Consider the following 55,616-nt stretch of genomic DNA (forward strand, 5'->3'; position numbering starts at 1 on the left):
TCCCATATTGCTATGGGCTGCGATCCGATCAAAGCTTGGAAGGTGTCGCTAACCTGAAGACCGTCGCTGATCCTAAGGTCCGTCCTGGTTCTTAAATCGCTCTGATCTGAAGAACCGCGGGCGCCGCGAGTGATTAAAGAAATACAGCACGCCCGGTTTCTCGCAACGGAATCATTTTTCGGGTGCCCCGCAAAAGCCTCACTTGCGCAGCCCGGAACACGTCGTGATTTTTTTGACGATGCGTCAAGGTTTTGAATCAACGCGCTGAATCGTAATGTGACAGTGCCGTTGCAGATTCGATCCAGCGAAAAAAGAAATTCATAATTCATTTACGAATGAAGGGGCCGAGTCCGCGTTTTCAAACTGGTCCGCTTCGCTATGCCGATAAGTGATTAGAGCCGCGCGTTTTTTTCTGTGCGTTGAGTCAGGGTAACCCTAGACATCGGACTCGCGCTGGCGGCGTGGCGCTGTTGCTTTTTCAGAATCACGCTGACGCAAGCGATAACGCGGATTGGCACTCGGTGTGATGCGTTGTGCGTTCCGGCTGTGCCGTTGAAGAGACATGACGAGACGCGCATCGCGCAAGCGCGCGGCGGTCTTTGCGCTTCATCAGAATTTGTGACGCGATAGCGCGAACGCATTGCGGCATAAAAAAAGCCCGGCGTGAAGCCGGGCTTTTTGGAAAGAATGTTGTCGTCAGATTACTGCGCGAGCTTCGCGATCTGATGGACGAGACGCGAGACCTTGCGGCTTGCGAGATTCTTGTGAACGAGGTTGCGCTGAGCAGCCTTCATCAGTTCGGGCTCGGCGAGCTTCATCGCCTTCAGCGCCGCTTCGCGGTCGCCGCTCTTGATCGCCGCCTCGACGGTGCGGACTGCACCGCGCATCTGGGTGCGGCGGGACTTGTTGACGATGGTGCGGCGGGCAATCTTGCGCGTCGCCTTCTTGGCGGAGGTCGTATTGGCCATATCTCACTATCCTTCAGCAGCGTCCCGTCTCGGGCGCCGGGCTGATTGACGTCTGCCGCTCGACTGCGGCCAACGCTGATCTGTTTCCGGGGTGTTCCTGAAAATGCTATCCCCGGAGCGGCAAAGCTCACGCGTTTCGAAACTCACGGGGCGCGCCGCTCAAAGAACAGCGGCGGCGGGATTGCGCCCACCGCCATTGGCGCTCCTTATAGAGTGCCCGATTTCCACCGTCAACGCCTTCCGGCTGCGCCTTTAGACGAAAAACAGCCGCAGAGTGGCGGTTAAGTTGCTGATGAGGTTGAATTTCTCGGGTTTGCCCGGTATTGCCGGGGGTGAGAGCGATGAGGGGATTCGGATGATCCGCGGGTTTTTCCGCCTGATAGGGCTGTTATTGCTGGCCGGCGGGTTCGTGTTCCTGGTCTATGATGGGGCGCGCTCGATTGCCGATCAGGCGCTGCGGCTGACCCGGCTCGGGGAGTTCTGGAACGACATCAACCAGGCCAGCCAGCGTTCCTTCCAGGCGATGGTCGATGCCAATGCGCCGTTCCTCAGCGGGCTTCTCAAATTGCTGCTCAACCAGCCGGCCTGGGCCGTCATGGGCGTGCTCGGCATCGTGCTGATGCTGTTGTTTCGGCCAAGCAAGCCGTTGATCGGCTATTCGCGGAATTGAACGGCGCTCGACGACGTAACACACCTGCCGTTTCCCTCGTAGATACCTATATTGCCACCTGAGATACGCCGCGCGGCAGGAGTGAATCCGGTTCTGCCTCGCGGGTGCTGTTGGCCCCCAGATCTGCGCGTTCGTCCAGCGAACCGGAGTCCACTTCGTTCGCGAGCGCGCCGGGAGATGATCCATGCTTTTCATGCGCAAGACCGCTGCATTGCCGACCGCCGCCGAAGCACTGCCCGGTCGCGATACGCCGATCCCCACTGCCAAGCATCACTTCGTCAATGGCAGCAACATCCAGCCGGCCTATCCAGAAGGAGTTGAGCGGGCGGTGTTCGGGCTCGGTTGCTTCTGGGGTGCTGAGCGCAAGTTCTGGGAGCTCGGCGACGGCATCTATACGACCGCGGTCGGCTATGCCGGCGGCTTCACGCCGAACCCGACCTATGAAGAGACCTGCTCGGGCCGTACCGGTCACACCGAAGCGGTGCTGGTGGTGTTCGATCCGAAGAAGATTTCTTACGAGCAGTTGCTGAAGACGTTCTGGGAGAGCCACGATCCGACCCAGGGCATGCGTCAGGGCAACGACATCGGCTCGCAATATCGTTCCGCGATCTACACCTTCAGCGATGCACAGCGCGATGCCGTCGCAGCGTCGAAGGCGGCGTATCAGAAGGCACTGTCCGCGAAGGGCCTCGGCACCATCACCACCGAGATTGCGCCGGCCGGGAAGTTCTACTTTGCCGAGGACTATCACCAGCAGTATCTGGCAAAGAACCCCGGCGGCTATTGCGGTCTCGGCGGCACCGGTGTGTCGTGCCCGATCGGGGTCGGTGTCACGGCCTGAGCTGACCACGGCTAAGTGTAGATGAACAACGCCAAAAGCCCGCTTTCGGAGCTCCCGAAGGCGGGCTTTTTGCTGCCTGCTGCAAGGCCATGACAACGGAATTTTAACCATAAGAGGCCAAAACCGAGGCTGCCTCTATGAGGGATATGTCCAGTGTCGTTTGCCTGCGCGTTTCGTCTGCCCATGATTGTCGCGGTTGCCGCGCTGGCTTTGTCCGGCTGCATGCGCAGACCCGGTCCTGTTGCAGTGATCGCGCCGGCTGCCGATCTCGACACGCTAGCTTATGGCCGCCCGGGTTACGGGCCGGCAGCAGTGCCGGTTGCTTATGCTCCCCCGGTCTCGACCTATGATGCGCAGTACAAGCTCGATGCCGGCGACAAGCTGCGCGTGGTGGTTTACGGCCAGGAAGGTCTCACCAATTCCTACGCCATCGATGCTGGTGGCGCGATTACCATGCCGCTGATCGGTCGCGTGCCGGCGCGTGGCATGACGCCCGCTGCCCTGGCTGCGAGCATCACCGGCCGCCTGCGCAATGGCTTCATTCGCGAGCCGTCGGTGGCTGTCGAAATCGAAGCCTACCGTCCGTTCTTCATCCTCGGTGAAGTTGCCGCTCCTGGACAGTATCCCTACGTGCCCAATATGAGCGTCGAGAGCGCGATCGCAATTGCCGGCGGCTTCTCGCCACGCGCCAAGCGTGATGAAGTCACGCTGACCCATACCACCGTCGAGGGCTCGTACCGCGCCGTGGTGCCATTGGGCACGCCGATCAATCCCGGTGATACGGTGCTGGTCAGCGAGCGCTGGTTCTGATCGCACGCATCGATCGCGGTCATCACCTCACACGCGATTTTCTCCGCTTCACGGAATAGACGCGCTTTCCCGCGATGAAATTGGCTGCGATGTATCGGCGCATTGGCGTCAGGATACGCGTTGCTCTGTATCAGAATCGTGTCCCGCCCTGTAGCAATGATCAAGCGAGGCCAACTCGCTGAAATGCGCCGCCATGTCGGCACATATGGATATCAGGGGGAGAAGAGATGAAGACCAGTCCGTCGGTCAACGTGATGCGCGGCGTCACTCTGGCAGCCATCGTGGCGCTGGGAGCGGCGCTGTCTTCGCAAGCATTTGCGCAGACCGCGCAATCCTATCCCGATCGGCGCATCACTTTCGTCGTGCCCTATGCGCCCGGCGGTGCCACCGATGTCGCGGCGCGCCTACTTGCGCAGAAGCTGCAAGAATCCTGGAAACAGACCGTCACCGTGGAGAACAAGCCGGGCGCCGGTGGCGTGATCGGCAACGATTTCGCTGCCAAGGCTCCGGGCGATGGCTACACGGTGCTGATCGCAATCACGCAGATCATCCAAGCGCCGAGCCTGATGTCGAAATTGCCCTACGATGCGTTCAAGGATCTCGCGCCCGTCACGCAGGTCGCGATCTCGCCGATCGTGCTCGTCGTGCCCGAAGCGCAACCGATGAAGTCGGTGAAGGAACTGGTCGATCTTGCTAGATCCAGTCCCGGAAAATATCCGTACGGCACTTTTGGCAATGCCACGACGTCGCATCTTTATGGCGAGCTTCTGAAGAAGAACACCGGCATTGATATGACCCATGTGCCGTATCGTGGCGCCGCGCCGCTCTTGAACGACTTGCTCGGCAATCAGGTCACGGCGGCCTTCCTCGACTTCACCACGGCCGGTCCGCAGCTCGAAGCCGGCAAGATCCGTCCGCTCGCAGTGGGCGGCGAGAAACGCAAGCCCAAGCTGCCGAACGTGCAGACCATGGCCGAACTCGGCTATCCCGGTTTCGAGGCTGAAGGCTGGGTCGGCGTCTTCGTGCCAGCAGCGACGCCGAAGGACATTGTGAGCAAGCTGTCGGCCGAGCTCGGTCGCATCATCAATTCGCCGGAGGGGACCGCCGGCCTGCAGGCGGTCAATCTCGTTCCGGTCGGTGATAGCCCCGAGTCCTTCGAGAAGAGCCTGCGTCGCGACTTTGAGCGCTGGGCAACGGTGGCAAAGACAGCGGGCGTGAAGGGCGAGTGATGTTCCAATCTCTCCCGACTGGCAGGGAAAGATCGAGGCTGCTCCCTCTCAGTCGTCATACCCGGGCTTGACCCGGGTATCCAGCTTTGCCCAAGCGCTTGTTGGTGCCGCAAAGGTGGATTGCGGGGTCAAGCCCGGCAATGACGTGGAGAGGGCGGCGGCTTACTTCAGATGCTTCGCGAGGAACGCGAGGCTCCGTTCTCTCGCAACATCCGCGCTGGCTTTGTTGTAGCTGGCGCGCTGATCGCAATTGAAGCCGTGTTCGGCCCCGTCATAGACGAAGATCTCCACATCCGGCCGCTTGGCGCGGATGGTTTCGACGTCCGAGAGCGGAATGCCGTGATCCTTTTCACCGAAATGCAGCTGCGTCGGTACGGTCGGCTTGTCGTCGGCAAAGCGCACCACGGCGCCGCCGTAATAGCCAATGGCGGCGCTGAGGCCGGTTAGTTTCGTCGCAGCAGCGAAGGCGACGCTGCCGCCAAGGCAGAAGCCGATGATGCCGACATTGCCGACATCCCCAACGGAATCGATCGCGGCCTGGGTGTCGCGCAGCATCGCGGGCCAATCAGGATTGGCTACGAACTTGCGCGCGATGGCGATTTCCTCGGGTGAATAGCCGGACTGGAAGTTGGGTTCGATGCGATCGAAAATCGACGGCGCCACCGCCACATAGCCTTGCACGGCGAAGCGGTCGCAGACCGTGCGGATGTGGTCGTTTACGCCGAAGATCTCCTGGATCACCACCACGGCGCCCTTGGGCTTGCCCTCAGGCTGGGTGCGGTAGGCGCCGAGTTTGAAGCCGTCAGATGCAGTCAGCGTGATGTCTTGTCCCACGAGGTATTCCATATCGTTGTTAAGGGGTGAGGTCTGTTTGGCGCGGACGACAGCACGGGTCTACTCACAAAGCGGCTACTGCCACATCCAATGCCGGCCCCAGTCGCCCTTCCAGCCGGTCAGGCGTCCCTTGCGAAACTGGAGATAGAGGCGGTCGCGGCGGTCGAAGAAGCCGCTGCCGCCGAAGGTGCGGATCGCCAGATAGATCTCATCGCCCGGTCGGCCGCTGACATAGGTTAGCGGGGTGCCCAAGATACGGGCGGCGTCATCCGCCGCCATCCCAAAAGCCAGCGGGGTGGCGTTCGAAAGGGTTGCCGTGAATGGCAGATCGGGCCTCGTCCCGGCGGGCTGCCCGTGGGCTGGAACCGTGACGGCGAGGGCGGTCGCGACGCCGAGGATGAACCTGATGGTCTTCATGGCGCGATTGTTTTCCGGATCGGATTCCGGCGCAAGGCGGGATTGCTTAAAGTTTTCGCGAAAGCCCTAACCGACTGATAGTGCTATCCCCCGGAATGAAACCTTCCGGGGGGCGATCAGGAAGCATTAACAATACCCATTAAGCTTCAAGAACCCTGTTCCAAGGTATGTATGTCCTGCTTGCGGCCCGTTCGCCGCAATAGATCGAGGGCATATGACCGCTTCAGTCAACCAATCGCCGGCGCGCCGCCGACTGCTTCTGGCATCGGACCGCAGCGATCACAGCAGCGAACTCGTCGATATCCTGCAGAAGGTCGGCGAAGTCGATGTTGTCCCAACGTCAGCCATTCCGGAGACGCCGCCCAGCGAGCTGTCGGGTATCGTGGTCGATATCAATCTGCGCTCGGCAGAGGCCGTGCAGCGCGTGCGCAACAAACTGCGCCACAAATCCTATGAAGCGATACCGCGCCTGTTCGTGCTGGCCGACTCGCTGCATCACGGATCCATGCAGGCCTGGGCGCTCGGCGCCACCGATACGATCGCGCGGCCGTTCGATGCACGTGGCATCATGCAGCGTATCCGCGCCGCGTTTCCGAACCCGCATGACGAGGACTTCTCCGCCCGCGGGAAGGCGCTGAATCGCGGCGTCGAGGCGGCGCATGCGGTCATGGTCAAGATCTTCGAGAAGCTGCCCGCCGGCGTTCCGCTCACCTTCAACGACGTGATGCAAGCCGAGAACCAGATTCTGAAGGCCATCAAGCGCACATCGCTGCGCGAATGGCTGGCCGCCGTCGGCCGTCATCATAATCACAGCTATCGTCACTGCCTATTCGTGACGGGGTTCGCGGTGGCCTTTGCGCAGCATCTGGGCATGCGCGACGAAGATCAGCGCCGCCTCACGCGCGCAGCCCTCGTCCATGATGTGGGCAAGGCCTTCATCCCGGTCTCGATCCTGGACAAGCCGGGTAAGCTCACCGAGGACGAGACGCTCGAGATGCGCAAACATCCGCGTCTCGGCTTCGAAGCTCTGGTGGCGCAGGGCAGTTTTCCGCGCGAGATGCTCGACGTGGTGCTGCATCACCACGAATTCCTGGATGGCAGCGGCTACCCCGATGCGCTGGCCGGCGACCAGATCAGCGACATCGTTCGCCTTATGACCATCGTCGACATCCACGCGGCTCTGGTGGAGCGGCGTGCGTATCGCATGGCCTTCACGCATGCCAAGGCGTTCGAGATCATGGAGCAGATGGGCGACAAGATCGACCAGCAACTGCTACAGGTGTTCCGCCCGGTGGCGCTCGGCGCGTAAGCGCCGTTCGCCTCAGGCCAGCAGCTTGCGCAATTCCGCCTTGGCCACTTTTTCAAGCGTCGAACGCGGCATCTCATCCACGAAGTGGATTTCGCGCGGCACCTTGAAATCCGCCAGCCCGCGCTTGCAAGCCGCCATGACACTCTCATGCAGCGCTGGTGGTGCCTGCGCGACGCCGGCATGCGGGATGATGAAAACCACCGGCACTTCATCCAGCATGGGATGTTTTTTGCCGACGACGGCGGCTTCGCGCACGCCGGGCACGGTGATGACGACCTGTTCGATCTCCGATGCGGCAACGTTCTCGCCGCCAACTTTCAGCATGTCCTTCGCACGGTCACCAAACTTGATATAGCCGCGCTCGAGTAGCGTGACGCGGTCGCCAGTGATGAAGAAGCCGTTCGCGTCGAAGCTGTCTGAAGTCGCGGCCTCGTTGTGCAGATATTCCTTGAACAGCGATAGGCCGGGAATGCCCTTGATCGTGAGATTGCCGGTCTCACCCACGGCAGTCGGCGTGCCGTCGTCGTTGGTGACGCGGATGCCATATTCGGTTGCGGCGCGGCCGATGGCCATCGGCGTATTGGGCTGGTCGACCTCGCCAATAATGCCGTGGGTGATGGTCTCGGTCATGCCCCACCAGCCGATGATCTTGACGTTAAATTTCGCGAAGGCGGGCGGATCGCAGAACGAGGCTCCCCACAGACGGAAGTGATGATGCTTCGGCACGTCGTGCTCGAGCAGCGCCTTCATGCAGAACGGGATCGTCGACAGCCAGGTCGCGCGATGTTCGAGCGCCACGTTCCAGAACCGGCGCGCGGAAAAACGCGGCTGAAGCACGAGGGAGGCACCGACCCACAACGTCGCCAGCATCGAATAGGCCAGTGCGTTGGTGTGGAACAGCGGCAGATAGGTCATATGCGTATCGAACGCATGCAGGTCCTGATGCGCAGCATTCACCTTGCCGCCCCACAGCGCATTGGCATGGGTCCACAGCACCGCTTTGGGCCGCGATGTGGTGCCTGACGTATACTGGACGCTACAATGCGCCCATGGGTCGACCGCGCGGCGCGGACGATCGGTGCTGTCAGCGAACAGGGATTCGAACCGCTCAGCCTTGCCCACTGCATGGCCGTCAGCCGACGCGCCGGCGTTGTGCGACGTCACCGCGATCCAGCGCAGTTTGCGGCAGTTGGCGGCGACGAGTTCGGCATAGGATGGCTGGGTGATTGCCGCGACCGCGCCGCAGTGATCCGCAAAATATTCGATCTCCGCAGCCGACGAACGGGTATTCGTGGTGACCGCGATGGCGCCGAGTTCGACACAGGCGAACCAGGCCAGCAACATCTCGACGCAATTGTCGAGATGGATCAGCACATAGTCGCCCTGGACGATGCCGCGCCTGGCGAGGCCTGCGGCAAGTGCGCCGACGCGATCGTAGAATTCGCCATAGGTCCATGGCCGCGCCGGTGCATCGAATGGCGACCAGATGATGAAAGGGTGATCGCGACGCGTCTCGGCGTGCATGCGCAGCAGCCACGGCACGTCCATGCCGTCGAACGGGCCGATCGAACCGGGAATCATGGCGGGATTCGTCGCGGGGTGGGGCATGCATCCTCCGTCGAAAGCCGCCGGAGCGACCGCTTACGCGGGTGCGACTTTCTTATTCTTGTTCTTACGGAAGATGTTGTGCCATCGGCGGCGGCGCGGCGCAAACCGCCCCGGCATGCAGGATTAGCCTATTTCGTAAGACGAAATTTCAATCAGGCTGCCATCGGGATCCCGGCAATAGACCGAGCGCAAGGTGCCGCGCGCGCCCTGTTTGGCCACCGGGCCTTCCTCGATAGCAACATCGCAAGCGCCGAGATGCGCAACCACGGCGTCGGGCGGTGATGCAGTGAGAAAACAGAGGTCGTCACTGCCGGCCATCTCATGATCCGCCGTGAACCACTCGACCTTATCGGCGCCGATCGGCCGCAGATTGATCTTTTGCACGCCAAAACTCACCGATGTGCGCGGTAACTTTCCCGGACCGGGATCGAACACCCTCACTTCCATGCCCAGGACGCGTTGATACCAGGTGGCTGAGCGCTGGACGTCAGTGACATTCAGGACGAGATGATCGAGGGCCGTGACGGTGAGGGACATGAAATGGTCCTTGGCGTTGCCTTGACGTTTCTTTGGGCTGGTGCCGCAGTAGTGTCGCACTGGCCGATAGTTGAATTGTTTGGTAGATACGGCCGTTGTCAATTCAACACACGCTGACCGCGCGCAAAGTTGCGGCAGCCGGAGGAATAAAATATGACGTCACGTCGTGCCGCGATCGGTCTGATTGCGCTTGGCTTTTCTGCTTTTACTGCAACCGCTCTCGTTCCCGTCAGCTCGGCGCTGGCCGTGGATTATCCGACGCGGCCGGTTCGCTTTGTCGTCGGCTATCCTGCTGGCGGTGCAACCGATATTCTGGCCCGCCTGATCGGGCAGAAGCTATCCGAGCGAACCGGTCAGCAATTCGTCGTCGAGAACAAGCCGGGCGCCGGCAACAATATCGGCACCGAATCTGTCGTGAATGCAGAACCCGACGGCTACACCATCCTGCTGGTCAATCCGGCGAACTACATCAACGCGACGCTTTATGGGAAGCTGAGCTTCAATTTCGTGCGTGATATCGCGCCTGTCGCCGCCTTCCATCGCACCGCCAATGTGATGACCGTCAACAAGGACATCACGGCGAAGACCGTCGGGGAATTCATCGCCTATGTGAAGGCCAATCCGGGCAAGGTGAACATGGCGTCGTCGGGTAACGGCACCTCGGTGCATCTGTCCGGCGAGATGTTCATGATGCTGTCAGGCGCCAAGATGCAGCATGTCCCCTATCGCGGTGCTGCGCCAGCGATCACCGACATGCTCGGCGGTCAGGTCCAGGTGATCTTCGACAACATGCCGTCAATCATCCAGCATATCCGCTCGGGCAGCCTTCGCGCGCTGGCGGTGACGACCACCGACAAATCGTCGCTGCTACCCGATGTGCCGACCGTCGCGGAAACCGTGCCGGGTTATGAGGCCAGCGCTTTGTTCGGCATGGGTGCGCCGAAGAAGACGCCGCCGGAGATTATCGCCAAGCTCAACGCGGACGTTAATGCGGTGCTGGCGGATCCGGCCGTCAAGGCCAAGCTGATCGATCTCGGCGGCGAACCGCTGATCGGACCGCCAGAAGCGTTCGGTAAGATGATCGTCGCGGAGACCGAGAAGTGGGAGAAAGTGGTCAAAGCCGCGGGCCTTAAGGTCGAATGAACCCATGCGGCACTATGGTGTCTAACCCTTGTGATCACGCCAGCGTAAGCGCGTAATCACAAGACCGGGATGTATCGGAGCTTGCGGGAACGTTCATCCGCAGGCTCTGTTGCTTTCTGGAGATGTCACAGGACCGCTGCCGCGGAGGAGAAGACGTGATGCGCAATCTGATGCTGGCCGTGTTGGCTGTTGGTGGTGTTTCGGCCATGGCTTCCAGCCCTGCAGCTGCCGCCCCGACCTATCCCTATTGTATCCAGTCGCAGGCCTTCGGGACCGATTGCTCCTATCCGAGTTATGAAGCGTGCCAGGCCACTGCATCGGGTCGCGGCGTCGACTGCATCGTCAATCCGCGTCTGGCGTTCAGCTCGCAGCCTTATGCCGAACCGCGCCGCAGTCGGCGTTCGGTTGCCTATTAAAATCCATCTTAACGGCGGCAACGGCTATATTTTTGGCTTCGTCGCCAACCAGATGACATGACGGGCGCCACCGCGTGTGCCGGTGGCGCGGATCTTGATTTCCTCGGCGTTGAAGCCTGCCTTGCCGAGGAGTGCCGTGAATTTGTCATATGGAAATGACGACCAGACGGCCAGTACGCCGCCCGGACTGAGCGCGGCCTGGGCCGCGCGCAACCCTTTCAGGTCATAGAGCGCATCATTCGATTTTCGCGTCAGGCCTTCGGGCCCGTTATCGACGTCGAGCAGGATCGCATCATATTTGCCGCGTGCGCTGCCAATGGCCTTGACCACATCGCCTTCAATAATCTCCACACGCGGATCACTCAGGCTGTCGCCGGATAGCTCGGCCATTGGGCCACGCGCCCAGGCGACGATCGCGGGCACCAGTTCGACCACCGTGATCTTCGCCTTCGGGCCGAGCACCTTTAGCGCAGCGCGCAATGTAAAGCCCATGCCATAGCCGCCGATCAAAAGCCGCGGCGCCTTCATGTCCTTGAGGCGAAAGCAGGTGAGTGTCGCCAGCGCTTCCTCGGAGCCGAACAGCCGACTGCTCATCAACTCGTTCTGGCCGAGCTTGATGGTGAACTCTTGCCCGCGCTGCATCAGGCGCAGCGGCACGCCGCCGCCGGGTACTTCGGTCGTATCGATCAGTTTCCAGGGTAGCACGGGTGTCTTTCATCAAGCGATTGCGCGGCGGCCCGTGGTAGCGCGAGAACCGAGCTCCACGCAACTCGGCTATCATGCAAAGGCCTTGCGGCAATTGAAGTCGCTCGTGTCGCAGCACTTCGATCGCAGCGGGATCGGATGCAGGGTTCCGGTCTCTGGAATAGCTCCAACACGTCGCTGCATCTTCGTTTAAAGGGAACTACACTGATGAAGTACTTCGCGCGGCAGCTCTGTTCGCCGTTCTTAACGGGCGGATAACTAACCGAACGGGTTGTGCCGGTGCATTGATAGAACGGAATTGCCAACGGTATCCCGTGCCTCTAAGCAGAATAAAGACCAATGCATCTTCGGGTTGCGCATCGCGCGGCAAGGCGAAGACGCTTTCGTCGGGGCCGAGTGATCTTCAACTCATCGAGAGGAATAGAATGACCAAAATTCTGCACATGATGGCGGCATGTCTCGTCGCCATGTTCATCGTCTCGACGCAGGCAAGTGCTGCGCCGATGATGGGCCAGAGCATCGCTGTCGAAGCGCACGTGATCCCGGTTGCGGGTGGTTGCGGTCCGAACGGCTGGCGCGGTCCCTATGGTGGCTGCCGCTATACACCTTATTACGGCCCACTCCCGGGCGGCTACTATCAGGAAGCTCCCGTAATGGGGAACGGCTGCCCTCCCGGTTACTGGCGCGGTCCGTGGGGCCACTGCCGCAACACGCCCTATCACGGCAATCTGCCGGGCGGCGGCTGGAAGCCATAAGGCAAACGTGACGCTGCGTCGCACGTCGCAGCGCACGATCTGACTGTCGATCAGCCGCAAGGCTGGCCTTTTTGTTGCGCAAACATTGAAGCGCAGCGTTGAATGTGTTGCCTTGGGCCATCTACGGATGGCCTGGAGACACTTTAATGACGATGCGATTCACACCGGGTACGGTGACGCTGGCGGACTGGCGGTCGATCTATCGGGGGGCAGTACCGGTTCTCGATGAGAGCTGTATTCCCCGCATCAATGCCAGTGTTGAGGCGGTTGCCCGGATCGTCGCCAAGGGCGAACCCGTCTATGGCATCAATACCGGCTTCGGAAAGCTTGCTCATGTCGGCATAGCAGCCCAAAGCATCACGGCCCTCCAGAAAAACATCGTGCTGTCGCATTGCGTGGGCGTCGGGGACCCGGCGCCAGCGCCGGTGGTGCGGCTGATGATGTGCCTCAAGCTTGCGAGCCTGGCGCAGGGTTTCTCCGGCGTCCGCATGGAGACGGTCCAGTTGCTTAGCGCCATGATTGCGCATGACATCACGCCCATCGTGCCGGCGCAGGGATCGGTCGGCGCCTCGGGCGATCTGGCCCCGCTCGCGCATATGGCGTCGGTCATGATCGGCGTCGGCGAGGCGCTGACGACGTCCGGGCGATTGCCGGCGACGGAGGCGCTCGCCAGTGCGGGTCTGCAGCCGATCGAGCTGCAGGCGAAGGAAGGATTGGCGCTGCTGAACGGCACACAGTTCTCGACAGCCTATGCACTTGCGGGATTGTTCGAATCTGAAATTCTTTTCAAGACCGCACTCGTCAGTGGTGCCTTGTCCACCGATGCGGCGCGTGGCTCGGATACGCCGTTCGATCCGCGCATCCATCAACTGCGCAAGCATGAAGGGCAGATCGTATCGGCCGAGGCATTGAAGGAACTTCTCGCCGGCAGCGCGATTCGCGAGTCGCACCGTACCGGCGACGTCCGCGTTCAGGATCCTTATTGCCTCCGCTGTCAGCCTCAGGTGATGGGCGCCGCGTTGGACGTTTTGCGGCAGGCGGCCACCACACTTCTTACTGAAGCGAATGGGGTCTCTGACAATCCTCTGGTCTTTGCCGAGGACGATATCGCGATCTCCGGTGGCAATTTCCATGCAGCGCCGGTTGCCTTTGCGGCGGATATGATGGCGCTTGCGATCTGTGAGATCGGATCGATCTCAGAGCGCCGGATCGCCATGCTGGTGGATCCGGTGTTATCCGGTGTGCCCGCGTTCCTGACGCCGAAGCCGGGGCTTAATTCCGGCTTCATGATCGCGCAAGTGACGGCCGCGGCGCTGGTATCTGAGAACAAGCAGCGGGCTTATCCTGCCAGCGTCGACTCGATCCCGACATCTGCCAATCAGGAAGACCACGTTTCGATGGCAGCGCATGCGGCGCGCCGGCTGCTGCCGATGATCGAGAATGCGATGGCCGTCATTGCCATCGAGCTCCTGGCGGGTGCGCAAGGTTGCGATTTTCATGCGCCGCTGAAGTCCAGCGATCGTTTGGAGAGCGTTCGCGCACGTATCCGGGCAGACGTCGCCCATCTCGACGAGGACCGATATTTTCACGACGACATCCAGAAATCGCTTCGCCTCGTGCGATCCGGCGCGATCGTCGCGGCAGCGAATCTCGACGCGATCCCGGGTGTCTAGAACGCGGGAGCGCAGTTAGCCGATTGCGGTCTTGATCACGCTGAGCAATTCCTGGAACGGCTCCGCGCAGGACGGGTCGGTCGGGTGCTGTTGCAGCACGTCGTAGATCTTGGGCACGAGCTGGACGGCCTGATCGAGTTCACTGTCGCGGCCGGGCTGATAGCCGCCCATCAGGCGAAGGTCGCGGGTGTCCTCAAAGCGGGCGATCATGGCGCGCAGCTTACGCACCAGATTAGCTTCCTCCGGCGACCACACATGCTGGCCGAGGCGCGACACCGATGACAGCACATTGACGGCTGGATAGCGGCCCTGATCGGCGACGTCGCGATCGAGCATGATGTGCCCGTCCAGTGTACCACGCACCGTATCCGCCACGGGCTCGTTGTGATCGTCACCATCGACCAGCACGGCAAAGACGCCGGTAATGGAGCCCTGGCCTTCGAGGCCCGGTCCTGAACGCTCCAGCAGCCGCGGAAGTTCGCTGAAGACACTCGGCGCATAGCCGCGTGCGATCGCTGGCTCGCCGGTAGCGAGCGCGACTTCACGGGATGCGTGGGCGAAGCGCGTTACTGAATCGACGATCAACAGCACCGATTCACCGCGATCGCGGAAATATTCGGCGATGGTCATCGCCGTCTTCGGCGCCAGTCGACGCATCATCGGGCTTTCGTCGCTCGTTGAGACGACTGTGATCGCGCGGGTCCTGTGATGGACCAGCGATTCTTCGAGAAATTCACGTACTTCTCGTCCACGCTCGCCGACAAGTGCAGTGACGACGGTGTCGAAGCCGGCGCTGCGTGCCAGCATCGAAAGAAGGGTGGTTTTGCCGACGCCGGAACCAGCGAAAATGCCGATGCGCTGGCCGATACAGAGCGGTGTGAAGAGATCCACGACGCGGACGCCGGTACGGAGCGGCTTGCTCACGCGCGAGCGGCTCATCGCTGGCGGGGGATTAGCATCCGTTTGCATCTCGCGCTCGCCGACCGGCATGTCGCCGGCGCCATCCAGTGGCTCACCGAGCGCATTGATGACGCGACCTTTCCAGGCCGGATGTGGAGACAGTGTCTTGGGAGGCATACGGAAGGCGGGAACGCCGAGGCCGGCAGCAAAGTGGGAATCGAATGGTTTGGCCGTTACGCCGTCAGTATCGATCCGCACGACCTCACCGAGATGAACCTGCTTGTCGATTTCCAGTCCGATCAATTCACCGAGCCTGACATAGCGCGACAGGCCGGAGACGCGAAAATGCGTCGGCGTCACCTCGGACACCATGCCACCGACACGAACCGTGGGCACGTCCCGGCGCAGGGTTGCGATGGTCGATTCGAGTTTTTCAAGCGCGTTCATCGAGCTCTCCCGCCGGTCACATCAGGCATCAGGCTTTTGGATCGCCCAGCGTGCGAATGGCGTTCTGCATGGTACTTTCGGAATTGTCGATCAATGAGCTGACGCTCTGGAAGGTGCGCTGTGCGGTCATCATCTGTGTGAGTTCTGTCAGAGGATCGACATTTGATCCTTCGACGTAGCCCTGCTGAAAGCCGACCGTGACGAAGTCGAGCGCGGTGGTCGCCGGCTTGCTCGGAATCACGCCTGACGTTCCGAATCGTTCCAGCTTTGCGTCCGGAGCGATGTCAAACAGGCCAAGCTGACCGACCTGGATGCGGCCCTGCGAAATGGTGCCGTCGCGCACGATCGTCAGCGGGCCGGCGTCGGGATCGACGATGATCGGCGTGCCGCCAGAATCGAGGATTGGATAGCCGGTGAGGGTCTGAAGCTGCCCGTTGATGTCGATCTGCATGCGGCCATCGCGCGTATAGACGGTGCCGTTCGGCCCAGCAAACGCCATCCACGTCGTGTGGCCGGGATCGGGGCCGCCGGGGTAAGCGGCCATGCTATTTCCGGTGACCGCCACGTCCAGGGTATTGCCCGTCTGGGTGATAGCGCCTTCCTTGCGGGAGATGAAGTTTTCGCCGGGCGAGGAGAACGCGACCGCCTGCGTTGCTGCGCGCGACATTGCAGTCTCGAACTTCACCGCGTCGGCACGGAACGCGGCGGTCTTCATATTGGCCATGTTGTTGGCAATGGTTTCGAGTCGCTTCTCAAGCGAGACCTGGGCCGAGAGGCTGACATAGAGCGCTGATTGCATTTTATCGTCCGATTTTCAGGTTCTGCAGGGTGGTCAGCACGTCCGTGCTGAGGCCCATTTCGAGCGGCTGCGTGATAAGGGTGCTTGAAGCCGATTGGGCGGTGGACGTTCCGTTCTCCATCTCCCACATCACCGAAAAACGCTGCAGGAACGTCTGCAGCTTTTCGGGGGTCTGGAAATCCGCGATGTCGACTTTCGCGCTGAGCATATTCGCCTGTTTGTCGACATCCGCCATCGAGGTCATCGGTGAGATGCCAAGCGCGATCTGGGCGACCTTGATCAACGCCGGATCAGCGAGAATCTGATAGATGCTGGTGATCTTGGGCGCCTTGCGCTCGAAATAGAGTGCCAGACGAACGCCTTCATTTTGCGATCCGGCGTCTTCCTCGAGTTGCTGCCGGACGTATTTCTCGACGGTGCCGACCTGCGCGGCGGTCGTGCTCGTCGCCTGGTCACCCAGTTTGGCAAAGTCGAATGCAGTGGCGAATTCGCGGTAGCGGGCGTCGGAAAGCTTGTTGGCGAATGTGGTCGAGCTGGCAACACCTTCCGTAAGAACCTTGCGCATGAACGCCTTGGCATAGGTCATGTCGCTCAACCCGTAAGCCTTCATGGCATAGCTGAACAACCGATAGTCGCCGATGAACTCGTCGATCGTCTTCACATCGCGGATGTGTGACAGGTAGTATTCCGTGTCCTTCGACACGTCCGGCTTCTCCATCGTCTGCTGCAACGATTTGACAATATTCTTGGAGATCAGCTGGTAGCTTGCGATTGTCGAGACCATCGGCAGTGGGTTCCCAGTCTGCGGGCGCATGCGGCGAGACTGGCCTCAAACTCCCCGCACAAGCTTGCGCGGGGCTGGCCGCCGCAGGCCGATGTCAGCCTCGTGCAAGCATCGTTGCCTAAGTGAATCGTATCCTCAATTTGGAGCGGTGCGCTTGAGCATTCTCTTTGGCGTCATTATCACACTCGCCAGTCTGATCGGCGGCTTCACCGCGATGGGCGGGCATCTCAGCGTGATATGGCAGCCCTGGGAGTTCGTCATCATCATGGGGATGTCGCTGGGCACCTATGTCATTGCGAATCCCTGGAAAACCGTGGTCGACACCGGCCGCGCCACCGTGCAGGCATTGACGGTCGCAGTGCCGAAGCAACGCCATTACCTCGATCTGCTCGGGCTTCTGCATTCTCTGATGCGCGAGGTACGAAACAAGGGTCGCAACGAGGTGGAAGCTCATATCGACGATCCATCATCGTCAGAAATATTCACCGCCTTCCCGACCGTTCTCGCCAATGAGCCGCTTCTGCACTTCATCTGCGACTACTTCCGCCTGATCATCATGGGCAGCGCGCGGCCGCATGAGATCGAAGCGCTGATGGACGAGGAAATCGAAACCATCATTCGCAGCAAGATGAAACCATATGGCTCGCTGATGATGGTGGCCGAAGGACTGCCGGCGCTCGGTATCGTCGCCGCGGTACTCGGCGTCATCAAGGCGATGGGCGCTCTCGACCAATCCCCGAAATTGCTCGGCGGCTTCATCGGCGCGGCTCTGGTCGGCACATTCGCCGGCATCTTCTTGTCCTACGGTCTTGTCGCGCCGCTGGCCCACAAGATCAAGCTGGTGCGCGAGCAGCGCGCGCGGATGTATGTAATCGTCAAGCAGTCACTGCTCGCCTTCATGAATGGGGCCCTGCCGCAGATCGCGATCGAACACGGCCGCAAGATGATTGGCCCCGGTGAACGCCCGTCGATTGATGTCGTCGAAAGCGAAACCATCTCCGGCGGTCCCGCGAAGGCGGCACCTGCTGAATCCTCGGCGAAAGCGGGAGCACGGGCCTGATGTCAGAAGTAAAGTCAGGCCGCGTAGATCAAGGATCAGATCAACTTTTAGGGGCTGCCGGAATTTCCGTCGAACGCATGCCGATGCTGCATGTGATTTTCGACCAGATGACGAATCTTTGTGCCGAAAGCCTGCGATCCATGTCGCCCTCGCAGTCGTATTTCTCGCTAAGCAGCGTGGGCAGCGATCGCCTCTCCGATATCCTCGATCGCTATGAAGGCGAAGCCATTGCCGCGGTGTTCTATGCGCAAGCATGGGATGCGCGCATCCTGATCGGTTTCGATCGCGATTTCGTCTACACCATGATCGAGCTCCTGTTCGGCGCCGATGGTGCGGAGCCGCCGCTGGATATGCCGCGGGTATTCTCGAATGTGGAGTTGCATGTCGCGCAATCGCTGTTCGAGCGTTTTGGCAAGGCGTTGCAGGCGTCATTCGACCGCGCTTCCGACGTGACGTTCAACCTAGAACGTGTCGAGACGCGCATGGACTATCTTGCGATCGGCCGCCTCAACAACATGGCCGTGTGTGCGAAGATCCTGCTGCAAGGTCTCGATCGCGGCGGCGAGATGTTCATCGTCATTCCGCACGCAGCGCTTAATCCGATCCGGCAGTCGCTGTCGCAGATCGTATCCGGTGAGTCGGCATCCACCGATCCGAACTGGAGCCGTCAGTTGCACAGCGAGATCAAACGGACCGAAGTCGTTCTGAAGGCGGTTCTCGAAGAGCGGCAGTTTACTCTCGGCGAGGTCGCAAAATTTCACGTCGGCCAGGTGCTCAAGCTCAACGCCACGCCGGACACGATGGTTCGCCTCGAATGCAATGATCAACGCCTGTTCTGGTGCCAGCTCGGCCAGATGAATGGCGTTTATTCACTGCAGGTCAAGGAATCGGCCGACCAAAAACGGGAATTTATCGATGGTATCCTCGCTCGTTGACATCATCCTTTTTGCGGCTCTGCTCTTCACGAGCATCCGCGTCACCAAGATGCATCGTGAACTCGTGAAGTTGCGCGCACATCAGGGGGAGTTCACTGCGGTGGTCGGCAAGACCAACGAGACGGTGGACGACATGGTATTGATGGTACGCGAATTCAGTTCGGACGGACGGCAAATGGTTCAGGCGCTTGGCGACAAAATAGATGAGGCGCGCAAGGCTATCGCGGAAATCGATACTCGCACTGCGGCACAAAATCCGGCTTAGGCCACGATCTGAGTTTTCAAGAAGGCAGGGGATATGAAGCAACCATTCGATATCGATCCAGTAAGCGCAGCGACCGCTACAGCTAGCGACCCGCTCAAGGCTGACGGCGCGTCGTTCGGCAAACTGGCAGATCTTGCAGCTCGCGCTGCCGAGGAAACCAGCCGGCTGACGAATCTTGAACCTATCCTGCGCATCCCGGTCACGGTGCAGGTGCTGCTCGGCTCAGCGACCATGCCGGTCGCGGATCTGATGAAGCTTGGCCGCGGCGCAGTGATCCCGCTCGATCACCGTGTGGGCGAACCTGTCGAAGTCGTCGTCAACGGACGCATCGTTGCGCGCGGTGCGGTCGTGGTCGTGGAAGACGAAAATTCGCGTTTCGGTGTATCGCTGACGGAAATCGTCGGAGGAGCGGCTGGGGATCCGGACGCTTAAAGAGATTTTCCCAAAGAGATATTCCTAATGGCATTCAATGCACCTGCTAAGCGCGCCGGCACCAGCATCAAACCGCTGGGTGGCACCGAGAAAGCAGCAGCTCTTCTGCTGGCCATGGGGCGTGAGCTCTCGGGCGGCCTGCTTCGGGAGTTTGATCCCGAAGAGATCAAACTGGTCACGCGCGCGGCGGCCGAGCTCAAGCCCATCTCGGGGCCTGAACTCGAGGCGATCATCGAGGAATTCGCCCAGAATTTCTCGGAAGGTCCGAATATCTTCGGCACCGTCGGTGAGCTGGAGAAGCTGCTGAACGGCGTGCTGCCGCCAGAACAGATTACTGACATTATCTCCGAAGTTTTGGGCAACAAGACGAAGTCGGTGTGGGAACGCATCTCTCTCGTCTCGGAAAGCCTGCTCGCCAACTATCTTCTCAAGGAGCATCCGCAAACCGCGGCACTCATTCTCTCGCGGGTGAAGCCGGCATGTGCTGCTCGCGTGATGAGTCATCTTCCGCCGGATATCCGGCACGACCTGATGCGGCGCATGCTCAGCCTCAAGCCGGTTGTCGAGGATGCCATGGGCATTATCGAGAAAACGATGCACGAAGACTTCATGATCAACTTCGCTCGGAACCTGGCATCCGACACCTATCCGCGCATGGCTGACATCATCAACAAGATGGAGCGGACGCAGATGGAGGAATCGCTGAAGAACCTCACCGAATCGCGGCCGAAGTCGGCCGAGATTCTGAAGGGCATGCTGTTTACCTTCGACGACATCGTGAACCTGACGGCCAAGGCACGCATGCTGATCTTCGATCAGGTGCCGACGGACCGTGTGGTGATGGCGCTCAAGGGATCGGATACGACATTCCGCGAGCTCATTCTGTCGTCGCTCGCCTCGCGTACCCGTCGTCTGGTGGATCACGAACTGGCAAACGGTATCCCCGCCAATCAGCGCGAGATCCTGGATGCGCGGCGCGCCATTACCGACCTTGCGCTCGATATGGCCGGACGCGGCGAAATTGAACTCAACCCCGATCAAGAAGATCAGCCGGTATTCACCTGAAGATAGAGCATTGTGTCTGACGAACCCGATAAGGACAGTAAAACCGAAGAGGCGACAGAGAAGAAGGTTCGTGATTCCGTCGAGAAGGGCCAAATCCCGGTCTCGCGCGAAGCGCCGATTTTCGCCTCTATGCTCGCACTGCTGATTATTCAAAGCTTTCTGACCACCGACAACGTCAGAAAGCTGACTTTCACTTTAGCCCGATTGATCGACGATCCGTCGGGCATCCGCATCCGTAATGGAACGGATGCTATTGAGTTGCTCACCGCGGTCGGTATGAGTGCGGCGGGACTGGTTATTCCGATTGTTATCGTCCTGATGCTGGCCGGGCTGGCGTCATCTTTCCTGCAGAACGCACCGCGAATTGTGTTCGATCGCATCCAGCCGGAAGCCTCGCGCATCTCAATAGCGAAAGGTTGGGGCAGAATCTTCGGTGCGCAGGGGCGTGTGGAATTCGGAAAGTCGGTCTTCAAGTTCGTCGCTATCAGTCTGGTCGTGATGATCGTCCTGCGGGCTGAGGAGGCCGTGGCCGTGAATGCATTGTTTAGCGATCCGGCGGCCGTTCCGGAATTGGTGCTGACTACCGCAATGCGGCTCGTCTCCGCCATCAGCATTGCAACTATTGTCCTGGTATCGCTCGATCTCGTCTGGGCGCGCTTCCATTGGCGCCGCGAACTGCGCATGACGAAGCAGGAGATCAAGGACGAGTTCAAGCAGGCTGAAGGCGATCCGATCGTCAAATCACGGTTGCGTTCGTTGGCGCGTGATCGCGCTCGCAAGTCGATGCTGGCGGCCGTTCCGCGCGCCACGCTGGTGATCGCGAATCCTACGCATTACGCGATTGCGCTGAAGTACAAGCAGGGCGAAGACGCTGCGCCAACGGTGCTTGCAAAGGGGCAGGACCTGATCGCGCTGAAGATCAGGGAAATCGCCGAGAAGAATGGTGTCCCGGTGGTGGAAGACAAGATGCTGGCGCGCTCGATGTATGATGTTGCTTACATCGACAAGATGATCCCGGCGGAGTTTTTCCGTCCTGTCGCAGAAATCATCTACTTCCTGCATTCGCGCAAGCAGAAGACGAATGCGTAAGCGCTCCGTGCATGTCGTGATGCGCATCTCCAGCCTCGGACAAGTTTCCATTTGTAAACCATGATGAAGGAATCATGTTTGCCTGGGGGATAAGTGGGACCCGTCTATCTCTTCGATGTTGCCTCATCGCATGAGCGATGGCTGTCGCTGCGGCAGTCCGCAATCTCGGCGAATGTCGCCAATGCGAACACGCCGGGCTATCGCGCGCAGGACATCGAGCCGTTCAACAAGATCATTGAATCGAAGGTCGTGCCCGTGACGGTGACGTCACCGGCACACATCACAACCGGTTCTTCAGTTGAGGCCCAGGGCATGCGCAAGGAGAAGAGCTGGGAAACCGTGCACTCCGGCAACTCTGTCAGCCTTGAGCAGGAGATGCTGAAGGCTGGCGATATCAATCGCGACTATTCACTGAATACGGCGATCGTCAAATCGTTTCATCGCATGTTCATGACAAGCATGAAGACCTGAGGGAAATGACGATGATTGATCCGTTACAAGCATCTGTTCAGATCGCAAGTTCCGGCCTCGAAGCGCAGTCGACCCGCTTGCGCGTCGTGTCGGAGAACCTTGCTAACGCCAATTCGACCGGTCGCACGCCAGGCTCGGATCCGTATCGCCGCAAGACCACGACCTTCACGGCCGAGATGGATCGTGCCGCTGGTGTGCGCATGGTCAAGGTGAAGGATGTCGGAACCGATCAGGCGCCGTTCCGCGTGGACTATGAGCCAGACCACCCGGCTGCCGATCCAACCGGTTACGTGAAGCTGCCCAATGTGAACTCGTTGATTGAAATGGGCGACATGCGGGAAACCAACCGGTCCTTCGAGGCCAACCTACAGGTCATCAAACAAGTGAGATCCATGGTGTCGATGACCATCGATCTCTTGAGGAGCTAACCATGCTTGAAGCGGTATCCTCAGTCATCAGCAGTGCTGGTGAGCTCGCCAAAACCAGCGAAGTCATCAATTCCGCGACACCCGCGGTGCAACCCGGTGCGGCCACCGTCGGTTTCAACAACGTCCTCGAACAGGTCGCAGCCGATGCCATCGGTTCGATCAAGGCCGGCGAAGCCGCGTCAATCCAGTCCATCCACGGCAAGCTCTCGGCACAGAAGGTGGTTGAGGCGGTCATGTCTGCCGAACGGTCATTGCAGATGGCTGTCGCCGTCCGCGACAAGGTCGTTCAGGCGTATCAAGAAGTCAGCCGAATGGCGATTTGAGGTTTAATCATGAGAGCTCTGGCCATTGCTGCCACCGGTATGGGCGCGCAGCAGCTTAATGTCGAAGTGATCGCGAATAATATCGCGAATATCAATACGACCTCGTACAAGCGATCCCGCGCGGAATTCACCGATCTGTTCTATCAGATCGACCGCGCGCAGGGCGTTCCCAACCGAAGCGGTGAGGGCGCAGTACCTGAAGGCGCAAAGCTCGGTCTCGGCGTGCGTTCGGCTGCCGTGCGCAAGCTGCATCTGCAGGGCGCCATGGCGCAGACTGGCAACACTTATGACATGGCCATTAATGGCCGCGGCTGGTTCCAGATCGCCGGTCCGAATGGTGAGACGCTCTACACACGCGCCGGTGCATTCAACCTGAATGAAAACCGCCAGCTGGTGACGCCGGACGGCTATCTGGTGACGCCTGCGATCATCGTCCCGCAGAATGCCGTGGATGTCACTGTCAACGAGTCTGGCCAGGTCTTCGCGAAGGTCGACGGGACCGTTGCGCCTGTTCAGCTCGGGCAACTCTCGCTCGCGAACTTCTCCAATGAAGCCGGTCTGGATCCACTGGGCGGCAATCTCTATCGCGAGACGGTTTCATCCGGCGTGCCGGTTGTCGGCTTCGCAGGCGACATTGGCTACGGCAAGCTGCATCAACACTATCTCGAGAGTTCGAACGTCGATCCGGTGAAGGAAATCACTGAGCTGATATCGGCGCAGCGTTCTTATGAAATGAATTCAAAAGTCATCCAGGCGGCTGACGAGATGGCATCGACCATTTCGAAGGGCATGCGGTAATCCACAGAACGGGATCTCGGCCTGATGCGCGCAGTTACCATCGTTACCCGCTGGGTCGTGAGCCTCGTGCTCGCGACCGGCATTGCAAGCGTCGCTCAGGCCGCGGACGAGTCTGTCCGCTATCCGGTGCCGGCTACAGCCATCTATCCCGGTGACGTCATCAGGGATGAGATGATCATGGATCGCAATTTTGCGCCCAATATTCAGGGCGCAAGTGCGTTCATCAACGACCGTGCGTCCCTCGTTGGCCGCATTGCGCGCCGTACTCTGTTGGCGGGACACCTGATTCCGATCAACGGTCTCGAGGATCTGAAGGCCGTCACCCGCGGCGCTGTGGTGAAGGTGCTCGTCGAGGATGACGGGCTCATTATCGTCACCTATGCAACATCCCTGCAGTCGGGCAGCGCCGGCATGATGGTGCAGCTTCGCAACCTCGATACCGGAGTCACTATCCGGGGCATCGTCCAGCAGGACGGATCAGTACGGATTCAGAACGGATGATGCTGCGTCTCCTTTGCGGTCTCCTGCTTTCGCTTTCGATCTCGGCGGCAGATGCCGCTGTGCGTGTGAAGGACATCGCCAATCTCAAGGGCGTGCGGGAGAACCAAATCCTCGGCTATGGCCTTGTGATCGGCCTCAAGGGCACCGGTGACACGTTGCGCAACGCGCCGTTCACCGAACAATCGTTGCAATCGATGCTCGACAATATGGGCATCAATATCCGTGGCACCTCGTTGCGCACGCGCAACGTTGCCGCCGTCGTTGTGACGGCCGATCTGCCGCCGTTTGTCGCGGGTGGTTCGCGAATCGACGTCGCGATCTCGTCATTGGGCGACGCATCATCCCTGCTTGGTGGAACGTTGGTGATGACGCAGTTACGCGGCGCCGATGGCGAAACCTATGCTGTCGCGCAAGGTGCTATCGCTGTAGGCGGTTACAACGTCGAAGGCGCTGCACAAACGCTTAGCCAGGGCGTGGCCACAGCTGGCCGTATCCCAAATGGCGCGCTGATCGAACGTGAAGTCAAGGGGCGTTTCAGCGAGATGGAATCGCTCATTCTTGAGCTAAAGAATCCGGATTTCGTCACCGCAACGCGTATCATGGACGCGATCAACGCGCATAGTAGCGGCCGTTACCAGAAGGTCGTGGCCTTCGAGCGCGATTATCGCACCATCGTGCTGTCGCGCCCACGCTCGACCGCGCCGGTGCGGTTTATCGCCGAAATCGAGGAGCTACTGGTCGAGCCGGATTCGCCGGCGCGAGTGGTGGTCGACGAACGCACGGGAACGGTGGTCATCGGCCGGAATGTACAGATTTCGACAGTCGCGGTCACCCATGGAAATCTGTCGGTGCGAATCACCGAGGCGCCGATCGTGTCGCAACCGAACCCATTCGCGCGCGGCGAGACGAAGGTGGTGCCGCAAACCTTCATCGAAGCCAATGAGCCCGGCGCCAAGATCGCAATTCTGCGCGGCGCCGATTTGCAGCGACTGGTGCGTGGTCTCAATCAGATCGGGCTGAAGCCGCAGGGAATCATCGCGATTTTGCAGGCGATCAAGGCGGCCGGCGCGCTGCAAGCGGAGCTCGTCATCCAGTAAGGCGCGGGTCAGCGTCACGCAAGCCAAAGCGTGCAACGCTCGCTCAGCTGAATCACGAGAACACGAATGGCGCGCGTCGCAAATCGATCGATCAAGTTCCTCATGGTGGTCGGTATGGTGCTGTCCACACAGGCATCGGCCGAACCAGAGCAGAAGCTCTCAAAGCCGCTGAACCTCGGTGAATTTGCAAAGACGCCGCAAGTCGCGCGCCCACGCCCGGCTGCCAACAAGCAGGACCCGGTGGTGCGTCCGCCTGCCGATTCGGTGCTGACCACGGGCGCAATCGACAAAAAGGATAGCGCAGCCGCGAACTCCCAGGAATCCGACGTCGCCCGCTTTTGCAGCAACATCGCAGATCAGGCGCTCGATGCTCGCGTGGCGTGGCAGCAGAAAGAACTGGAAGCCACTGAATCCAAGCTGAAGCTGCGCATTGCCGAACTTGAGGCCAAGCGTGCCGAATATGAGGAATGGCTGAAGTTGCGCGAAGAATTCCTCAAAAAGGCGGAAGACAGCGTCGTCGAAATCTATTCGCGCATGAATCCGGAAGCCGCGGCGCAGCAGATCGCCAGCATGGCCGACGATACGGCAGCTGCCGTACTTGCCAAGCTGAGGGTCCGCGTCGCCAGCGCGATCCTCAATGAAATGGAACCGGCGCGCGGCGCGCATCTCGCCGACACGCTCGCCGGGATGCGTCGCACCGACGACGGGAAAGCCAAGAAATGATGTGGTTAAGAGTGATTCTGATTCCGGTCGCACTGTCGTGCCTGACCGGTTGCGCCAGCAATCTCGCCGAGGTTGGTCAGGCGCCCTACATGTCGCCGATCGGCAACGGCATGCAGGTCGATGCTCGCGCTATTCCGATCGAGAGGCGCGCCTATCGCAGCGCAGGCCCTCACTCGATCTGGAATGACCGCAAGGACCTCTACCGCGATTCTCGGGCAACGCGGGTCGGCGATCTGCTGACCGTGAATATTCTGATGAACGATAAGGCGATCCTTGATAACAAGACGGATCGGTCGCGGGACTCGCAGATCAAGGTGGAGTCCGACTATTCGGCCAATATTGCCAAATGGCTCTCGGCGGGAAATTTCGACACCAACGTCAAGTCCCAGTCGTCGAACAAGGGCGCTGGCAAGATCGACCGGAACGAAGAAGTACGTTTCTCGGTGGCTGCCGTCGTTGTCGACGTGTTGCCGAACGGAAATCTCCTGGTTAGCGGCTCGCAAGAGATGCGCGTCAATTACGAAATGCGCATCGTCAATGTCGGCGGCATCGTGCGTCCGATCGATATCAGCCGCAACAACACCATCGCCTATGAGAAGATCGCCGAAGCCCGCATTTCGTATGGCGGGCGCGGCCGGTCCATGGAAGTGCAGCAGCCGAACTGGGGTCAACAGGTCTACGACCAGGTTGCGCCGTTCTGATGAGGATCGCTCATGGCCGATGACACCGCGAATGAAGGCCAGCGCCCCGGGTTCATGCAGTGGTTTGGCGCCCTGCTGCTCATCACGGCGCTCTCGGTCGGGGCTGGAGCGCTGGCAAGCTTGCATTTGATGTCGACGTTCCAGCGCATCAGTGAAAACCAGAAGGAAGTCCCGGAGAAGCCGGTCTCGTCGGCCTTCAATGCCAATGATCGTCTGCGCAAGATCACACCGGTCGTGACCAATCTGGCGGCGCCGCCAAATGCCTGGATCCGCATGGAGGCATCGATCGTGACCGATAAATTGACCGAGGAGGAGGCGAGTATCGTGGTCGCCCGCATCGGCGAGGACGTTGCGGCCTATCTGCGCACGCTCACACCCGCGCAAATCGAGGGCGCCCGCGGCCTGCAATATCTGCGGGAAGACCTGAATGAGCGTGCGCTTACGCGCTCAAGCGGCAAGGTTCGTGAGCTGATTATCGAGACGCTGGTGGTGCAATGAAGCGTATCATTCCGATCCTGCTCCTGGTGCTTCTGCCGACGGCTGCAGTGGCGCAGGTTCCGGATCTGTCGACCCTACTTCCGCAGGGCGAAGGCAGTGCCAGCGGCCGAATCATCCAAATGGTCGCGCTGCTGACGGTGCTGTCACTGGCGCCGGGCCTGCTCATCATGGTGACGAGTTTCACGCGATTCGTCGTCGCGCTCTCATTCCTACGGACAGGGCTCGGCCTGCAGACTACGCCGGCAAACATCGTGATGATCAGCCTCGCGCTGTTTCTCACATTCTATGTGATGGCGCCGACTTTTGATCGCGCGTGGGTGAACGGCCTTCAGCCCCTGATGAAGAATGAGATCACAGAGCAGGAAGCCTATTCGCGTGTCACAGATCCGTTCCGCGATTTCATGCTGCAGCATGTGCGTGAGAAGGATCTGCAAACCTTCGAGAACCTTGCTGCCGAGAGCATGAAGATCAAACTCGAAGGCCAGCGGATCGATCTGCGAATCATCATTCCGGCTTTCATGGTGTCGGAACTTCGCCGAGCATTCGAAATCGGCTTTCTTGTCGTCATGCCGTTCCTGGTGATCGACATGATCGTCGCAACGCTAACGATGTCGATGGGCATGATGATGATGCCGCCCACGGTGTTTGCGCTACCGTTCAAGGTACTATTCTTCGTACTGATCGACGGCTGGAATTTGCTCGCAGTCGGTCTTGTGAAGTCGTTTCTGTAGATCATTTGATTCATCACAAGGTAAGTGACGAATCAAATGATCGCTGTTAACTATACGAGCCGCCGCTCCCTTCAGCTTTGGGTAAGGTTTGGCGGCTAGCTTGCAATTCACGACAGGTTGGGTCGATCAGATATCGACATTCCAAAGGCATGATGCCGCCCTCTCGTACCGGTGAAAGTCCGGTATGTCCCCAGCAAATCAATCAAATTAAAGGGACATACGATGTCTAGCTTGATGACCAACTCCCAGGCCATGACCGCGCTGCAGACCCTGCGCTCGGTCGATGCCAACCTCTCAACCACGATGAACCGTATCTCGACCGGCTATCGCGTGGCGACCGCGTCGGACAACGCCGCTTACTGGTCGATCGCTACCACGATGCGTTCGGACGTTCAGGCTCTGGGCGCCGTGCAGGACGCTCTCGGTCTCGGCGCTGCGACCATCGACACGATGTATACCGGCCTCGAAGGCACGGTCGACGTCGTCTCGTCGATCAAAGAAAAACTGGTTGCTGCTCGTACCCCGGGTGTCGACCGCGCCAAGATCCAGAGCGAAATCACCGAACTCCAGAAGCAGCTGAAGAATACTGCCGACTCGGCCGTGTTCAACGGTGAAAACTGGATCTCGGTCGACTCACAGGACCCCACCTACAACTCGACGAAGTCGGTCGTGTCGTCCTTCTCCCGCGCCGGCGGTGTCGTTTCGGTGGACACGCTCACCATCGACCTCGACGCCATCAAGCTCTACGATACAACGCTGGACGCCGCCTACATCACGGCTCACGCTGCCGCCACGACGACGACCCTGGTTTTCGATCCGGCCACCGTCGGTGCGGCTGGCCCGCCCGCCACGACCACGGGCACCATTGCTTTCGCCGTCACGCCTCTTGGTGGAACTGCTACGACGACCACGATCAACGTGTCGCAGAGCTCCACGGTTCAGGACATCGCCAAGGCACTTAACGGTTTGGGCATTCAGGGCCTTACTGTTGGTGTCAATGCCGATGGCAAGACGCTCGAAATCAAGAACGCCAGCACGACCGCGATCGCTACCACCAGCACCAATGGTGGCGCGACCGGCGGTACCGTTGCGTTGCAGCCAGCGGCTACCGCCAACGTGGCGACCCAAAAAGGCGTTCTCGACCAGACCTACGACGTCTACAAGAATGGTGGCTGGACCACCTTCAGCGTCGCTAATCTGGACATCTCGAAGTTCACCGATAGCGCCTCCGATCTGACTGCGCTCGAGACCTACATCTCGGGTACAGACAAAGCGCTGAGCAAGATCACCGATGCCGCCACCAACCTCGGCGCCATCAAGAACCGCATCGGTCTGCAGCAGGACTTCGTGAAGACCCTGACTGACTCGCTCGATCGCGGTATCGGCCAGCTCGTCGACGCAGACATGAACGCCGAATCGACCCGCCTCCAGGCCTTGCAGACGCAGCAGCAGCTGGGCATCCAGGCGCTGTCGATCGCCAACGCCGGCAGCCAGAGCATCCTGTCGCTGTTCCGCGGCTAATCGCTCTCGCATCGTGAATGGGAATGGCCGCGACCGTCATAGGTCGCGGCCATTTCGCTTTCCAGCTCTCCGTAACCCTCGGACAAGCTTCGCAATCGATGATCGATTCGGAAGTGGGCAGGGGTATTTATGGTCAATCGCGAGCACGCGCAGAAGCTCTGGAACAATCTGCTTGAGCTGGGTACGAAGCGTCTCATTTTGCTCGCGGTGGTTGGCCTCGCTGTGTTCGGCGGTGTTGGCGGCGGCGCGTACTACATAAGCCGGCCGGAATACAATGTTCTCTATTCGGGTCTTAGCCGCGAGGACGTGACGCGTGTCAGCTCGGTGCTGCGCGACGCGAATATCGCTTTCGATCTGAATACGGCGGGCGATACGGTCTATGTCCGTCCCGGCCAGACGGCGCAGGCGCGTACGTTGCTGGCCGACAAGGGCCTGCCCAGCACCACCGGCGGCGGTTATGAGCTGTTCGACAAGATTGGCTCGCTAGGCCTGACGTCGTTCATGCAGGAAATCACGCGCGTGCGTGCGCTTGAGGGCGAGATTGCGCGGACGATCCAGGTTCTCAAAGGCGTCAAGGCAGCCCGCGTCCATATCGTGATGCCTGCGCGTGGCTCATTCCGGCGTGAGCAGTCGCCGCCATCGGCTTCGGTCGTATTGCGAACGGATGGTCCGGCGGATGCACGCACGGCACGTTCCGTGCGTCATCTCGTAGCCGCGGCTGTGCCGGGAATGACCGCGGACAAGGTCACCGTGCTCGACAGTGACGGTTCGCTGCTTTCGGACGATGACGGCAGCGGCAGCGTCGGGGCAACGCCGACCACGATGGCCAATTTGCAGAAGGTCGTCAGCCGCTCGATCCAGGAGAATGTGAGCCGGGCACTGACACCCTATCTGGGGCTCGATAACTTCGAGGTCAGCGTTGCGACCCAGTTGTCGACCGACAAGAAACAGACCAATGAGACGGTCTACGATCCGGATTCGCGGGTGCAGCGCTCCGTACGCGCTGTGCGAGAGAAGGAAACGTCGCAGAGCCTCGATCGGCAGCAACCGACAACCGTTCAGCAGAACCTGCCCGATCAGCAGGTCAATGCGACCGGCGCCAAGAATCAGAATGACGAGAAGCAGCGCCGCGAAGACATCACCAATTACGAAGTTTCGTCGAAGACGGTGACGACCACGAGCGATGGTTTCGTGGTGAACAAGATGTTCCTTGCCGTTCTGGTCAACCGGCCGCGTCTCATTGCGAGCCTTGGCGACAAGGTGAGCGATGCTGCGATCGAAGCCAAGGTCGCGGAGATCTCGCAGATTGCTGCGACCGCAGCTGGCATCGATCGCCCGCGCGGCGACCAGATTCAGGTTTCGGCGGTCGAATTCATGGAAGGTGCGCGCGATCTCGCACCGGTCCCGTCGATCACCTTCACAGAGGTGATGATGCGACAGGCGGGCAGTCTCGTGAGTGCCATCACCATCTTGGCCGTGGCCGGCATGCTGATCTGGTTCGGTCTGCGCCCCGCGATCAATACGATCCTGGCCAGCGCGAAGACGGACGAGACAACGCAGTTCCAGGCGGAGACGAATGCGCTGCTCAGTGGCGGCAGCACGATGGCGGCCGCGGCTCTGTCAGGAGGCGAGGCTCCGCCCAATCTTATCCAGGATGTCTCGAGCAGTATGCAGAATACGCCACAGAAGCGGCTGGAACAGATCATCCAGCTTGATGAGAAGCAGGCGGCAGCGATTCTGAAACAATGGATCAGACAAGAGGAAGCGGTATGAGCGCAGAGCAAGTCGCACGTCTGATCGCCGATTTCGATCGACCGGAGCCGCCGAAAACACGCAGCCGCGTCGTTCCGTTCGATCATCTGCATCACTCCAGCGTGCAGCCGCAGCATCAGCCGCTTCTGCAGAAGGCAAAGCAGCAACCGTCGTTTCAACCGCAGCCGCAGATGCAGCCAAAGCCGCCTCTCGTGCAGGAGGATGATGGCTATGAGCGTGGTCGCGCCGAAGGTTACGCGAGTGCACTCGCCGAATTCGAGCAGCGCCTGGAGCAGGAGAAGCAGGCACTTGCGGTGCAGGCCGCCGAAGAACGGCAGCAATTGCTCAACGAGACGGCGGCCAAGCTCGCCGGTGATATCGCCGAAATGGGCGACCAGTTGCAGGGAAGAATCGCCGGCGTAGCGGCTCGACTTCTCGAGCCGCTCATCAGTAACGCTGTACAGAAACAGGCAGTCACTGCGTTCATCGAGCATTTGTCGTCGATCACAACGGATAGCCGCCGCCCGGTTCTGCGCATTACCGGTCCATCGGACTTGCTCGAATTGATCCGTAGCAAGCTCGGCGTCCGCGCCATTGCATCGGAATTGCGTGCCGGCCCCGAAACAGAAGCGTCGATTGTCGTCGACCAGATCGTACTTGAGACTCAGCTCAAGATATGGACGGAGCGCTTGAAAATGGCGGTCCAAAGCTGAGATGGCCGATCCGCTTCCGCCAGAAATAGTGATCATTCGCCGCCGCAGTTCGCTTGAGAGCGGCGAGACGAAGAACAGCGTCTGGAAAATCGCTTACGCCGACTTCATGACGGCGATGATGGCATTCTTCCTGGTGATGTGGCTGATCAATGCCACCAATCAGGAAACGCGCGAAAGCGTGGCTACCTACTTTAACCCGATCAAGCTGACGGACTCGACGCCGGATCGCAAGGGCATCAACGACGCCCGGCGGGTTGACCCCGGCAAGGCCGTGGAAGGCGAGAGCAAGTGGCCGCACCCGGAGCCAGGTCAGCCGACGGATGCGCTTGCGCGCCCGCAGCCTCCGCAGCCACGCTATGGCGAGGCGACGTTGTTTCGCGATCCTTATGCTGTACTCTCGGAGATTGCCGGCGGTCCTCCGCGTCCGGGACAGACCAGCGCGGCGCTCGACCCAAATCGCAAAGAAGGGCTGAAGGGCGGAGAGGCCTATCGAGACCCCTTCGATCCGATCAACTGGCCGATGGCGTCGATCTCGTCGCTCGAGAAGAAGCTGTCGGGACGTAAGGACGCCGGCAGCCTACCATTCGGCGAAGATGTTGCTGTAGCAAGCGAGGGCCAGGAGCAGCGTCCGCTCGACGCCAAACCTGATGCCACCGGCACCCCGGGGCAGGAGATGTCCGGATCGAATTCAACTCCCGCAAAATCCGACAAGCAGGAGGCGCCGAAGCCCGCCGGGTTGTTTGCCGACGATGGCGACAAGTCCAATCCGGCAGCGGGTCGCCCGCAACCGGCGCAGGCAGACAAGACCGCAGCACCGGCCGACAAATCCCAAGCGCAGCCTGACAAGGCGCCCGCCCGGGCCGAAAAGGCCCAACCGATGGACGCCGCCAAGCTCCAGGCCGCGATCTCGGCGGCATTGGCCACCATTGGACCGGCGCGTCCGGTGGCCGAAGTGAGGGAGACTCCCGAGGGACTCCTGATCAATCTGACGGACGACGTGAATTACGGAATGTTTGCCAACGGCTCGGCCGAACCCACGCCCGGTCTCGTTCGTGCGCTCGACAAGATCACGCCGATGATCGCGCAGAACCGCGGCCAGGTCATCGTGCGCGGTCACACCGATAGCCGCGTCTATCGGACGTCGGAATATGACAATTGGCGGCTTTCGACCGCGCGTGCGCATATGGCATATCACATGCTGGTGCGCGGCGGCCTCGACGCTGCGCGGGTCGAGCGCATCGAGGGCTATGCGGACCGCCGGCCGAAAATTCAGAACGACCCGCTTGCCGCGCAGAACCGGCGGATCGAGCTTCTGATCCGTGCTCCCGTGCTATGACCAGCGCCAGGATAATTGCAGCAACGCTTCTAGCCTGTCTTGGCAGCGCACATGCGCAGCCGGCCGACGACCAGATGCGCGAGCCGTATCAGATGGTTCGTTCATTACAGATGCTGCAAGATCAGATCGCGCGCGGTGATCTCGACGCCCACAATTCCCAACCCGCCCTGCTGAAACGCCTGGGTGAGAACTTCCTGAAAGCCGATGCGGCCGTCTGGAAGGAGCCGCGCAATTCGCGCGCAGCTGTCACCTTCCTCTTGAGTGGCGGGTCTCCGCAAGTGGTCGCGAGCCTCCGCTCTCGCAACGTGCTGAATATTGACGAGACCATTGTCGATGGCGCCATCGCCTATGTCGAAGGGCGCACGGACGAAGCGAAATCGAAGCTCGCCAGTATCAAGCCACGCAGCCTGCCTGCGGCACTCGGTGCGGAGATTGCGCTGGTGCAATCGGCACTGGTTGCGCAGGACGACCTGAAGGTCGCGATCGCGTTGCTCGACGAGGTGCGGTTGATGATGCCGGGCACGCTGGTCGAGGAAGCGGCACTGCGTCGCGAGATTTTCATCGTCGGACAGGACGACGACTTCGACAAATTCGAAGCCCTCGCGGTGCGCTATTTTCGCCGATATCGGCATTCCATTTATGCGGGAAATTTCCGTCAGCGCTTTGCGCTCTCTGTGGCACGCTTCAGCTTCGTACAGCGCCCCGATCGTTTCCCGCGTCTTGTCGCCGTGCTCGATCATCTTGATCGGGCGAGCCAGCGTGCGCTCTATCTTCTGATTGCAAGAACGGCATTGGTTCGCGGCAAGACTGAAATGACCGTGCTCGCCGCCGACCGTGTATTCGCATTGTCCGATGACGACAGCGCCGAGCGTGTACGCGCGCGCCTGTATCGTGCCGCGGCACGCGTTGCTACATCTGCACACAGTACGGCAATCGCCGAGCTTGAGCAGATCGACAAGGCAAAACTATCCGAACGTGATGTCGAACTGCAAACCGCGGCGCTTGCCATTGGACTGAATGTTCGAAAGGCGCTGCCGGAGGCAAAAGCCAAGAGCGACGGAAGCAGCGAAGCGAAGACGGCTATGCGGCCGCGCATTGATTTCAGCCGCTCTCTTGCTGCCGTCGATCGCGCGCAAAAGCTGCTCGATGCGTCGCAGGAGCAATTAAAGGAGAAAACCCGATGAACAATGCCGATCTCCTGATGGCAGCGCTTCGTCAGACAGCGGCCGGAAAGGCTGGGACGAAAGGCGGATTGAACGGCGGTGCTCATGCCAAGGACGGCAAGGAGAAGGCCGATCATTTTCGCGAGCAGCTCCGCCTGGTCTCAAAGGAGACCAAAACAGTCACGCCGCATGTTGCCAAGACAGCTGATGACGCGAAAATCGTCGACGCAAAGCCGATACTCGACGCGGCATCCGTTCTTGCGGAATTGACGAGTGAAGTCGCGCAAAAGCCAAACGTCAGCGACGATCAAGCCGATGATGACGATTCAAAGGCCACGAAGGGCGACGAGAGCGCGACAAAATCTGCACCCTGGCGCGGACCGGACCCCGCGCTCAGCGCGGTGATGGCCAAATTCGATCACGCACACTCACCTTTGCCCAGCGATGACAAGGCGGTGTCTCGCATCTCGGTACCGGACGTGAAGACAGATGATGCTCCGCGCGATCCCGCGAAGCTCATTCAGGCCGCAACGGCCGACGTGCCTGACGCCGATGCGGCTGCCACGCAACGGTTTACGTTGGCGGTCGAGACGACGGATACCAAGCCGCTTCCGGTCGCGAAGGCGGTCGTCCGTGAACAAGAGACGCATTTCGAACCCGTGCAACAGGTGACGACGCTGCAGAAGATCGTCGATCGGATGGCGACTGATCTGGTGACCGTCGCATCCCCTGAGGGGCCCCGCGCGGCTGACGCGCCGGGGCTCGAAACGAACAAAGTTGCGGATAGCCGGCCGGTGCGCATGATGACGCTCGAACTCGATCCGCCCAATCTCGGCTCTGTCACGGTGAAGATGCGGCTTGCCGGCGATTCCGTTGAGATTCATCTCACCGCCGATCGCTACGAGACCACGCAGATGCTGCGGCAGGAGCGCGGCGCACTCACCGACGCCATGCAGTCTGCGGGCTATACGTTCGACATCGCGGCGATCGATCATACCCGCACTCCCGATGCAAGTCTGAACAACGGTCAGCAGCAACAGCAACAGCAGGCGCCGTCCGATCAGCGTTCCTCGCTGCCGTCGTCAGGCGGATCGCAGGCGGACGGTGGTTCTTCGGGTCGGTCGTCCGGTGATGCGCAGAGCGGCGCACGGCATAATAGGCAGGATCATGAGCAATCGCCGAGGACATCAGAGCGGCAGCAGGATCAGAATAGCAATCGGGTTCGCAGCAGCACTGTTTATATCTAGCGCTGCGACTGGTGCTCGTGCCGAGGGACCGTGCGAACGGGAGATGGCGAGCGCTGCCCGCCGCCATAATGTGCCGCTGGGTGTGCTGTTTGCGGTCGGTCTGAGCGAGACCGGGCGCAAGGGTATGCTAAATCCCTATGCGCTCAATGTCGATGGCAGGACAGTGCTGGCCACCGATCTGCGCAATGCCGTTGCGCGCTTCGCCGAGGAGAAGAGCAAGGGCGCGAAGCTGGTCGATCTCGGCTGCATGCAGATAAATCATCGCTATCACGGGGAGAAGTTCCCAAGTGTAGAGGCGATGTTTGATCCCGCGCGCAATGTCGACTATGCCGCGCGGTTTCTGAAGGATCTGCGTGAGCGCGAGGGAAACTGGACGATGGCTGTCGCGCGCTACAATGCCGGGCCGACCAATATCATCGGCCAAAAACGCTACATCTGCAGTGTTATCGGCAGTCTTGTCGCGAGCGGATTCGGGTCATGGACGAGCAAGGCACGCGACTTCTGCGCGGAACGCACTGCGTCACGATGACCCTGTGGATAACCGCCAGCCTCGCACAAGCAACTTCAATTCTAATACTTCACACGTGAAACGGAGGATAATCGATGAGTCTGTATGGGGTGATGCGCACAGGCGGCTCCGGCATGAACGCGCAGTCGAACAAACTGGCGACGGTCGCTGACAATATCGCCAACGTGAATACCACAGGCTACAAGCGCGCCTCGACGGAATTCTCCTCCCTTATCCTTCGCAGCGGAACCGGAAACTACAATTCCGGCAGCGTCGAGACGCAGGTTCGTTACGCGATCTCTGATCCCGGTACGGCGAATTACACGACTTCTGCGACCGATATGATGATTCAGGGCAATGGCTTTTTCGTTGTCAGCGATGCGGGTGGCACGCCTTACCTCACGCGCGCTGGCTCTTTTGTTCCGGATGGCCAGGGCAATCTCTACAATACCGGTGGCTACTATCTGATGGGTTACAACATCAAGAATGGCGCCCAGCCGAACGTCGTTGCCAACGGCCTCGGCAATCTCGAGGTCGTAAACATCGCGCAGCAGTCCTTGCTGGGAAATCCGACGACCCAGGCAGGTATCAGTAGCGCCAACCTGGATTCCAATGCTGCGATCAGCGCCGGACCGCCGAACTTTACGTCGAAAACGTCGGTCATCACCTACGATAATATTGGAAATGCGGTGAAACTTGACATGTATATGTTCAAGACAGCCGCCAATACATGGGATGTGCAGATCTACAACAGCGCAGGCGCGGCAGCAGGCGGCGGCTTCCCCTATGCAGCCGGGTCGCAGCTGGGCACCACCCAGACATTTACCTTCGACGTCAGCGCCACCGGCAAGGGCCGCCTCGCTGCCGCGAGCCCGACCTCGATGGCCTTCACAATCCCGGGCGGCTCGCCCGTCACTTTCGATATGTCGAGTATGACGCAGGTCGCGGACGAGTTCCAGTTCAAGGCCACGACCAACGGCAACGCGCCGAGCGCACTCGACCGTGTGGAGGTGAGCTCAGACGGCACCATGTATTCGATCTTCGACGACGGCACGCGAATCGCGAGCTACAAGATCCCGCTGGCGACGGTACCGAGTCCCGACAATCTCTCGCCCGAAGTCGGGAATGTCTATTCGATCAGCACCAACTCCGGCAACATCCAGGTTGATTTCGCGGGCAATAGCGGTCTCGGTACCATCAAGCCGGAAGCGCTCGAAGCATCCAACGTCGATCTGGCCAACGAGCTCACGGCGATGATCGAGTCGCAGCGTGGCTACACCGCGAATTCCAAGGTGTTCCAGACCGGCGCTGACCTGCTCGACGTACTCGTCAACCTGAAGCGCTAGCGCACAGCGCGGATCACTGACGGGAGTCTCCAATGTCACTTACGGTCGCACTCAATTCGGCCCGCTCGTCGCTTATGGCGTCGGGCGTCCAGTCTTCCGTCATCTCGCGCAACGTCGCCGGCCTGCATCAGGACGGCTACTCCCGCAAGAATGCTCTGATCGTTTCCCAGCCGGGCAGCGGTGTCTATGTCAGTGGTATTCAGCGGGCCGCCAGCACCGGTCTGTTCAACAATGTCGTCAAGGCGGTTTCAACCACGGCACAGCAGGATGCCCTTTATAACGGTCTGCAGAAGGTTGCGGCTGTCACTATCGACGACCCCGAGCTCGATCAGTCTGCCGCGGCGCAACTGGCCAAGCTGAAAAGCGCCCTGCAGCAATATGCATCGGCGCCAGATAACGTAACGTTCGCGAATTCCGCCGTCACGGCGGCCAAAAATGTTGCCGCATCGCTGAACGATTCGACCAACACCGTGCAGACTGTCCGCGCGGATGCCGACGCCGAAATGGCGACGTCGGTCGGGAATATCAATCAGCTTCTGGCGCAATTCGAGACGGTTAATACGGCGATCATCAAGGGAACGATCTCCGGCTCCGACGTCACCGACTACCTTGATACGCGCGATAGTATCCTGTCGAAGCTGTCCCAGGAGGTTGGGATCACGTTTGCCACCCGCGCAAACAATGACATGGTTGTCTATACGGATTCCGGGGTCACGTTGTTCGAGCGTACCGCTCGCTCCGTAACCTTCGCTCCGACAAATTCCTACACGGCCGTCACAACGGGTAACGCTGTGGTCATCGATGGCGTTCCCGTTACCGGCGCTAACGCGATCATGCCGATCGGCTCCGGCAAGCTCGCTGGTCTCGCGACGCTTCGCGACGACAAGATGGTGACCTATCAGAATCAGCTCGACGAAGTTGCGCGCGCCGTGATCGAGATTTTTGCCGAGAAGGATCAGAGTGCTGCCGCTGGACCAGACCAAGCCGGCCTCTTCACCTATGCCGGTGGACCCGGAATGCCGACCACGGGCGTGATCAATACCGGGCTCGCCGGGACGATCAAGGTGACGGCCCTGGTCGATCAGGCCCTTGGCGGCAATCCGAGCCTGATCCGCGATGGTGGGATCAATGGCGTCAATTATGTCTACAATGCCGGCGGTGAGGCGGGTTTCTTCGCCCGCATTCAGGGCCTCGTCGATGGCATGGCGGCATCCCGAACCTATGATCCGGCCGCGCTCGGTAAGCCTAGCGGCAGCCTCATCGACTTTGCCGGCTCCTCGGTGAGTTGGCTGGAATCGCAACGCAAGAGCGTCGGCGACGACGCCACCTATAGCCAGACGCTCCTGGAGCGCAGCGCCGATGCGTTGTCGAACGTCAATGGCGTCAACATGGATGATGAGATGACCTTCATGTTGCAGGTCGAACGCACTTTCTCGGCATCGTCGAAACTGATCTCAACGATCGACGACATGCTGAAAGAACTTCTGATGGCGGTGGGGTAATCGATATGGCTACAAATTTCATTTCATCGAACTCGATCTCGACCACCCTGCGCATCTCCGCGTCGAAAAGCCAGGTGGCGATCTCAAAGGCCACCAAGGAGGCGACGACAGGAAGACTCGCTGACGTCGGGGGGAGTCTTGGTGCACTCACGGGTCGCGACGTGACCCTGCGTGCGGAGCTTCTCGATATGGAGAAAATCGTCGATACCAATGCACTCGTGAGTGCCCGCCTGGACGTCACGCAGGAGCGTGTTTCGCAATTGATCGAGACGGCACAGTCCTTCCAGAAGGATCTGCTGGCGGCGCGCAATTCGGCAAATGGCGGCGTCATCATCGCCCAGCCGGCGGCGTCGAACCTCCAGTCGCTTCTTACGACGCTCAATGTTTCGATGGACGGGCAATATCTGTTCGCCGGCATCAACACGGCGCAACAGCCGATGACGCCTTATCAGACCGGTTCGGCCAGCAAGACGGCGATCGATGCGGCCTTTACTGCCGCTTTTGGTTTTCCGCCCGGTGACGTGGCTGCCGTAAATATCACCCCCGCCGCCATGAATAACTTCCTCGACAATGCGTTTGCGACCGAATTCGACGATCCGGCCTGGGGAACGAACTGGTCTTCGGCATCCGATCAGGTCATGCGCAGTCGCATCTCTACGACACAAACCGTCGATTCCTCCGCCAGCGCCAATGACAAGGCATTCCGGAACCTGGCGATGGCCTACACGATGCTCAGCGGGCTTGGTCTGGAAACTCTGAATCAGAGCGCGTTCCAGGCCGTTACAGACAAGGCGCTGCTGCTGGTCGGCGGTTCGGTGTCCGACCTTGCGAGTGTCGGTGCACGCCTCGGAACCGCGCAGGAACAGACAACAAATGCTACCAGTCGTCTCAAGGTGCAGACCGACATCGTCAACAAGCAGATCAACGCTATGGAAGTGGTCGATCCGGAAGAGGCATCCGTCCGGGTCAACTCCCTGAAAAATCAGTTGGAGATGTCGCATGCGCTGACCGCGCAAATTCAGAACCTCAGCATCCTCAATTATCTCTGATAGGTGGGCTGATCTATGAAGCAACAGGTTATCGATTGAAATGACACTGGCAGGTTACGACGCGGAAATCGAGGATAGCGGCCGCGAGGCGCGATCCAGGGAACAACAAGCGCTCAATCACGGAATTAAACTACTTCAGAAAATCCAGAGCGGAGCGCTTGCTTCATCCGAAGAAACAGATGCCTTACTCTATATTCGTAATCTCTGGACCTTCTTCATACAAGATCTGTCGAATCCACGAAACGGCCTGCCGGAGCAGTTGCGAGCGCAACTGATTTCGATTGGTCTCTGGGTCATCAAGGAAGCCGAGCGCCTCCGTGAAGGGCAGTTGTCGGACGTGAGCGATCTCGTTGCGATCAATATCGTCATCCGGGATTCGCTGGCATGAAGAAGCCAATGTGCATATCGCTGCGATCGGGCGAGAAAATCTATATTAACGGCGCAGTTTTGCGGGTCGACCGTAAGGTGACGCTGGAACTGATCAACGACGTGACTTTCCTGCTCGAAAGTCAGGTCATGCAGGTCGCCGATGCGACAACGCCGCTTCGGCAGCTCTATTTCGTTGTGCAACTGATGTTGATGAGCCCGGGCGATATCGAACAGGCGCGTGCGGTCTTTGGGCATCAGCGCTGCGCGATCTACGCGGCGGCGGACAACAAGGAGTTGTTGCAGGGCCTCGATGCGATCGAGGAGCTCGTCGAGGCTAAACGTTATTACGAGGCGTTGCGGAAGATCCGGGCTCTGTTCGAAGTCGAACAGGCGATCCTGAGCGGCGCCGACATGCTGCTGCCGGTCGTGGCCTAACCTAGGGAGAGCGAGATGATCGTCAACGGCGTAGATACCGCGAAATCCACCACAAGCACGACGTCATCGACGTCGTCGACCAACATGATCGACTACAACGGCTTCCTGCAGCTTCTGATCGCGCAGATGCGCAACCAGGATCCCACCAATCCGACCGATTCAACCGAATATATGAGCCAGCTTGCACAGCTGTCGTCCGTCGAGCAGGCGGTTCAGACCAATGCAAAGCTCGATACGCTGCTATCGACCAGCGCAATCACCCAAGCAGAAGGACTGATCGGCCGCACCGCTTCATTTACGGATGAAAGCGGAACGAGCACGACCGGCAAGATCAAGGAAGTCTATATCATTCAGGGCGGTGCGGTCGCGACGCTCGAGAACGGGGTCAAGGTTTCTCTTGGACCCGGCATCACGATCAGCTGAGCCATGAACGAGCGCGACGCCCTCGATATCGCCCAACAGGCGATCTGGACCATCATCGTTGCCGCCGGCCCGGCGGTCGGTTCCGCGATGTTCGTCGGCATCGTCATTGCCCTCCTGCAGGCGCTGACCCAGGTACAGGAAATGACGCTGACCTTCATCCCCAAGATCGTGGTGATGTTAATCGTGGTCGCCGTCACCGGCTCCTTCATGGGAGCCCACATCTTTGCCTTCACCGAAGTGCTCTACGGCCGGATCGAGCGCGGCTTCTAGCCGCCACCGTCTTCACCATCTTCACGCAAGGTCGGCGCTGCACAGTGCGGCCATGATATTCGCGCGAGACTTGCCATGGCCGACGTAATGATTTCAGCCCTGCCGGCCGAACGGCGGGCCGGCACGGACGTGGCCTTTGCATTCGGCATCGTCACCATTCTGGTGATGCTGGTGCTGCCGGTTCCGACGATCCTGATCGACCTCGGCCTGGCCTTCTCGATCGCGTTGTCCGCGCTGATCCTAATGGTGTCGCTATGGATTCAGCGGCCGCTGGATTTCTCGGCATTTCCGACCGTGCTACTGATCGCGACCATCCTGCGTTTGGCGCTCAACGTGGCGACCACACGCGTGATCCTGTCGCATGGCGGTGAGGGAGAACACGCCGCCGGCTATGTCGTCGCCGGCTTCGCCAAATTCGTGATGGGCGGTGATTTCGTCATCGGTCTGATCATCTTTGCAATTCTCGTTACCGTGAATTTCGTAGTGATCACCAAGGGTGCGACGCGTATCGCCGAAGTCGGTGCTCGTTTTTCGCTTGACGCTATTCCGGGCAAGCAAATGGCGATCGACGCCGACCTGTCGGCGGGTCTGATCGATGACAAGGAAGCGCAGCGCCGGCGCCACGAGCTGGAGGAGGAGAGTTCGTTCTTCGGCGCCATGGATGGTGCCTCGAAATTCGTGCGCGGCGACGCCATTGCCGGCCTGATCATCACGGCCATCAACATCTTTGGTGGCATCATCATCGGCGTCACTCATCATGGCATGGAACTGTCACGCGCCGCTGACGTCTTCACCAAGCTCTCCGTTGGTGACGGCCTGGTCTCGCAGATCCCCGCGCTGATCGTGTCGCTCTCGGCCGGTCTGCTCGTCTCCAAGGGCGGCACCCGCGGCTCTGCCGAGCAGATGGTGCTGAAGCAGCTCGGAAAGTATCCGCGCGCCCAGTCAGTTGCCGCGATGATGATGTTCGCGCTCGGTCTGCTCCCCGGCCTGCCATTCCTGCCCTTCGCGCTGCTTGGCAGCGCCATGGCCTTCATGAGCTTTACGCTCCCGCGCCAGCAGGCCGCCCGCGCGAAGGTGGAACAGGCGCGCATCGCGCAGGTTCAGGAAAAGGTGCAGATCGAGAACAGGGATTCCGTCAAGGAATTGCTCAAGACCTCCGATGTCGAGCTCTGCGTCGGTAGCCAGCTTGCGATCCAGATGCTGAATGCCCATGGGGAATTGGCGCATCGCGTCGCCAAGGTTCGGCGGCGTTTCGCTGCCCAATATGGCTTCGTCATTCCCGAGATCAAGCTGACCGATGACCTCTCCATCGGGCCGAAGTCATATCGTATCAAGATCTACGGCACCGTCGTGGCCCATCACGAATTACGTATCGGCGAGTCTCTCGTGTTGTTTGACGGCGATCGGAAGCCAGATGTTCCGGGCGACGAGACAATCGAACCCGCTTTCGGGATGAAGGCGATGTGGGTTCCGGAGACGTTTATTGATGAAGTCAAACAGGATGGATTCAAGATCGCTGACAATATCTCGGTGCTGCTCACACATCTCAGTGAGGTTGTCCGCAACAATCTGGCCCAGCTCCTTACCTACAAGGACACCCGCGCACTGATTGAACGGCTCGATCCCGAATACAAGCGGCTGATCGAGGATATGGTGCCATCGCAGATTTCTTATTCAGGACTGCAGGCGGTGTTCAAGCTTCTGCTGGCAGAGCGGATCTCGATCCGCAATCTGCATCTCATTCTGGAAGCCATCGCCGAGATCGCGCCGCATGTGCGTCGGTCCGAGCATGTGGCCGAACACGTACGGATGCGCATTGCGCAGCAGATCTGCGGTGATTTCGCCGACAACGGCGTGCTCAAGGTGCTCCGCCTCGGCAATCGCTGGGACCTCGCCTTCCATCAGAGCATCAAGCGCGACGGCAAGGGTGAGATCGTGGAATTCGACGCCGATCCGCGGCTGGTCGAGCAATTTGCGGATGACGTGTCGGTTGCGGTCCGCAAGGCGGCTGCCAATGGCGACACTGCGGTGCTGGTCGCGCCGCCTGACGTCCGTCCTTATGTTCGTATGATCACCGAGCGCATGTTCCCCACGCTGCCGGTGCTGTCGCATGTGGAGATCGCACGTGGAGCCGAGGTAATGTCACTCGGAGCTGTGTCTTGATCGCAAGCAGCTCCGTCTCCATCCTGGCTACGTTCCTGATCTTTTGCCGCATCGGGACTTGCATGATGGTGGCGCCGGGCTATTCCCGCGTCAATATCCCGACGCAGATCCGGTTGTTCCTCGCTATCAGCGTCACCCTGATGCTCACGCCCCTGCTGGAGTCCACGGTTCGCCCGGCTGTGGAAGCGGCGACGGCGCCTGATCTCCTCCGCCTGATCATGTCCGAGCTGATGGTGGGCCTGGTCATCGGACTCACGGCACGCATGTTCTTCGCTGCGCTGGAAACGATGGCCACATTCGTCGCATCGGGGATCGGTCTGACCCTCCCTGGTGTCGCCGACGATGGCGAGCATGTGCCAGCGCTGGTGCCGCTGATCACGCTGACTGCGACGGTGGTCTTCTTTGTAACCGACCAGCATTGGGAATTGTTGCGCGGCCTGGTCGGGTCCTATCAGATCTGGTTGCCGGCAACCGGGATCAGCGCCGAGGGCGGGTTGACGCAACTCGTAGATCATCTCTCCATGGCCTTTACGCTGGCGCTCCGGGTCGCAAGTCCCTTCGTCGTCTATGCTGTCATCGTCAATTTCGCGGTTGGTCTCGCCAATAAACTGACGCCAAGCATTCCCGTCTACTTTATCTCGATTCCCTTTGTACTCACTGGCGGTCTGTTGCTGCTCTATCTCACGGGCCGCGAAATGGTGCTGCAATTCAGCATCGCTTTCGCATCCTGGCTGTCCGGGTGACGAACCATGCAGAAGCGCGACCACAAGATCCGCCGTATCGCCGCCGTGCAGGCCAGGCTGCACCGGATTGCCGAGTGGCAGCTGATGGAATGCCAGGCACGGGAGAACCAGCTCGAGGAGAAGCAGCGCCTCATTCTGGAAGGGTTCAATGATGAGAGCAAGCTTCCGGATTTGGCCGTGCAGACCGCCAGCCAAAGTCTGCGCGCCGCTAGCATCGAGCAAGGCGTCGTAGCCAAGACCAGGGAAAGACTGGCGGCGCATGCGCGCGACGAAGGCCGCAAGCTGAAACATGCGCTGAAAATGGTGAAGTCGGCGGTCGGACGCACGGTTCGGGCCGACGAAAAGCGGGTTCTGGACGACGAGATCGACAAGGCCGCACGGCGGTCGATCGAGGGAGCATAGACCGATGGGAATTCTGACAGTTGCGCAGGGTATGTCATGACAGTGGCCCCGGTATCGAACGATCTGATCGCGGATGTCATGAAGGCGGCGGATCCGGCCGCTCAACGTGTCGCGGCAACGAGGCTTGAGCGTATGGCGCCGGCGGGCGGGGCGAACTTCGCATCTGCGGTCGCCGACGAGTTTGCCGCAGGGCAGGCCGCCCAGAGCTCAAAGTCTGCCCCCGTCAGCGGCGGAGAGATAGCGTCAACGCCGATCATCCGGAAGGCTGAGGGAAGCAATCCGGTCTACCGCAAGTTCGAAGCCTTCGTGCTGCAGATGTTCGTGGAAACGATGCTGCCGAAGGATGCGGAGGACGTATTCGGCAAGGGTACCGCCGGCAATGTCTGGCGTTCGATGCTCGCCGAGCAGATCGGCAATGAAATGGCCAAGGGCAACGGCGTCGGCATCGCCAAGCAACTGGCCAAATCGCGCCCGACATCGGCTCCAACTTCCGAAGGCTAACGGCCGAATCCGGCCATGACAGTAGAGATCGACATGGAACAGATCGAACAGCAGACCTCAGTCATCCCCGTCGAGGCGCAGGCTCTGGCCTTGCCTGAGACCGACCTTCCTGAGTCGGCAGTGCAGGAAGCCCCCATTTTCGGCGAGGCGGACGATACGCCTGGTCAATGGCTCGGCACCCAAAGCAGCGCGCTGACCGCGATTGATCGGTTAAAAGCAACCATCGACGAAGAGACGGAGAAGCTTGAGGTTCGCGCCGTAGTGGACTTCGACGGCTTCAGTCAGCGCAAGAACCGTGGTCTGCTCGAGCTGACTCGTGCGATGCGGCTGACTCAGGACATCAAGAACGATCCGCGCGTCACGCCGCAACTCACACTGTTGCGCGCCAGCCTGATCCGTAATCAAGCGGCGTTACAGATCCATCTCGATGCGGTGCGTGAGGTCTCGGCCATCATCGCGCGTTCGATCCAGGAGGTTGAATCGGACGGCACCTATTCCCTGGCGATCGCAGGCAAGCGCAAATGATGAAGCTGCTGATCACGGGCATTTGGGCCTGCCTCGTCACTGTGGGTACCAGTTTCGGGATCTCCTACTGGAAGGAGACTGCGGCCGCATTGCCCGCGAAGCAGGACCAACCTGAAGGTCTGGTTTATGAAAAGGTCAAGGTGATCAATGTGCCGATGATCGCCGACGGCAGCGTTCAGGGCTATATCGTCACCCAACTCGTCTTCACCGCTAACGCCAAAGTCCTGCGTCAGCTGCCGGTGCCGCCGGAGCCGTTCGTCGTCGATGAAGCATTCCGTATGATCTATGGCGACCAGAAGCTCGATTTCAAGAATCTCGGTCGTTACGACCTCACACAATTCGCACAGACGGTGCGCGCGCAGGTCAACAAGCGTCTGCAGACGGAGGCGCTGCAGGAAGTCCTGGTGCAGGATTTCAACTATGTGTCGAAGGATCAGATTCGCCGCTGAGACTACAACGAGTGGTCATCGCTGTGGTACGGTGATACTCGATGATCTAGCGTGGTGGATGTGTGGTACTTCGTGTTGCGCTAGAAGCTCTGTGTCTTGCACAGCAGTTCGAGGAGGCGGTGGACGCCAACGCCGTGGTCGGCGTCCTCTTGCGCGTAAGGCGTGAGCCTTAGTTCGCCTTTGAAATAGGCGCTTCGTTAGCGGGACGAGACTTCAGATCGTCCAGCCGGTAACCCATATAACGCTTCGATTCGATCGGGTCGAAGCCGAGATGATCGCGTAGCTTCTTGCGCAGCTTGCTCACATGGCTTTCGATCACATTCTCATCGAAGCTGGCATCGAACAGACCGTAGATGGCGTTGAAGAGCTGGGTCTTCGTCAGCCATTTGCCCTGATGCCCGACCAGGTGTTCGAGAATGCGTAGTTCGCGTCGTGGCAGAATCAAAGTGCGACCGGCAACCTCCGGGTCGCGGCCATCGAGAAAGACACGAATTACGCTCGTTTGTGCCGGTTCATGCTGATCGATGGTGCGGCGGCGAATAACTGCCGTTCGTGCCATGATCTCGCGGACGTGGACCGGTGCGTGAACGACGTCATCGACGCCAGCTTCGAATAACTCAATGGTCTGCTTGAGGTGCTTCAGGCTGTTGAGCGCAATAATCGGCGCCCGTGACCTGTTGCGGATACTGGATGGGATGCTCGTCCGATCCGGACAATCGCCCAGCAGAAAGGCCCGAATGACAGTTAAATCATTACCAACGGCACATTCCAGCCAATCGCGAAAGTCTGTAGAAGTGAAGCCAATCGATACAACCCCTTCGCGATCAAACCCGGCCGCATAGCCTTGTGTGACGCCCTCTCGGTCATCGATTACAACAAACATTTTAATCCCCTGCGTGTTCGCCTTGATATCGTTATGGGGTCGAATTAGGCGCACTCGCCCCATTTTTGTCTTGAAGACGCAACACAACAGTTACTTGAGCGGATGGATGGGCCTTTGAGCGATTCGCTGACTTGCAAATGGGAGGCCCGGTCGCTTTTTACGGGATACCCAATGCTGTGATGCGGTCAGCTCACATTCTCCGGCTTGCATTCATCCGTAGTTTCAGAGAGCTCCCTCTCGCTATGTGAACACGACATGACATCTCATGGTCGTGCACGGTCGGTGGCAGAACCGAACCAGCGCTAATGTCAAAACGGGGGAAGTGGCCGATCGCGTGCCGTATCGTCGATATCTGGCGCTTTGATCGGCTGAACTTGCCCGAGTTGTCACACACGCGAATCGGCATACTGATCATCAAGATGATACCGCATCATCAAGTAGTCGAGGTGCACAAATTTGCAAAGAGTCGTGCATGCAAACCATGCAGTTGAAGCAAACTAACAAGTGGATAATTCATGAAGGGCGACGATTTAGTCGGCCCCTTTTTGCATCGAACTATCTCACAGCGTGTCGTCACAGATGCAATCGCGACTTCACCGGTTTGAACCAGTGCAGTACCACACGGCAAAACGCATTGATTGTCGTGCGCGGGCATATGGAGCGAGAGTCTGTTCGTCATGTGCGGGGCAGCAACATGCGATTGCGTGGGTCCGATATCAGTCGGCATCGGCCAATACTGATATCCGCTCTCAAGAGCGTGCCATATAGGGCGCTCGGATCGCTCGATACGAATCCGAAGTTGCCGATCTTGTCGGCGTCGTCCTTGGTAGTCATCCAGCGTGTCACGAGCATCCTGCCTGTGCGTGGCCGTTAGTATCGATCAGTCAGATCGAGGCATCAATTCAGCGACCTGAAAGGATGACGCCTCTGCTGGTCAGAACCTGCCAGCGGTTGTTTTCGTTCTTGATTTCCTGGATCCGCCCGAGAGCAGGGACATCCTGCCCCGGCACGACCTCAATCACGCCGGTCTTCCCCTCGAGCACTGCGACGCCATCATAGGCGCGGCGCACGTGCCAGCCGGGAATAACTTCGCGTGACGTACTTGCTGGCCGCTGCGCCTGAGGCTGCACCGTGCCGGTGATATCGGCAGTATTCGCCAGCGTGGCTGCGACCTGTACCGCTTGCGCTTTCTCATCGGCAATGCGTGCAAATTTCGCAGCCAGAGCGGTTTGTTCGCGGTCGGCGCGATCTTGTGCGCGGCTTGCCTGTTCGGCGGCCTGCGTACGGGCAGCTTCAGCGGCAGCGCGACTGCTCGCCACATCGCCGGTCATCTCCGCAACTTGCCGTCGTAGCTGCGCGACGGAATCGCGAATGCTGCGAAGATCCGCATCAGATACGGCTGAAGATGTCATCGGCCGCAGGAGCAGATAGGCAATCGCGCCAGCGGAAACGAGCGTTGACAGGCCGACGACCATCGCCAGGGAGAAGAATGGAGCTTTCCATGCCGGCGATTGTAACGGTCTTGCGACAATACGGGCGGGCGGCACAGTGAAGCGCACCTTTGCCTTGATCGGCTCTTCGCGGGTGGAAATGCGAGCGCGTTGCATATTCGCCCGCGCTTCGCTGGCGAGAAGCTCGTCGATCGCGGCGGCAGCAGCGATGTGAGGTTTTGGCGTGGAGTGTGAATTCGGTGATTGCTCACGAAACATGCTGCCGTTTTCCACAGCGGTCGACTGTGAATCCGACGGTTTCTTGGACATCGTCATGCTGATCTTTGCATTGGTCATGACTGTCTGCAGTGGCAATCAAATCGTAAGAGCGGCGTAACAAGCGAAGCTTGCGCGAAGCCGTCGAGATAGATGTGTGCGCAAACGATCAACCGACGGTCGATCTTCATCGCACGACGATGCAGTTCGTTCGAACGATGATCGGGTGCCGTCCGCACGGATATGTCGTGCACAAGAGCGCATAGGAGTTGTGTAGTTATCGGTGTGGTCTTCGTGTGGTCACCGGCTGCTAGCCGCTCATCTCACGATCGTCACGGGTTGGCGATTTGATCGAAGAAATGGAGAATGGCGCACGCACCATCAATGAGATGCGCGACAATCAAATTAAAGTCGACCCAAAGAATATTGAAATTGATTCGTAAAAATATAGATGAGTCGAGCTGCCTCACTCCAAAGTCTATCAGATCAAATCGGTAAATCCGCGCATTGAGTTAAATGCCGTAAATCTTGATAATAGATCGATAGGGGCTATTCATCGGTTGATGAAGTGGCGTTTTAAGAAACCGACACTATTGCCGTGGCCATGGATATCGATCTCAAAAGCCTTCGCGATTACGTGAAATTGTTGAAAGCCGAGCGGCAGGATTCGCCGATCGGCAAGATCAAATCCGGCGCGACTGAAATTATTCGAAAGAACCTTCGGGAACTGGAGCGGATGCACCGTGAAGACGGCGCAACGTGGACCGAAATTGCTGCGGGCCTTGCTGCGCAGGGCGTTACCCAGGGTGATGGTCAGCCCATCACTGGCCGTCGCCTCACAGCTCTGATGCATAATATCAGGGTGCAGGAAGAACGGAGTCTCGCCCGGGGAAAGGCGCTTGGTGATGCGCCTGATCAGGACCCGCCCGAGCCACAAGGCACTGCCGACTGAGTCACGTTGCGAATTGTCAAATTCGATCCATTCAAAATGAGTCCTTTGTTGACGACCTTCTGTCACCAAGATCGTTGGAGTGGATCGAGTTGAAAGAGGACGGGCATGGTGCTCCCGCCGCATTGCGGCATGGGCTCTGCCTTTGGCATTCGCTCGACATTGATTGTCTTGTGTGGCGCCTGCTTCAGCTCCGACAGTTCGGTTATCTGACGTGCCGACGCTCGGCCTTGTCCACCCTGATATGCGATCAGCTTCATGACCAACCAGGTATGGATCCAGTCCGCCGCGCGCTCAGGATGTTATGCTTCATCATGTCCTGTAGAGGATGTGGCTACGGCGCGTGGTGCGCCCAGTTGACGACATGGAATATGGGTGATGGCGCGGGGGCGCTCATCGACTGATCCTGCCGCGTCAGCGGTCGCGGTGCGGAAAATGAAAATTAGAATGCCCGCCGACCTTCAACAGGTTGAGCAGCGGTCCCCGCCGAGTGTTGTAGAAACTGCAGCCGGTGCAGCAAGCGAACAGCCGGTGTCCGATCGCAGGTAGCTCTGGGAGAGGCTAAAAGGCACCTTGAGGGCAGCTCGCCAAAAACGCTTGCAAACGGGCATGTTGCAGCCTTCTTCGCCCTCGTCAGACGCGCTTTTTTGTTGCATTCATGTCGTGTCGCGCATCAATCCGTGATGGCGATACCCGTTCTATTGCAACTCCTGTGAGCTGGCCTCGTCTGTTAAGGAATTCCATCGGTGAGTGCGACGGCAGAAAGCCCAAATAGGACCAGACCGAGAATCCTCGAATTGGGCTCCTGGCACTACTGCAAGGATATCTATCCGGAAGAGACGGATGTGCTCTGGACGGGGGAACGTCCGATCCCTCGCGGGCGAGCGGCGAAAGGCTTCGCCGACTGCACGCCCTGGCGATTTATCAAGGCGATGCGTGAGGCGCGACGCGGGGCATACGACCTGATCATCGTCTATATGCCACTACGCCCGGCGTGGCATCCGCGCTACTGGCTACGCGCTTTCTTCCGGCAACCGCTTCGCCCGCTATCCGCGATGACAAGAGTGTTCGGCGTCTCCTGGCTACGATTCGTGAAGCCTCCCGTGCCGATCACCGTTCTGGATATGAACGACGCCTTCATCGTCGGCTCGCATAACTTTTTTCTGCTCGACAAGGCTACCGCGGCTTTTAAACGCGAGCTTCCCGTCGATCGGTGGCACATTCTCTGCCACTCGGCCCATCCGGCACTTCCGACGCGGCGCATACGGCGCAATCGGCGCTGGAACGAACGTCTGGCGAAGATCCGCCCCATTTCGCTTCCTGCAACAAGGATCGATACCGATAGCGAACCTCCGGAAAAGACATCTGACGTGTTTTTCGTTGGCGAGGTCGCGGAAAATTCGTGGGTGCGCCGTGTCGGTCTTTCAGAACTCGAGGCGTTGAGAAGCAAGGGTCTCAAGGTCGATATTCCGCATGAGAGGCTACCGCATGACGAGTTCCTGCGGCGGCTTTCGAGCGCATGGCTGGCCTGGTCGCCGTCGGGCTATAGCTGGGAGTGCTATCGAACCGCCGAGGCGGCGCAATGTCTGACCGTGCCGGTTCTCAACTATCCGACGGTCGAGCGTCACGCGCCCGTTCGAGAACACGAGCATGTTCTGCTGTACGACGTAACCCCGGGCAGTCTGTCGGCCGTGATCGAGCGCGGACTGAGCGACAAGCCGCATCTGCGCCAGATGGCACTGGATCTGCGCGAGCATGTTCGCAAATATCATCTGCAGGACGCGATGGTCGATTATGTCATCGACGAGACGCTGCGTGCTGATGGTCGAACGGCTTAACGGAGGCAAAGCTCTGAGGCGCAATCCGTTGGGCTTGACCCCGCAAAGGCCGCCTAGCGCGGCGCGGCAAGATCTGGCGCACCCGACACGATTCGAACGTGTGACCTTTGCCTTCGGAGGGCAACGCTCTATCCAGCTGAGCTACGGGTGCTTGAGCGTCCATTTAGCCGATTGGCCGGGCGGCGGCAACGGCTGGCCGGGGTGGTTTTGGGCGAAAACGGCTCGGTTGGAGGGTGCGCTGCCCTCTTTCAGGCGGCGATCGCACGTTTGCATCGTGTCGAGATGCGCGGAAGCGTTCGCGCCGCGGGTGTGGCGGGTATTTCGCGCGGGCGAGGGGACGAGGTTGCGCCCGTGATTGTCCCGGAACCTCGCCCATTTGCTCAATCACGCTGTGTTTGGCAGCGGGGTATCGTCCGATCGCGAATGCTGAACCTGGAACGCTAGCCGAGTGACATAACTGCGGCTACCCAGGCGCCGCTCTGCGAACCGACCCAGGCGCCGGCCGTTCCCGCGTTGAACATCGGAGGACGTCCCATGAATGCGAACCAGGCTCTTTGGGAGAAAGGCGATTTCACCCGTATCGCTGAGACGATGCGTGCCAGCGGCGAAGCGCTTGTCGCGTCGATAGGGATCACGCGCGGAAGTGATGTGCTCGATCTTGGATGCGGAGATGGGACGACAGCGCTTCCAGCAGCAAAAGCCGGGGCAAACGTCACGGGCGTCGATATTGCACGTAATTTGGTGGAGGCCGGCAACAGGCGCGCGATGGCGGAAGGGCTTACGTGTCGTTTTCAGGAAGGCGATGCGTCGAATCTGAAAGATATCAAGGACGACAGTTTCGATCTCGTTGTCAGCATCTTCGGCGCGATGTTCGCGCCCAGGCCATCGGATGTTGCCAGGGAAATGGTTCGCGTCACGCGGCCAGGCGGCCGGATTGTGATGGGAAACTGGATCCCGAACGATCCCACTCTGGTGGCGCAGATCCTCAAGATCAGCTCGTCCTATTCGCCCCCTCCGCCGGAAGGCTTCGTAAGTCCTATGACCTGGGGGCTCGAGGACAATGTTGTCGAGCGCTTCACCTCGGCCGGCATTCCGAAGCCAAATATCTCATTCGCTCGTGACTCCTACGAATTCAACTTTGCCGGACCGCCGGCAAAGTTCGTCGACCAGTTCAAGGCATATTACGGCCCGACCATGAATGCCTTCGATGCGGCTGAAAAAGATGGTCGCGCCGACACCTTGAAGGGAGAGCTTGTAAAGCTCTTCGAGAGTCAGAATAAAAGCTCCGATCCTTCGACGACATCGGTGAAGGCGACGTTCCTGCGCGTGACCGTCCGCAAACCGTGACATGACTGCAAGCGAGCTGCTGCACAGCCAATTCGACATGGGGCTGTGCAGCAGGAAGGCGATCCCCGTCGTCTTTGCTCTGCGGCATGTGGAAGCACACTTGACATGGATCGCGAAACGATCACGTTGGCCTCAATCAAGTGAACGCCGGCCCAAAATGGCGTCACGACCTCAGGGAGGAACCAATGTTCACAAGACGCGGTGTTCTGCTCTCTTCAATCGCGGGAGCGGTCGTGCTCAGCAATAGATTTGCGGTTGGCAAGGCCGCGCAGCCGGCGACGCCGTTGAATTTCCAGGTGCCTGCGGACGCCTGCGACTGTCACACCCATATTCATGGCGATCCCGAAAAATTCCCGTTCTTTGCAGGCCGCGTCTACACGCCGGAACTGGCGTCGCCGGAGGAAATGGCGGCGCTGCACAAGGCGCTCGGCGTCAAGCGTGTGGTGATCGTCACGCCCAGCATCTACGGTACTGATAATTCGGCGACCCTGTTCGGCATGAAGGCACGCGGCAGCGACGCGCGCGGCGTTGCCGTCATCGATGACAAGACACCGGAGAGCGAGCTCGACGCCATGATGGCCGCGGGCATTCGCGGCATGCGGATCAATCTTGCGACCAGCGGCGTGAGCGATCCCGCCGTCGGCAAGCAGCGTCTCCAGGGCGCGATCGAGCGTATGAAGACGCGCGGCTGGCACATCCAGATGTTCACCAATCTGCCATTGGTATCCGCGATCAAGGATGTTGTTGCCAGTGCGCCGATGCCGCTGGTGTTCGATCATTTCGGTGGCGCGGAAGCCAGGCTCGGGCTGGATCAGCCGGGCTTTGCGGACCTGCTCGACCTCGTCAAAACCGGCAAGGCCTATGTGAAGATTTCCGGCGCCTATCGCGCTTCGACGCAAGGGCCGGATTACCCGGACGTCGCACCGCTGGCGAAGGCGCTGATCGCAGCCAATCCGGAGCGGATCATCTGGGGCACCGACTGGCCGCATCCGGATTCGGTGACGCCGGCTGGCAGGAAGCCGACCGAGGTCACGCCGCTCTTTCAGATTGACGACGGCCGCCTGCTGAACCAGCTCGCGGTGTGGGCGCCCGACGCGGCACTTCGCAAGACAATCCTCGTCGACAATCCCGCACGGCTTTACGGCTTCTGACCACTGGCGTCACCTCGCCGCCTTCTTTGTCCCGCAAGAGTTCCGGATCGGCGGAACTCTCGTCTCTGCCAGAGGTTTGCCCCCGACCGCGACGGGCGGTCGAGGGAGCCCCATGCTGTCAAATCTGCAGGTGTTGCGCGGCGTAGCTGCCCTTGGTGTGGTGTTCTTCCACACCGGCTACAAGTTCGCGGGCGATTGGCACACCGAATTCTTCGGGGTCTCCACCTTCTTCGTCATCTCCGGCTTCATCATGTGTTTCATCACCCGGAAGGGTGATGACGATTTTCTCGCCAAGCGCCTGGAGCGGATCGCACCGCTCTATTGGCTGTGCACAGCCGTGCTTCTTGTCGTGATGTTCGGATCTGCGCTGCTTGAGGCAGAGACATGGGCAAAGCCGTTGGATGGCCGTTCGTCCGAGCCGCTCTGGGCCTATGTCGGCCGCAGCCTGATGTTCGCGCCGATCGGTGACAAATATCCGATCCTGAATGTCGGTTGGTCGCTGAACTACGAGGTGTATTTTTATCTGATCTTCGCAGCCGCGCTTGTGATCAGCCGCCGTCTGGCGCCGCTGATCGTTGTCGGATGCCTGGTGGCGTTGAACTATGCCGCGGCCGCCGTCTGCACGGCGGCTGCCTGCCACTATCTGTCCTTCGACTATACGAAGTTCTTCATCGCCGGGATCGCGATCTTCTATGCGCTGCAGGTTTTTGCTCCCGCTGCACCACAACGCTCCATTGTCTGGATCGGCGCCGCACTCGTCGCACTCTGCTATGGGTCGCAATTCGTGGGGCCGCTATGGGCAAACAGCGTCACGCCGTCGGTCTATATGGCGCTCGCCGCAGCCGCGCCGGTCGTGATTGTCGCCAGTGCGCTGTTTGTCGAATATGCCGGCGGCGCCATAACCTGGCAGCCGCTGATTCTGATCGGTAATGCGTCCTACGCCATCTATCTCACGCATCCGATCGTTTTCGACGTCATGAAAACAGGTAATGAGCGATGGCTTCAGCTGCCGACGCCCGAGGCATCGACAATGATGATGCTGTGTTATGTCGCCATAGCCGGCGGCGCGGGCATCATCGTGCATCTCACAATTGAAAACCCGCTGCTTCGCGTGATCAGGCGCAGGCGGCAACCGGGCATCAAAACACTCGTGTCAGGCAGTGGGCTTGATGCCGTGGGTCGACAGCATCAAGCCGCATAGGTTCTGCCTCAGCTCCGGATCATGTTGATCGAGACGTCGCGAATCTGACCCTTGGAGCTGATCGAGACCAGCTGCTTATTGCCCTTGGTCGTCAGCGTCAGGTTGGCGGCGAAGCCGGCGGCCTCGACGAAGACATCGATCTGGCCACCGCCGGCGCTGCCC

General features: G+C 59.6%; 62 protein-coding genes and 1 tRNA gene (1 of these 63 only partly in view). 50 read left to right on the forward strand and 13 right to left on the reverse strand.

The genetic code is table 11. From position 1 onward, the window contains the following. Positions 1–701 precede the first annotated feature (701 nt). A complete protein-coding gene (gene rpsT, locus AC1DUY_RS09505) occupies positions 702–968 on the reverse strand; it encodes a 30S ribosomal protein S20 (protein WP_068729934.1) in 267 nt (88 codons plus the stop codon). 355 nt (positions 969–1,323) lie between these two features. On the opposite strand from rpsT, the gene AC1DUY_RS09510 reads away from it, so the two are divergent. From AC1DUY_RS09510 to AC1DUY_RS09525, 4 genes are all read left to right on the forward strand, one after another. After that, positions 1,324–1,638 (forward strand): hypothetical protein, encoded by a 315-nt coding sequence (locus AC1DUY_RS09510; protein WP_068729932.1) that lies wholly within the window; start codon positions 1,324–1,326, stop codon positions 1,636–1,638. Positions 1,639–1,822: 184 nt separating this feature from the next. Further along, positions 1,823–2,479, forward strand: coding sequence for a peptide-methionine (S)-S-oxide reductase MsrA (msrA, locus tag AC1DUY_RS09515; protein WP_478113809.1), 657 nt, complete (start codon positions 1,823–1,825; stop codon positions 2,477–2,479). Positions 2,480–2,662: 183 nt separating this feature from the next. Next, a complete protein-coding gene (locus tag AC1DUY_RS09520; protein WP_184520053.1) occupies positions 2,663–3,289 on the forward strand; it encodes a polysaccharide biosynthesis/export family protein in 627 nt (208 codons plus the stop codon). Positions 3,290–3,516: 227 nt separating this feature from the next. Beyond that, positions 3,517–4,518 (forward strand): Bug family tripartite tricarboxylate transporter substrate binding protein, encoded by a 1,002-nt coding sequence (locus tag AC1DUY_RS09525; protein WP_478113811.1) that lies wholly within the window; start codon positions 3,517–3,519, stop codon positions 4,516–4,518. A gap of 162 nt (positions 4,519–4,680) precedes the next feature. On the opposite strand, the gene AC1DUY_RS09530 is transcribed toward AC1DUY_RS09525, so the two are convergent. Both AC1DUY_RS09530 and AC1DUY_RS09535 read right to left on the reverse strand, forming a co-directional pair. Further along, the gene (locus AC1DUY_RS09530) at positions 4,681–5,352 is read right to left on the reverse strand and encodes a dienelactone hydrolase family protein (protein ID WP_478113813.1); all 672 of its coding nucleotides are present in this window, start codon (positions 5,350–5,352) and stop codon (positions 4,681–4,683) included. Positions 5,353–5,427: 75 nt separating this feature from the next. Then, on the reverse strand, positions 5,428–5,769 hold the full coding sequence (locus tag AC1DUY_RS09535) for a hypothetical protein (protein WP_093757685.1): 342 nt from the start codon (positions 5,767–5,769) through the stop codon (positions 5,428–5,430). A gap of 214 nt (positions 5,770–5,983) precedes the next feature. On the opposite strand from AC1DUY_RS09535, the gene AC1DUY_RS09540 reads away from it, so the two are divergent. Further along, complete coding sequence (locus tag AC1DUY_RS09540; protein WP_089263417.1) at positions 5,984–7,078, forward strand: HD-GYP domain-containing protein; 1,095 nt, start codon at positions 5,984–5,986, stop codon at positions 7,076–7,078. A gap of 12 nt (positions 7,079–7,090) precedes the next feature. Here the strand turns inward: AC1DUY_RS09540 and AC1DUY_RS09545 are convergent, their stop codons facing one another. Beyond that, a complete protein-coding gene (locus tag AC1DUY_RS09545) occupies positions 7,091–8,686 on the reverse strand; it encodes an AMP-binding protein (RefSeq protein WP_478113815.1) in 1,596 nt (531 codons plus the stop codon). 123 nt (positions 8,687–8,809) lie between these two features. Then, a complete protein-coding gene (locus tag AC1DUY_RS09550) occupies positions 8,810–9,223 on the reverse strand; it encodes a VOC family protein (RefSeq protein ID WP_439060119.1) in 414 nt (137 codons plus the stop codon). A 153-nt stretch (positions 9,224–9,376) separates the two neighbouring features. On the opposite strand from AC1DUY_RS09550, the gene AC1DUY_RS09555 reads away from it, so the two are divergent. Together AC1DUY_RS09555 and AC1DUY_RS09560 are read left to right on the forward strand one after the other, a co-directional pair. After that, on the forward strand, positions 9,377–10,366 hold the full coding sequence (locus AC1DUY_RS09555; protein WP_184512391.1) for a Bug family tripartite tricarboxylate transporter substrate binding protein: 990 nt from the start codon (positions 9,377–9,379) through the stop codon (positions 10,364–10,366). 158 nt (positions 10,367–10,524) lie between these two features. After that, positions 10,525–10,782, forward strand: a complete 258-nt coding sequence (locus AC1DUY_RS09560; RefSeq protein WP_478113818.1) for a DUF3551 domain-containing protein — start codon at positions 10,525–10,527, stop codon at positions 10,780–10,782. A 24-nt stretch (positions 10,783–10,806) separates the two neighbouring features. Here AC1DUY_RS09560 and AC1DUY_RS09565 read toward each other — a convergent pair whose 3' ends face one another. Then, positions 10,807–11,487 (reverse strand): spermine/spermidine synthase domain-containing protein, encoded by a 681-nt coding sequence (locus AC1DUY_RS09565; RefSeq protein ID WP_175369219.1) that lies wholly within the window; start codon positions 11,485–11,487, stop codon positions 10,807–10,809. Positions 11,488–11,912: 425 nt separating this feature from the next. Here AC1DUY_RS09565 and AC1DUY_RS09570 point away from each other — a divergent pair, with 425 nt between their 5' ends. Together AC1DUY_RS09570 and hutH are read left to right on the forward strand one after the other, a co-directional pair. Beyond that, on the forward strand, positions 11,913–12,242 hold the full coding sequence (locus AC1DUY_RS09570; protein WP_231078751.1) for a GCG_CRPN prefix-to-repeats domain-containing protein: 330 nt from the start codon (positions 11,913–11,915) through the stop codon (positions 12,240–12,242). Between the two features lie 146 nt (positions 12,243–12,388). Continuing rightward, positions 12,389–13,915, forward strand: a complete 1,527-nt coding sequence (gene hutH / locus AC1DUY_RS09575; RefSeq protein WP_478113821.1) for a histidine ammonia-lyase — start codon at positions 12,389–12,391, stop codon at positions 13,913–13,915. A 15-nt stretch (positions 13,916–13,930) separates the two neighbouring features. Here hutH and fliI read toward each other — a convergent pair whose 3' ends face one another. The 3 genes from fliI to AC1DUY_RS09590 are packed head-to-tail and all read right to left on the reverse strand — an operon-like array spanning position 13,931 to position 16,845. Next, on the reverse strand, positions 13,931–15,262 hold the full coding sequence (fliI, locus tag AC1DUY_RS09580; protein WP_175369218.1) for a flagellar protein export ATPase FliI: 1,332 nt from the start codon (positions 15,260–15,262) through the stop codon (positions 13,931–13,933). A 28-nt stretch (positions 15,263–15,290) separates the two neighbouring features. Next, a complete protein-coding gene (gene flgF / locus AC1DUY_RS09585; protein ID WP_093757679.1) occupies positions 15,291–16,061 on the reverse strand; it encodes a flagellar basal-body rod protein FlgF in 771 nt (256 codons plus the stop codon). A 1-nt stretch (position 16,062) separates the two neighbouring features. Next, positions 16,063–16,845: a DUF1217 domain-containing protein gene (locus AC1DUY_RS09590; RefSeq protein WP_441230997.1), complete on the reverse strand. Its 783-nt coding sequence runs from the start codon at positions 16,843–16,845 to the stop codon at positions 16,063–16,065. Positions 16,846–16,999: 154 nt separating this feature from the next. On the opposite strand from AC1DUY_RS09590, the gene motA reads away from it, so the two are divergent. The 36 genes from motA (at position 17,000) to AC1DUY_RS09770 (ending at position 46,379) form a co-directional block, all read left to right on the forward strand. After that, complete coding sequence (gene motA / locus AC1DUY_RS09595) at positions 17,000–17,905, forward strand: flagellar motor stator protein MotA (RefSeq protein WP_256461226.1); 906 nt, start codon at positions 17,000–17,002, stop codon at positions 17,903–17,905. Then, a complete protein-coding gene (locus tag AC1DUY_RS09600) occupies positions 17,905–18,840 on the forward strand; it encodes a FliM/FliN family flagellar motor switch protein (RefSeq protein WP_089263426.1) in 936 nt (311 codons plus the stop codon). The genes motA and AC1DUY_RS09600 overlap by 1 nt, the downstream gene beginning before the upstream one ends. Further along, positions 18,821–19,105, forward strand: coding sequence for a hypothetical protein (locus AC1DUY_RS09605; protein WP_093757678.1), 285 nt, complete (start codon positions 18,821–18,823; stop codon positions 19,103–19,105). The genes AC1DUY_RS09600 and AC1DUY_RS09605 overlap by 20 nt, the downstream gene beginning before the upstream one ends. Positions 19,106–19,138: 33 nt before the next feature. Further along, positions 19,139–19,537: a flagellar motor switch protein FliN gene (gene fliN, locus AC1DUY_RS09610; RefSeq protein ID WP_175369216.1), complete on the forward strand. Its 399-nt coding sequence runs from the start codon at positions 19,139–19,141 to the stop codon at positions 19,535–19,537. A 27-nt stretch (positions 19,538–19,564) separates the two neighbouring features. Then, on the forward strand, positions 19,565–20,602 hold the full coding sequence (locus tag AC1DUY_RS09615; protein WP_093757676.1) for a flagellar motor switch protein FliG: 1,038 nt from the start codon (positions 19,565–19,567) through the stop codon (positions 20,600–20,602). A gap of 12 nt (positions 20,603–20,614) precedes the next feature. Beyond that, complete coding sequence (gene flhB, locus AC1DUY_RS09620; protein WP_175369215.1) at positions 20,615–21,691, forward strand: flagellar biosynthesis protein FlhB; 1,077 nt, start codon at positions 20,615–20,617, stop codon at positions 21,689–21,691. 93 nt (positions 21,692–21,784) lie between these two features. Further along, positions 21,785–22,162 carry a flagellar basal body rod protein FlgB gene (flgB, locus tag AC1DUY_RS09625; RefSeq protein ID WP_092141368.1) on the forward strand — a complete coding sequence of 126 codons (378 nt, stop codon included), beginning with the start codon at positions 21,785–21,787 and terminating at the stop codon, positions 22,160–22,162. A gap of 11 nt (positions 22,163–22,173) precedes the next feature. Continuing rightward, positions 22,174–22,590, forward strand: coding sequence for a flagellar basal body rod protein FlgC (gene flgC / locus AC1DUY_RS09630; protein ID WP_478113825.1), 417 nt, complete (start codon positions 22,174–22,176; stop codon positions 22,588–22,590). Positions 22,591–22,592: 2 nt separating this feature from the next. Further along, positions 22,593–22,913: a flagellar hook-basal body complex protein FliE gene (gene fliE / locus AC1DUY_RS09635; RefSeq protein WP_068729891.1), complete on the forward strand. Its 321-nt coding sequence runs from the start codon at positions 22,593–22,595 to the stop codon at positions 22,911–22,913. 9 nt (positions 22,914–22,922) lie between these two features. Next, positions 22,923–23,711 (forward strand): flagellar basal-body rod protein FlgG, encoded by a 789-nt coding sequence (gene flgG, locus AC1DUY_RS09640; RefSeq protein WP_089263432.1) that lies wholly within the window; start codon positions 22,923–22,925, stop codon positions 23,709–23,711. 24 nt (positions 23,712–23,735) lie between these two features. Further along, complete coding sequence (gene flgA / locus AC1DUY_RS09645; protein WP_089263433.1) at positions 23,736–24,212, forward strand: flagellar basal body P-ring formation chaperone FlgA; 477 nt, start codon at positions 23,736–23,738, stop codon at positions 24,210–24,212. Continuing rightward, the gene (gene flgI / locus AC1DUY_RS09650; protein WP_184520050.1) at positions 24,212–25,309 is read left to right on the forward strand and encodes a flagellar basal body P-ring protein FlgI; all 1,098 of its coding nucleotides are present in this window, start codon (positions 24,212–24,214) and stop codon (positions 25,307–25,309) included. Before flgA ends, flgI begins: the two co-directional genes overlap by 1 nt. A gap of 66 nt (positions 25,310–25,375) precedes the next feature. After that, positions 25,376–26,032 (forward strand): MotE family protein, encoded by a 657-nt coding sequence (locus AC1DUY_RS09655; protein ID WP_478113828.1) that lies wholly within the window; start codon positions 25,376–25,378, stop codon positions 26,030–26,032. Continuing rightward, positions 26,029–26,733, forward strand: coding sequence for a flagellar basal body L-ring protein FlgH (gene flgH / locus AC1DUY_RS09660; RefSeq protein WP_410001750.1), 705 nt, complete (start codon positions 26,029–26,031; stop codon positions 26,731–26,733). Before AC1DUY_RS09655 ends, flgH begins: the two co-directional genes overlap by 4 nt. A 12-nt stretch (positions 26,734–26,745) precedes the next feature. Continuing rightward, positions 26,746–27,231, forward strand: a complete 486-nt coding sequence (locus AC1DUY_RS09665) for a flagellar basal body-associated FliL family protein (protein WP_478113831.1) — start codon at positions 26,746–26,748, stop codon at positions 27,229–27,231. Beyond that, the gene (gene fliP, locus AC1DUY_RS09670) at positions 27,228–27,962 is read left to right on the forward strand and encodes a flagellar type III secretion system pore protein FliP (protein ID WP_089263436.1); all 735 of its coding nucleotides are present in this window, start codon (positions 27,228–27,230) and stop codon (positions 27,960–27,962) included. Before AC1DUY_RS09665 ends, fliP begins: the two co-directional genes overlap by 4 nt. Before the next feature lie 222 nt (positions 27,963–28,184). Beyond that, entirely contained in the window at positions 28,185–29,483 is a 1,299-nt protein-coding gene (locus AC1DUY_RS09675; RefSeq protein WP_315839762.1) for a flagellin N-terminal helical domain-containing protein, read from the forward strand. Positions 29,484–29,612: 129 nt separating this feature from the next. Next, a complete protein-coding gene (gene fliF / locus AC1DUY_RS09680) occupies positions 29,613–31,256 on the forward strand; it encodes a flagellar basal-body MS-ring/collar protein FliF (protein WP_120287542.1) in 1,644 nt (547 codons plus the stop codon). 101 nt (positions 31,257–31,357) lie between these two features. Continuing rightward, on the forward strand, positions 31,358–31,948 hold the full coding sequence (locus tag AC1DUY_RS09685) for a hypothetical protein (protein WP_478113834.1): 591 nt from the start codon (positions 31,358–31,360) through the stop codon (positions 31,946–31,948). Between the two features lies 1 nt (position 31,949). Beyond that, positions 31,950–33,284, forward strand: a complete 1,335-nt coding sequence (locus AC1DUY_RS09690; protein WP_478113836.1) for a MotB family protein — start codon at positions 31,950–31,952, stop codon at positions 33,282–33,284. After that, positions 33,281–34,468 carry a chemotaxis protein gene (locus AC1DUY_RS09695; protein ID WP_478114046.1) on the forward strand — a complete coding sequence of 396 codons (1,188 nt, stop codon included), beginning with the start codon at positions 33,281–33,283 and terminating at the stop codon, positions 34,466–34,468. The genes AC1DUY_RS09690 and AC1DUY_RS09695 overlap by 4 nt, the downstream gene beginning before the upstream one ends. After that, entirely contained in the window at positions 34,465–35,694 is a 1,230-nt protein-coding gene (gene fliK / locus AC1DUY_RS09700) for a flagellar hook-length control protein FliK (RefSeq protein WP_478113838.1), read from the forward strand. The genes AC1DUY_RS09695 and fliK overlap by 4 nt, the downstream gene beginning before the upstream one ends. A 43-nt stretch (positions 35,695–35,737) precedes the next feature. Beyond that, entirely contained in the window at positions 35,738–36,223 is a 486-nt protein-coding gene (locus AC1DUY_RS09705; protein ID WP_478113840.1) for a transglycosylase SLT domain-containing protein, read from the forward strand. 74 nt (positions 36,224–36,297) lie between these two features. Continuing rightward, positions 36,298–37,548 carry a flagellar hook protein FlgE gene (locus AC1DUY_RS09710; RefSeq protein ID WP_120287537.1) on the forward strand — a complete coding sequence of 417 codons (1,251 nt, stop codon included), beginning with the start codon at positions 36,298–36,300 and terminating at the stop codon, positions 37,546–37,548. 32 nt (positions 37,549–37,580) lie between these two features. After that, on the forward strand, positions 37,581–39,050 hold the full coding sequence (gene flgK, locus AC1DUY_RS09715; RefSeq protein WP_478113842.1) for a flagellar hook-associated protein FlgK: 1,470 nt from the start codon (positions 37,581–37,583) through the stop codon (positions 39,048–39,050). A 5-nt stretch (positions 39,051–39,055) separates the two neighbouring features. Beyond that, positions 39,056–40,099: a flagellar hook-associated family protein gene (locus tag AC1DUY_RS09720; RefSeq protein WP_089263446.1), complete on the forward strand. Its 1,044-nt coding sequence runs from the start codon at positions 39,056–39,058 to the stop codon at positions 40,097–40,099. 40 nt (positions 40,100–40,139) lie between these two features. Beyond that, positions 40,140–40,487, forward strand: a complete 348-nt coding sequence (gene flaF / locus AC1DUY_RS09725) for a flagellar biosynthesis regulator FlaF (protein ID WP_068729866.1) — start codon at positions 40,140–40,142, stop codon at positions 40,485–40,487. Between the two features lie 8 nt (positions 40,488–40,495). Beyond that, positions 40,496–40,903, forward strand: coding sequence for a flagellar biosynthesis repressor FlbT (flbT, locus tag AC1DUY_RS09730; protein ID WP_315844274.1), 408 nt, complete (start codon positions 40,496–40,498; stop codon positions 40,901–40,903). Positions 40,904–40,918: 15 nt separating this feature from the next. Beyond that, a complete protein-coding gene (gene flgD / locus AC1DUY_RS09735) occupies positions 40,919–41,326 on the forward strand; it encodes a flagellar hook assembly protein FlgD (RefSeq protein WP_441230993.1) in 408 nt (135 codons plus the stop codon). Positions 41,327–41,329: 3 nt separating this feature from the next. Continuing rightward, a complete protein-coding gene (gene fliQ, locus AC1DUY_RS09740; protein ID WP_089263448.1) occupies positions 41,330–41,596 on the forward strand; it encodes a flagellar biosynthesis protein FliQ in 267 nt (88 codons plus the stop codon). Between the two features lie 75 nt (positions 41,597–41,671). Further along, positions 41,672–43,759: a flagellar biosynthesis protein FlhA gene (gene flhA, locus AC1DUY_RS09745; protein ID WP_478113846.1), complete on the forward strand. Its 2,088-nt coding sequence runs from the start codon at positions 41,672–41,674 to the stop codon at positions 43,757–43,759. Further along, entirely contained in the window at positions 43,756–44,502 is a 747-nt protein-coding gene (gene fliR / locus AC1DUY_RS09750; RefSeq protein ID WP_089263450.1) for a flagellar biosynthesis protein FliR, read from the forward strand. The genes flhA and fliR overlap by 4 nt, the downstream gene beginning before the upstream one ends. Positions 44,503–44,508: 6 nt before the next feature. Then, on the forward strand, positions 44,509–44,904 hold the full coding sequence (locus tag AC1DUY_RS09755; protein WP_089263451.1) for a hypothetical protein: 396 nt from the start codon (positions 44,509–44,511) through the stop codon (positions 44,902–44,904). A 36-nt stretch (positions 44,905–44,940) separates the two neighbouring features. Continuing rightward, positions 44,941–45,405 carry a rod-binding protein gene (locus tag AC1DUY_RS09760; RefSeq protein WP_478113848.1) on the forward strand — a complete coding sequence of 155 codons (465 nt, stop codon included), beginning with the start codon at positions 44,941–44,943 and terminating at the stop codon, positions 45,403–45,405. Between the two features lie 15 nt (positions 45,406–45,420). Then, positions 45,421–45,930 carry a hypothetical protein gene (locus AC1DUY_RS09765; protein ID WP_478113850.1) on the forward strand — a complete coding sequence of 170 codons (510 nt, stop codon included), beginning with the start codon at positions 45,421–45,423 and terminating at the stop codon, positions 45,928–45,930. Then, complete coding sequence (locus AC1DUY_RS09770) at positions 45,927–46,379, forward strand: hypothetical protein (protein WP_089263453.1); 453 nt, start codon at positions 45,927–45,929, stop codon at positions 46,377–46,379. Before AC1DUY_RS09765 ends, AC1DUY_RS09770 begins: the two co-directional genes overlap by 4 nt. 169 nt (positions 46,380–46,548) lie before the next feature. Here AC1DUY_RS09770 and AC1DUY_RS09775 read toward each other — a convergent pair whose 3' ends face one another. After that, positions 46,549–47,262 (reverse strand): response regulator transcription factor, encoded by a 714-nt coding sequence (locus tag AC1DUY_RS09775; protein ID WP_184512373.1) that lies wholly within the window; start codon positions 47,260–47,262, stop codon positions 46,549–46,551. A gap of 902 nt (positions 47,263–48,164) precedes the next feature. Next, entirely contained in the window at positions 48,165–49,049 is an 885-nt protein-coding gene (locus AC1DUY_RS09780) for a hypothetical protein (protein WP_478113853.1), read from the reverse strand. A gap of 523 nt (positions 49,050–49,572) precedes the next feature. Between AC1DUY_RS09780 and AC1DUY_RS09785 the strand changes: the two genes are divergently transcribed. Then, positions 49,573–49,920, forward strand: a complete 348-nt coding sequence (locus tag AC1DUY_RS09785; protein ID WP_175369203.1) for a hypothetical protein — start codon at positions 49,573–49,575, stop codon at positions 49,918–49,920. Positions 49,921–50,663: 743 nt separating this feature from the next. Next, on the forward strand, positions 50,664–51,755 hold the full coding sequence (locus AC1DUY_RS09790; protein WP_478113855.1) for a glycosyltransferase family 1 protein: 1,092 nt from the start codon (positions 50,664–50,666) through the stop codon (positions 51,753–51,755). Positions 51,756–51,829: 74 nt separating this feature from the next. Here the strand turns inward: AC1DUY_RS09790 and AC1DUY_RS09795 are convergent. After that, positions 51,830–51,906: transfer RNA gene (locus AC1DUY_RS09795), tRNA-Arg, on the reverse strand. A 383-nt stretch (positions 51,907–52,289) separates the two neighbouring features. Between AC1DUY_RS09795 and AC1DUY_RS09800 the strand changes: the two genes are divergently transcribed. The 3 genes from AC1DUY_RS09800 to AC1DUY_RS09810 all read left to right on the forward strand — a co-directional run bounded on the left by AC1DUY_RS09800 (position 52,290) and on the right by AC1DUY_RS09810 (position 55,454). After that, positions 52,290–53,102 carry a class I SAM-dependent methyltransferase gene (locus AC1DUY_RS09800; RefSeq protein ID WP_478113857.1) on the forward strand — a complete coding sequence of 271 codons (813 nt, stop codon included), beginning with the start codon at positions 52,290–52,292 and terminating at the stop codon, positions 53,100–53,102. A gap of 185 nt (positions 53,103–53,287) precedes the next feature. Continuing rightward, on the forward strand, positions 53,288–54,253 hold the full coding sequence (locus AC1DUY_RS09805; RefSeq protein WP_478113859.1) for an amidohydrolase family protein: 966 nt from the start codon (positions 53,288–53,290) through the stop codon (positions 54,251–54,253). Positions 54,254–54,365: 112 nt separating this feature from the next. Beyond that, on the forward strand, positions 54,366–55,454 hold the full coding sequence (locus AC1DUY_RS09810) for an acyltransferase family protein (RefSeq protein WP_478113861.1): 1,089 nt from the start codon (positions 54,366–54,368) through the stop codon (positions 55,452–55,454). A gap of 8 nt (positions 55,455–55,462) precedes the next feature. Here the strand turns inward: AC1DUY_RS09810 and AC1DUY_RS09815 are convergent, their stop codons facing one another. Beyond that, on the reverse strand, positions 55,463–55,616 hold the 3' end of the coding sequence (locus AC1DUY_RS09815) for a hypothetical protein (RefSeq protein WP_478113863.1). It continues 347 nt past the right edge of the window; only the last 154 of its 501 coding nucleotides appear in the window; its start codon lies off the right edge, out of view; the stop codon is at positions 55,463–55,465.

This window comes from Tardiphaga sp. P4_G1, assembly GCF_056401215.1.

Coding starts and splice junctions, on each gene's coding strand:
- fliK (WP_478113838.1), top strand. CDS start 34,465: ATGAACAATGCCGATCTCCTGATGGCAGCGCTTCGTCAGACAGCGGCC.
- AC1DUY_RS09615 (WP_093757676.1), top strand. CDS start 19,565: ATGGCATTCAATGCACCTGCTAAGCGCGCCGGCACCAGCATCAAACCG.
- AC1DUY_RS09510 (WP_068729932.1), top strand. CDS start 1,324: ATGATCCGCGGGTTTTTCCGCCTGATAGGGCTGTTATTGCTGGCCGGC.
- fliN (WP_175369216.1), top strand. CDS start 19,139: ATGAAGCAACCATTCGATATCGATCCAGTAAGCGCAGCGACCGCTACA.
- flgA (WP_089263433.1), top strand. CDS start 23,736: ATGCGCGCAGTTACCATCGTTACCCGCTGGGTCGTGAGCCTCGTGCTC.
- AC1DUY_RS09810 (WP_478113861.1), top strand. CDS start 54,366: ATGCTGTCAAATCTGCAGGTGTTGCGCGGCGTAGCTGCCCTTGGTGTG.
- AC1DUY_RS09800 (WP_478113857.1), top strand. CDS start 52,290: ATGAATGCGAACCAGGCTCTTTGGGAGAAAGGCGATTTCACCCGTATC.
- AC1DUY_RS09665 (WP_478113831.1), top strand. CDS start 26,746: ATGGCCGATGACACCGCGAATGAAGGCCAGCGCCCCGGGTTCATGCAG.
- AC1DUY_RS09570 (WP_231078751.1), top strand. CDS start 11,913: ATGACCAAAATTCTGCACATGATGGCGGCATGTCTCGTCGCCATGTTC.
- msrA (WP_478113809.1), top strand. CDS start 1,823: ATGCTTTTCATGCGCAAGACCGCTGCATTGCCGACCGCCGCCGAAGCA.
- flgD (WP_441230993.1), top strand. CDS start 40,919: ATGATCGTCAACGGCGTAGATACCGCGAAATCCACCACAAGCACGACG.
- AC1DUY_RS09555 (WP_184512391.1), top strand. CDS start 9,377: ATGACGTCACGTCGTGCCGCGATCGGTCTGATTGCGCTTGGCTTTTCT.
- rpsT (WP_068729934.1), bottom strand. CDS start 968: ATGGCCAATACGACCTCCGCCAAGAAGGCGACGCGCAAGATTGCCCGC.
- fliP (WP_089263436.1), top strand. CDS start 27,228: ATGAAGCGTATCATTCCGATCCTGCTCCTGGTGCTTCTGCCGACGGCT.
- AC1DUY_RS09780 (WP_478113853.1), bottom strand. CDS start 49,049: ATGACCAATGCAAAGATCAGCATGACGATGTCCAAGAAACCGTCGGAT.
- hutH (WP_478113821.1), top strand. CDS start 12,389: ATGACGATGCGATTCACACCGGGTACGGTGACGCTGGCGGACTGGCGG.
- AC1DUY_RS09600 (WP_089263426.1), top strand. CDS start 17,905: ATGTCAGAAGTAAAGTCAGGCCGCGTAGATCAAGGATCAGATCAACTT.
- AC1DUY_RS09675 (WP_315839762.1), top strand. CDS start 28,185: ATGTCTAGCTTGATGACCAACTCCCAGGCCATGACCGCGCTGCAGACC.
- flaF (WP_068729866.1), top strand. CDS start 40,140: ATGACACTGGCAGGTTACGACGCGGAAATCGAGGATAGCGGCCGCGAG.
- AC1DUY_RS09710 (WP_120287537.1), top strand. CDS start 36,298: ATGAGTCTGTATGGGGTGATGCGCACAGGCGGCTCCGGCATGAACGCG.
- AC1DUY_RS09720 (WP_089263446.1), top strand. CDS start 39,056: ATGGCTACAAATTTCATTTCATCGAACTCGATCTCGACCACCCTGCGC.
- AC1DUY_RS09540 (WP_089263417.1), top strand. CDS start 5,984: ATGACCGCTTCAGTCAACCAATCGCCGGCGCGCCGCCGACTGCTTCTG.
- AC1DUY_RS09805 (WP_478113859.1), top strand. CDS start 53,288: ATGTTCACAAGACGCGGTGTTCTGCTCTCTTCAATCGCGGGAGCGGTC.
- flgH (WP_410001750.1), top strand. CDS start 26,029: ATGATGTGGTTAAGAGTGATTCTGATTCCGGTCGCACTGTCGTGCCTG.
- AC1DUY_RS09545 (WP_478113815.1), bottom strand. CDS start 8,686: ATGCCCCACCCCGCGACGAATCCCGCCATGATTCCCGGTTCGATCGGC.
- AC1DUY_RS09770 (WP_089263453.1), top strand. CDS start 45,927: ATGATGAAGCTGCTGATCACGGGCATTTGGGCCTGCCTCGTCACTGTG.
- AC1DUY_RS09550 (WP_439060119.1), bottom strand. CDS start 9,223: ATGTCCCTCACCGTCACGGCCCTCGATCATCTCGTCCTGAATGTCACT.
- flgF (WP_093757679.1), bottom strand. CDS start 16,061: ATGCAATCAGCGCTCTATGTCAGCCTCTCGGCCCAGGTCTCGCTTGAG.
- AC1DUY_RS09520 (WP_184520053.1), top strand. CDS start 2,663: ATGATTGTCGCGGTTGCCGCGCTGGCTTTGTCCGGCTGCATGCGCAGA.
- AC1DUY_RS09760 (WP_478113848.1), top strand. CDS start 44,941: ATGACAGTGGCCCCGGTATCGAACGATCTGATCGCGGATGTCATGAAG.
- flbT (WP_315844274.1), top strand. CDS start 40,496: ATGTGCATATCGCTGCGATCGGGCGAGAAAATCTATATTAACGGCGCA.
- AC1DUY_RS09655 (WP_478113828.1), top strand. CDS start 25,376: ATGGCGCGCGTCGCAAATCGATCGATCAAGTTCCTCATGGTGGTCGGT.
- fliF (WP_120287542.1), top strand. CDS start 29,613: ATGGTCAATCGCGAGCACGCGCAGAAGCTCTGGAACAATCTGCTTGAG.
- AC1DUY_RS09535 (WP_093757685.1), bottom strand. CDS start 5,769: ATGAAGACCATCAGGTTCATCCTCGGCGTCGCGACCGCCCTCGCCGTC.
- flhA (WP_478113846.1), top strand. CDS start 41,672: ATGGCCGACGTAATGATTTCAGCCCTGCCGGCCGAACGGCGGGCCGGC.
- flgK (WP_478113842.1), top strand. CDS start 37,581: ATGTCACTTACGGTCGCACTCAATTCGGCCCGCTCGTCGCTTATGGCG.
- AC1DUY_RS09755 (WP_089263451.1), top strand. CDS start 44,509: ATGCAGAAGCGCGACCACAAGATCCGCCGTATCGCCGCCGTGCAGGCC.
- AC1DUY_RS09695 (WP_478114046.1), top strand. CDS start 33,281: ATGACCAGCGCCAGGATAATTGCAGCAACGCTTCTAGCCTGTCTTGGC.
- fliE (WP_068729891.1), top strand. CDS start 22,593: ATGCTTGAAGCGGTATCCTCAGTCATCAGCAGTGCTGGTGAGCTCGCC.
- flgG (WP_089263432.1), top strand. CDS start 22,923: ATGAGAGCTCTGGCCATTGCTGCCACCGGTATGGGCGCGCAGCAGCTT.
- fliI (WP_175369218.1), bottom strand. CDS start 15,262: ATGAACGCGCTTGAAAAACTCGAATCGACCATCGCAACCCTGCGCCGG.
- AC1DUY_RS09590 (WP_441230997.1), bottom strand. CDS start 16,845: ATGGTCTCGACAATCGCAAGCTACCAGCTGATCTCCAAGAATATTGTC.
- AC1DUY_RS09525 (WP_478113811.1), top strand. CDS start 3,517: ATGAAGACCAGTCCGTCGGTCAACGTGATGCGCGGCGTCACTCTGGCA.
- fliQ (WP_089263448.1), top strand. CDS start 41,330: ATGAACGAGCGCGACGCCCTCGATATCGCCCAACAGGCGATCTGGACC.
- AC1DUY_RS09775 (WP_184512373.1), bottom strand. CDS start 47,262: ATGTTTGTTGTAATCGATGACCGAGAGGGCGTCACACAAGGCTATGCG.
- AC1DUY_RS09605 (WP_093757678.1), top strand. CDS start 18,821: ATGGTATCCTCGCTCGTTGACATCATCCTTTTTGCGGCTCTGCTCTTC.
- AC1DUY_RS09560 (WP_478113818.1), top strand. CDS start 10,525: ATGCGCAATCTGATGCTGGCCGTGTTGGCTGTTGGTGGTGTTTCGGCC.
- AC1DUY_RS09690 (WP_478113836.1), top strand. CDS start 31,950: ATGGCCGATCCGCTTCCGCCAGAAATAGTGATCATTCGCCGCCGCAGT.
- AC1DUY_RS09765 (WP_478113850.1), top strand. CDS start 45,421: ATGACAGTAGAGATCGACATGGAACAGATCGAACAGCAGACCTCAGTC.
- flgC (WP_478113825.1), top strand. CDS start 22,174: ATGATTGATCCGTTACAAGCATCTGTTCAGATCGCAAGTTCCGGCCTC.
- flgI (WP_184520050.1), top strand. CDS start 24,212: ATGCTGCGTCTCCTTTGCGGTCTCCTGCTTTCGCTTTCGATCTCGGCG.
- AC1DUY_RS09705 (WP_478113840.1), top strand. CDS start 35,738: ATGGCGAGCGCTGCCCGCCGCCATAATGTGCCGCTGGGTGTGCTGTTT.
- AC1DUY_RS09785 (WP_175369203.1), top strand. CDS start 49,573: ATGGATATCGATCTCAAAAGCCTTCGCGATTACGTGAAATTGTTGAAA.